Consider the following 57,671-nt stretch of genomic DNA (forward strand, 5'->3'; position numbering starts at 1 on the left):
ACGTGGAATATAGAACGGACGAAAAACACTGCGCTCATCGATTTGCTTTCGTTTTGGGGCATATCGTTCGAATCCGCCGTCATTTCGGACAGCGCATGTGCGCACATTACGCTTGCAAACGGAGAGGCAGGCGAGGGAAGAGGGCAGTTCGAGAGTATCGGCTATCCGCTTTGGATATCGATTCCGCTTCAGGATGAAGCGAAGAGGGGGCTTACGCTTTTTTGGGCAAGTCCCGTCAAAATCGAAAACGAGTTTGCAAAACCGCTCGTCCTTTCAAGTCCGTCGTCGTGGAAAGTTAAAGAAAATTCTTCAGACGGCGCTTCATTGTTTCAAACGAATCCCTTTGTGCTGCAAAACGCGCGTGCGCCTGCCGAACGGAAATCGTACGCTGCGGGTGCATATTTTGACGGCGAGCTTTCGGGTATGTATGCGCCCGAAAAAAAAGGCGCTTCTCACATCGCCGTCGTCGCCGATCAATATTTTGCTGCAAGCCTTCCGCTTTCGTACATCGGAGGAGAGGCGGGCGACTATCGCAATCTCGATTTTTTGACACACGTCGTTTTAAAACTTACAGGCGATGAAGGTCTTGCCGAACTGCAAAACAAAGGAAGTGTGCGCACTTTATACAAAACGCCCGATGCCGCATCTTTTTCCGCCGCGATGAAAAAAACGCTCGCCGTCGCCTTTGTGCTCGTTCCGCTTTTTTATGCGGCGCTTGCACTTTTTTCCGCAGCGATACAAAAGAGGCGGCTTTCGTGTATACGCCGAGCCGGTAAATAAATTATTAAGCGGGTTTTGAAAATATTTTTCGGTTTTTATTAAATTTTTCCTGTCGGATATAAGGGGCTGTCCGAAAAGTATAAGCGATGGTAGAATATACGTTAAATATTTAAAAGACGGTTATAAGATGTATGAAAGACGGAGGATTTTATGGAAAAAGCGAAAGTGTATTGGGCGGATTTTCGTACGACGAACAGCGAAAGCCTTATGCAAAAACTCGTCCGTCTCGTTAAAAAAGCGGGAATCGAAACGATCGATTTTGACGGCAAATTTACGGCGATAAAGCTGCACTTTGGGGAGCCGGGAAACCTCGCATACTTGCGGCCGAATTACGCGAGAGCGCTTTCTGAATTTATTAAAACTATCGGAGGAAGGCCCTTTTTAACCGACTGCAATACGCTCTATCCCGGTTTACGAAAAAACGCGCTCGATCATCTCGATGCGGCATTTATGGACGGTTTCAGCCCTCTTGCGTGCGGCTGTCACGTGATCATCGGCGACGGATTGAAGGGGACGGACGAAGCTTATGTCGATTTTCCCGAAGGCGAATACATAAAGCAGGCGAAGATCGGGCACGCGGTGATGGACGCCGACGTGTTCATTTCTCTGACGCATTTTAAATTGCACCAAAGCACGGGCTTCGGAGGGGCGCTCAAAAATATCGGTATGGGGTGCGCGAGCAGGGCGGGAAAGATGGAACAGCATAACGACGGAAAACCGGAAGTCGATGAAGAGCTGTGCGTCGGCTGCGGTGCATGCGCGCGAGAATGCGGGCAGGACGCGATCGAATTTATTAAAAGCGAAGACGGCAAACGGAAAGCGCGCATCGATGAAGAAATCTGTGTCGGCTGCGGGAGGTGCATCGGCGCCTGTCCGAAAGATGCGACGCATCCCGTCGGAAAAAATACGAACGAAATACTGTGCAAAAAGATGGCCGAATACGCAGCCGCCGTCGTAAGAAGACGGCCTCAGTTTCACATATCGCTCGTCGTCGACGTCTCTCCCTTCTGTGACTGCCATGCCGAAAACGATGCGCCGATCATCCCCGATGTCGGAATGTTCGCGTCGTTCGATGCCGTCGCTCTCGACGCCGCGTGTGCCGACATGACGAATCGCCAGCCCTATCTGCACGGTACGATCATGGACGAATGCGAACACGTTCATAACGATTGGTTTTGCGATGTGCATCCGACGACGAATTGGAAAGTGCAGCTCGAACACGCGGAAAAAGTCGGTATGGGAGTGCGCGATTACGAATTGATAAAAATATAGATTGTATGTCGAGTTTTGAAAATTGTTTAATGACACTGTGTTCGCCAAGCAGTCGATATGTCGGAGCAATCAGGTATGAAACGAAAAATCAATAAATTATTTATTTTATTTTCGATCATCGTCATCACTTCATGCCGTTCGATTAGAACGGTCGCTTACGATATCGAAGAGGAGCGCGTTTCGAACGAAATCAGAATCGTACAGATTTCCGATTTTCATTCGAATGATTTCGGCAAAGATGAAATCAAAATCATCGAAAAGATAAAAAAAGCGCGCCCCGACATCATCGCGATCACGGGAGATCTCTTCGATGAAAGGATGAAAGGCGATAAGCCTTTCAAAAACGTCGAAGCGCTCCTTTCAGGCATTTGCGATCTCTGTCCCGGATTTTTCGTGACGGGAAATCACGATTTTTCCGATCTGCATATAGAAAAAAAATACGCCATGCTCGAACGGTACGGTTTTAAAGTGCTGTACGACGAAGCGGTTTCCCTCGATTTTCCGCAGGGCACCGTCGTCATCTCGGGCGTTGAAGATCCGTATTTCGGTTTGGGAGAGCGGGCGGCGCTCAGAGTCGGAGACGACAGAGTTTCCTACCGCAAACGCCTTGCCGAAGTCGCGCAAAAGACGGACGCGCTCGTTCGATCCTTTGCGGATGACGGACGCACGGTTTTATTTACGATGCTCCTCGTTCACCGCCCCGAATACGTAAATGATTATGTAAAATACGATTTCGATGTGATTTTGGCAGGGCATGCGCACGGCGGGCTGTGGCGATTTCCGCCCTTTATAAACGCGCTCTATGCGCCGGGGCAGGGTATGTTTCCGAAATACGCGGGCGGAAAGTATGTGCTTAAAAACAATGCGCGTTCCGTGATGATCGTAAGCCGCGGTCTTTCGTATCAGCAGCCGAAAATCGTTCGGATATTCAATAATCCCGAATTGACGCTGATACGCGTTATACCGATTAAAAAGTGATATTACATTATAAAATTATTAATTTAAAAATATCTGTTGCGGTCAATATTCGTTTGACAATAAAAAGGCGGAATATTATGCTATGCTTATAGCGCATACATTCGCTCTTCGAATGCGTATATGTGCTTATGGAGGAAAATTATGAAAAAGATTTTAAAGGGACTGTTTGCGGCGTTTTTCGCTTCGACGGTTTTGTTTACCGCGTGGCCGCAAAGCGCTTCGATGAAAAACGGAACCTACACCGGAACGGGAGACGGCAAAGGCGGAAAAATAACGGTGCAGGTAACCGTCAAAAAGAACGCGATCGCCGGTATCAAAGTGCTTTCTCACAACGAAACGCCGGGCTTCGACAAAGCGATGGATACGCTTAAAACTGCGGTAATAAAATCGAACAGCACGGCAGTCGATACGGTTTCGGGCTGTACGCTCACTTCGACAGGCTTTCTTGCGGCTGTGAATGCAGCGGTCGCACAGGCGGGCGGAGAACTGAAAGCGAATAAAAAAGCCGCCGCAGCGCCGAAAGCAAAAGCGAAGCAGAAAAAAACCGAAACCCACGACGTTATCGTCATCGGTGCCGGCGGTGCGGGACTTGCAGCCGCAATCGAAGCGAAAGAAGCGGGCGCCGACGTTATCGTTTTGGAAAAGATGCCGATGGCCGGAGGCAACACGCTCATCTCGGGAGCGGAAATGGCAGCTCCGGGCAACTGGCTCCAAAAGCGTGACGGTATCGAAGACAGCGTCTCTCGCTTCGAACAGGATATAATGAAAGGCGGCGACAATATCAATAACCCCGAACTCGTGCACGTCGTCGCATCGAATGCGCTTGCAGGCGCGGAGTGGCTCAGGGACAAATGCGGTGTCGTATGGGAAAACTCGCTGATGTTTTTCGGCGGACATTCGGTAAAGCGCAGTTTGATTCCCTCAGGCGCGAGCGGCAAAGAACTCATCACAAAAATGCTCGCCAAAGCGGAAAAGCTCGGCATCCCCATCGTGTACAATACGCCCGCAGTCGCATTCGTGCAGGATGCGAAGGGACGCGTTACCGGAGTTTCGGCCGAAAGTGAAACGACGAAGTATACTTTTTATGCGAAAAAGGGCGTCGTGCTCGCAACCGGCGGCTTCGGCTCGAACCTCGATATGCGCAAAAAATACAATCCCGCCGTCGATGAAAACATCCTTTCGACGAATACGGTCGGCAGTACGGGCGACGGCATCGTCATGTCCGAAAAAATCGGAGCGGCTCTCGTCGATATGCAGTATATTCAAACCTACCCGATATGCGATCCGCTTACGGGCACGCTTTTGTATTTCGATGACGCGCGCCTCTACGGACACAGCGTTATCGTAAACAAAGAAGGCAAGCGCTTTGTTGAAGAACTCGGAAGGCGCGACGTTATGTCAATGGCGATCAAAGCACAGACCGGACATTGCTGCTATGAAATCATCGATCAAAAAGGATACGACGAAAGCCATCTTGAACAAAATCACGCGGCCGAAATCGCTTATCTGTACAAAAACAAGCTTTTGGTAAAAGCCGATACGCTTGAAAAAGCGGCGGAGTTTTTCGGCATCGATGCGAACGAGATGATCGCAACCGTAAACCGCTACAACAGCTACGTTGCAGCAGGTAAAGATCCCGAATTCAATAAACGCAGCTTAACCTTCCCAATCGAAAAAGCGCCGTTTTATATTTTGAAAGCAGTGCCCGCCGTACACCACACGATGGGCGGCGTCAAAATCAACAGCCAAGCGCAAGTCATAAAAACAGACGGTACGGTGATCCCCGGTTTGTATGCCGCGGGAGAAGTGACCGGCGGCGTGCACGGCAAAAACCGCTTGGGCAGCGACGCGATCGCCGACATCATCGTGTTCGGCCGCATCGCGGGAAAGAACGCGGCAAAGTGATATAAGAAAACACTGATTAATTCGAATGCGTATTAATCAGTGTTAACCTTACAATCTCCGCCGGAGTAATCTCTTGCCGGCGGATTTCGTAAATTAATAATAAAAAAATATATGCACGGCAGCAGAATAAAATAATAATTTCGAAAGTTGCCGGACTTGTGGGGGGGGTACAGAGTACAGCGCAAACTGATTCCTATTGCTTTGTATTAAATTAATTTTTATATTTACTTCTTTATATACAGATATGAAAATCCCGAAAATAACCTATTGCCGTCTTGTAAAAAATATTGAGGAAACGGCAAAAGGGGGAATTCCAATCGAATAATACCGGAATCTTCTGTATATGTGGAGAGTGTTTTATTTTCTTCATCGGAAAAATTCTTATCAAAACATGTTCCGTCGTTAAAAAATATAAACATGGTTTTATTATTCATTTCCCACCCGCTAACTACTTTACGACCGTATACCGGAGTTCTAAAATAAACTTTTAAATCATCATATAAGAAATATTTATCTGCAGAAGGAACATACACTAAAATGCGATTACTGTCGTTGACCGTAAAAATCCTGCCTGTTTCGGGAATATATATAAAATTTTCAGGTTCACGGAATTCAGAATATATACTACCGTCAGGAAATTCATCGGATTTCTTACAATATTCAATAGTATAGTATCGAATAGTTCCTTTGCCGTCTGTTTTAAATTCAAATCTTTGTTCGGTGAATTGAGATTCATTCATAATAAGAACAGTGCCTGAAGGAATTTCCATGCCGATTTTCAATTTACCGGTATGAAACGGTGATGCTCTATTCCAAATTTCACGCCTTCTTTTGCCGAACGTGATTGATGTAATATCATCCGGAATTTTCAGAATAGAATCGAAACTGCCGGAAGTATCTCTTTTATGGAATGGAGTAATTTCGATGATTATGGAAAGCGTATCGTTTTCTTTGTGTTTCTTTATATTCTTAACAACATATGAAGACCATGAACACAGTCCTGAAATTTTTAATTTATCATCCGGTTGTTCTATGATTTTGAAATTTTGTACAGTATTAAATTCCAGCGTTTTTGTAAAAATACATGCTGCTAATGAAAAAGGAAAAACAGCAGTTAATAATATTAAATATATTTTTTTCATATTACTTCGGCATTCCCGATAGTTTTTATTTTTCATATCCCGACAAAGTTAATAATTGGGACAGATATTTCCAATAATTATCAGCGCTTTTTTTATACTTTGCTATATTTTTTTTCGATAAATCGAATTTATACGATTTGTTAAAAATCAAATAATTGAAAAACTTATATATTAATTTATCCGTTTCATTCAGATTTGCATAGTTTATTTTTTCGATTTCGGTTTTATCTTCCAAAAAGATATACGATTGAATACCGTTGTCCAAATCCATGATGTAGTAGTAAAATCTTTCATCAAAACTTGTCGGATCTTCTCTCGTATTCCCCCAAATCAACCACGGCCATATATCGACTTTAAATTTATTTATAGGTTCGCTGTATGAACCGTAATTAAAAGAGCCTTTATTCCAATCATTTGTAACAAGGTTTCCTTCTTTATCGAACACGGCTTCTTCGCCGCTTTCCTTTGTATACACCTTATTGTCTTCTTCTCCTCGCATTTTATGAATATTGTTTTCGTAGGTATGTTTTAAAATATACTGTATAGCGGAAATATTTTCTTCCGGAATTTCTTCGTCTAAGTTTACTTCGAGCTTTATCAATCCGTTTTTTAAACACGACGATAGATCGGTTTCTTTTTTTGAATCTTGAAAAACGGATACAATATTTTCATGCGCATAAACGGATACAATAAAAAATATCGTCAAAATACAAATTGAAAAGCGCTTTTTGTTCATTTTTTTTCCTGCCTTAATCTGTGTGTTTGCCCTACGCATTAGTGCGTGAGCGCGGTTCTTTGTTTGACTGCCTTTACTTTCATGTATCTTTTATCGATTGTCAAACTGTGTAAATCCGTTATCCGCAATACGATTCTAAAATATTCCCGTAATAACGTAAATATGTCTTGCCCGTTTTCTCCCGTATTTGCATGAATGTCGTCAAAATATTCCACTATGTATTCATACGGTTTTAATACATCCAGTGTATCAATAGTAATTTTAGAATTATACATAAAGCCTTTTTCATCCAAGAATGTTTTAATTTCGAAAAGCTCTTTGTGTACGGTATCATCATTTGTAGAGGATGATATCCAATATATAAAAATTCCGTTTATTTTTCTTTTCAGCGTTATCGTTTCATTTTTACCTTTTCCGCATATATGGATTTGTGATTCATTTTCAGAAAGCAGCAATTCACGGATTGCGTTTTGAATGATTATGTCCGGATTTTCTTTGCATTTTACGATTTTCTTTTTTCTTGTAAAAGATTGAAAAATTATTATTAAAACCAAAATAGAAATATTAATTATTAATTTAATCATTTTTTTATTGTCCAAGCGCAAGTTTTTGAACTTACATTCGATTAATATCTCTGCCGCTTTTCCTGATTATAGCATAAAATAATTGACCTTGCATTATGAGTTCTCACAGCTGAGTATTTCAAAATCATAGAAAACTTATGTTTTCAGGTCTTTTATCAAATACTTGAATTTATCTTTTTATAATGTAATTTAGAAGCGCTGTTTTACAGATGCCGCGGAGGGATAGTACAACCGTGGCATACATGAATTGTCTGTATTGTGCAAGCACGATTTTACGGCTGCGGCAGGTCTTCGCGTCTTACAGTCCATCATCAAATAATCTTTCCCACGCGTCTTCGAATACGGTGCGCACCGGCGGCCGCGGAGAATGTGCCATGGGATGCATACCCTTTCCCGGATTTTCGGCATAGCCTGCGTTTCCGAGGGTACCTTTGTGCATGTCCAAAATCATGCCGTCTTTGAGTTCTCCGACATAGCCTCCGCTCAGTTTATGGACGTGTTCGCCCTTGAGCTGGCCGACGGGATTTCCTTCCATGTCGCGGATGTATGCGCCTTGTACGACGCCGAGCGGGTTTCCCTCTTTATCGAAAATGTATTCCATGTGTGATTTCCTTAATAATTTTTATACGGTCATATATCGGCCGTATACATTATAGGGAAAATCGCATTTTCTACAATCGGTTGCGGCAAGGGCGGCTGAAATTATATCGGCGGAAAACAATGCGTGCCGTAAAAAAATCGCGGTATTTTCGGCGATAGCCTGCCTTTATTCGGTACCGCTTCCGTCGAGGGCTGCGCCGGCAAGGCTGTCGATATAGTGCGCTGCTGCGGCTTTTTGCGCGGTCGTACCGGCGTTTTCGAGCGATTCGATCTGTTTCGCTTTTTTTTCTTTCCGTGCATCGTTGAGCTTTTTCGCTTCCCGCATAATTTTTTTTGCTTCGTCCTCACTCACGCCGAGCGCGTCTGCGATGCGCGATGAATCCGCGCATGCGAGGTTTTCGAGCGTCGTAAAAGTTTTTATCAATGTGCGCGCCCGCTTTTCGCCGACGCCGGGAAGTTCGAGAAAAATGCTTACGGTATTTTCTTTGGTACGGAGGCGCTGATTTTTGCTTGTCGCAAAGCGGTGCGTTTCATCTCTTACGCGCTGGAGCAGGCGGAGCGCGTCGCTTCTCCGCGGAAGTATGACGGGCGTGCTGTTTCCCGGCCTGTATATTTCTTCGTTTTTTTCGGCGAGTCCCGCGATGGGTATGTCGATGCCGAGCGATGTGAGTACGCTTTGCACCGCATTCACCTGTCCGATGCCGCCGTCTATGAGCAGGAGATCGGGCAGTTCCCGTCCTTCGTTCAAAAGTCTCGTATAGCGTCTGCTCGCCGCTTCCCGCATGGATGCGAAGTCATCTATGATGCCGTCGGTCGTTTTGAGGCGGAAATAGCGGTAGTTTTTTTTGTCGGGGTTACCGTTGTAAAAACTTATTAAACTTGCGACGGGAAATTTGCCGCCGATATGCGCGATGTCGAATCCTTCGATACGTACGGGAAGCGTGTCGAGAGAAAGGAGCGTTTTGAGTTCTTCGAGCGCTGGTATGTCGCCCCGTTCGCGCAGGCGCCGCACGATATCTTCATGCGCGTTTTGCTTTGCCATATTGATGGCTGCCGTGTGGTATTTTACATTTTTGCCTGCATCGGAAACGGGGACGATTTCGGTTTCGGCGCCGAGCGTTTCGGAAAACCATCTTGCAAGTTCGGCGGGCGAGAGAAAAGCGACGCTTCGATCGGGGAGTTGCGGGGTGCCCCCGCTGGAGGGGGAGCGAGCAACCGTGTGCGAGCGCGGGGGAGGGCTCTTCCCCGTATCGGTATAAGAATTTTCAATGCCGGATAAATTATTAATTAATAAATTGGGTATATAGATGTGCGGGGGTACTTCGGCTTTGTCGGTATAGTATGCGTTGAAAAACTCTCCGATCAGCTCCGCATCTTCGTTTAAACTTACGGTGCGGTAGTTGCCGCGTCCTTCGAGTTTTCCTCCGCGGAGTTTTAAGACGGTAAAACTTACGAGTTCACCTTCCCTCCAATAGGCGATGTAGTCGCGGTCGTCTCCGTCGAAAGTTTGGACGATGTTCTGTTTTTGCATGATCGAAAGAGCTGAAAGTCCGTCTCTCAAGCGCGCGGCTTTTTCGAAGTTGAGATTTTCCGATGCCTTTTGCATTTCCGCTTTTATTTTTTTTAGGGTTTCGTCTCCTTTTCCCTCAAGAAGGCTTTCGATTTCGCCGATGTATTCGGTATAGGCTTCGCGGGAAATTTTTTTGCAGCAGGGCGCGCCGCATCGGCCGATGTGGTAGTAGAGACAGGGAGCATCCCGATCTTTGAGCGTTTTGCACTGCCGCACGGGATAGATGCGGTAGAGCGTGTCGATAAAGGTGTCGAGCGCACCCGCGTCGGGGTAGGGGCCGAAATAGGTCGAGCCGTCTTCGATGATGCGCCGCGTTTTGATAACGCGCGGAAAATCTTCGTTTGTGATCCGCAAAACGGGATAGGATTTGCCGTCTTTCAAATCGATGTTGTAGCGCGGATTGTGTTTTTTAATAAGATTGTTTTCGAGCAGAAAGGCTTCATATTCGTTTGCCGTTGTGATATACTCGATTGACTCGGCGTGTGCGACAAGGAGTTTCGTTTTGATGTCTTTGCTGCCGGAAAAATACGAGGTGAGGCGGTTTTTCAGATTTTTCGCTTTGCCGACATAGATGACATCTCCCTGCCGGTTCCGCCACAGGTAGACGCCGCTTGAAGAGGGGGCTTGTAATGCCGTTTCGTGTAGTATTTCCCGTACCGCTTTTGCCATAGTGCCTATGTGTTTTCCGTATAATAAAAAAATAACGATTTTGTCCGCGCTTCGTCCAGTGCGCGCACTTGCCGCTTTGTGCACTCTTCATCCGGTGCGCGCTTCCGCTTTATCGAGCGCTCTTCGTCCGGTGCATGTATTTTTCGTTTCGCGGACGCTTCGCTTTCGCGCGTGCCTTTTATTGTACGCGCTTTCGGCAGTTTTGTGTATCCGTCCCGCCTTTGCCGATTCGATGACGATCGGCGGAAGCGAAGGCTGGTCGAAGCTTTCGCTCAGGAGAGGCGTTACGGAGGGGACGGGGCGCTTCGGCTATCCGTGTATCGAACTTGCTACCGACAGCCGTGTTCAGGACGCGATGACGGACACGCTTTTCGATTTCGAAGAAAAGCCCTTTGCGGATAAAACGGGGCATTATATTGTGACTAAAAACGCCCTTTTGCTTTCGGGAAAATCGGCGATGGGAAAAGGCGCCGCTCTTTCCCGCGGTACGGGCGGCATATCGCTTCGCGGAAAGGCGGGCTCGCTTTTCGGCACGGAAGGACCTGCTCCGTCGTTTTATATTGAGTTTTGGCTCTTACCCGCGGTTGCGGAAAACGGTGAAGTCGTTTTTAATTGGAGATCATCGCGCAGCATCGGACGCAGTATCGTATATCAGATGATCACGGCGTCTTTTTATCAAAATCATCTTTCATGGACGTTTTCGAATATCTTCGACGGATACGATAAAGGCGATGTGACGCTTACGGGTATTACGACGCTGATTCCCGGAAAGTGGGCGCATCACTCGATCGCTTTCGACGAAGAAAATGGGTGTATCGAATACCGCGTGAACGGCGGGCTCGAAGCGATCGCCTACGTTACGTCGACCGGCCGCGCGTCGGGTTCGGTGTATCCTGTGTATTTCGGCGTGCCTGCGGATATCGAACTGTGCCGAAAGTATACGGGAAGTATCGACGATTTCCGCATACAAAAGGGAACCTATAACGATGCGATGCTGCAAAAATCGGAAGATGCGTCGGCTCTCGGATACGCGAAGTACCGCGCGTCCGGCGGGCGCATCGAAACGCAGCCGCTTTTGACATCGGTCGCATCTTCTCTCAATTCGGTGACGGCGGTGATGAGCGAACCGGATCAAACTGCAGTTCGTCTCTATGTGCGGAGCGGCGACAATATTTTCGGATGGACCGATTCGTATCCCGCGTGGCGTCCTGTGCGAAGCGGAGAAAGGATTTCGGGCGTAAACGGTTTGTATTTTCAAATAGCCGCCGATCTTTATCCCGACGGAAACGGATCCCGCACTCCGTCGCTTACGCAAATCGATATCGATTATACGGTGCCTCCTTTGCCGCTTCCGCCTTTTACCGTAAAAGCGGCTTCCGGTGACGGAAGCGTAACGCTTTCGTGGGCGCATTCCGTCGACGAAAATGCGGGCGGTTATTACGTTTACTACGGAACGAGGCCCGGCGAATATCTCGGACGCGTTGCACGCGAAGGCTCATCGCCTGTCGATGCGGGTTTTTCGCAGTCCTTGACGCTCACGAATCTTAAAAACGGAACGATTTATTATTTTGCAGTTGCATCTTATTCGAAACTCGACAGGCGCATAGTCGGCCCTCTTTCGCGCGAAACCTATGCGCGCCCCGCATCGGACGGCGATTATGGCAAGTGAAAGGGCAGAGGAGAATAAATTCGTTTTTCGCCGTGCGGCGGCGGCTCTCGCTTCCCGCGATTTCACCCTTGCCGCGCGCTTGTATGAGGGATTGTTAAAAGACGATCCCGAAAACCGCGATGTGCTTTTTGCGCTCGGCGACGTGTACGTCAAATCGGGCGACGATGCGCGCGCTCTTCCTTATTACGAAAAAATTAATAAGATTGATCCGAACGATGCGGCTTCTCTCAATGCGACCGGCGGTATTTACCGCAGACTTGAACGCTATGACGATGCTCTCCGCTCTCTCCGTGCGGCTCTCTCCGCAGGCGGCGACAAAACTGCGATACAGTATAATTTGGGATTTACCTATCGTTCAATGGGAGATTACGATAAGGCGATCGACTGTTTCAATTCGGTTATTTCCGCTGATCCGGGCGATACGCTTGCGTACAATCATTTGGGTGCCATCTATGCGCTTCGCAAAGAATATCAAAAAGCGATGACGGCGTATAAACGCGGCTTGCAAATCGATCCGAATCATCCGGTACTGCAGTTGAATCTTGCCGAAACTTATGAAGCCGTCGGTGCGGACGGAGAAGCGGCCGTCGTATACGAAGCTGTCCTGCGCGCGAAACCCGGAAAAACGGAAGCGGTTCGAAAGTATGCAGCGCTTTTGCTCCGCCGGCATAAAACGGAAAGGGCTGCCGCCGTCGTCACAAAGGCGATCGCTCTGCATCCGTCCGATGCGGGACTTTTTGCGCTGCTCGGCCGCATAGCGCTCAAGCGATTCGATTATGAAGCTGCCGTTTCCGCACTTAAAAAAGCTTTGAAATTCGATCCGAAAAATACGACCGTTATTTCCTGTCTTGCCGATGCATATGAAAAAAAAGGCGCGCTTGAAAACGGGGCAGCCCTTATTCGTCAGGCTGAAAACGATTTTCCGGCGGACGCCTCAGTCGGAGAACAATATGTCCGCACTCTTCTTTCAGCCCGTGATTATGAAGGCGCATTTGCAAAGCTTAAAGCGCTCTATGCGGAAAATCAAAACGATGTGCAAATACTCGATCTCTACGGACAGTATTGTATTTGCAGGGGAGAAGATGAAAAGGCCGCTTCCTGCTATAAAAAAATAAATTCGATCGACTCTCAATATTTTGCGTATGAAAAGTCGGCTGCGCGGCGGTTTGTGCAAGCGGGGCGATTCGATAAGGCGCGGAATTTTATCGCGCGCTATCTTTCAAAATATCCGAGCGATGAAGAAGCACTCGTGCTTTCGGCGGAAATCGATACGGAAGAAGGGAAGCTGTCTTCCGCGCTCGCCGCTTACCGCGCCGCCCTCGCCGTAGACGGCGGCAATGTTTCGGCAAAAAACGAAAGTGCGCGTATCGAAAAATTATTAAAAGAATCGGACGATGCACAGAGCGATTATGTTGCGGATGAAAACGATGAAACAACGGGCGCGGAAATCGTTATGGATTCTCCCGAAACGAAAGCCGCCGAAGCTTCCGTTTACGGACAACTTCGCTCAGACGACGATTTTTTCGATTTTGATTTTGCGGGTGAAAGTCTTTTAAAAGCCGACGACGAAATCGATCCGTTTACAATTGCCGATCAAGAAAGCGATGAGGAAATACGGGATTCCGAACCGGAAGGTTTGGATCTTCTCATTCCGTCCGACCGTCCGATCGACAAAGACGCGTCTTCACGGGCCGCCGGGAGCGATGATATTTTCGACGGGAGGACGGGACCTGCTGCAGGAATCGATGAAAGTCTTTCCGGAAATATAGAAGACGCCTTCGGTACGGAAAATATCGATGCGGGATTTGAGACTCCGGCCGTTTTGCCGAAAAGTAAAGCTAAACGCGTAAATTATGAAGACGAGCCCATTTCGATAGCCGAAGACGTGCCTGCTCGCCGTCCTTTGTCCGAAGCGGCGATCGGAAGCGAGCGGGGTTGGACGGATGCCGAGCGCGCGCTTTCCGCTGAAAAAAAAGCGCGAGCGGAAGCCGGTGCGAGAGAAGGAGTGTCTGAGGGATCTTCGTTGCCTATGCAGGATACGCGCGAAGCTGCGGGTTCGCTTCCTCCCGAACGCATCTTTGAAGCCGAACGCCGAGCGGCGGAAACGGCTGAAGCCGCTTCCCGAAAATTTGACGCAGCATTGAAAGCCGTAAACGCCCGCCGTGCGGATGAGCTTGAAGCTTTGCGCCGTTCTTATGATGAAGCGCATCGGACGCGCAAAGCCGCACGCGATGCCGTCAATGAAATGCGCGAGCTTATCGGGTCGATGAAAAAAAGCGTCGAACGAATACGGTCGGATACCGAACACGCGGAGTCGAATGTCAAAGGTGCGGCCGAAAATGCCGTGAAAAAAATACGGGATGCGGCCGAAAAAGCTCTTTTAAAAACGGATGCAAACGGAAATATTGCAAAACGAACCGGCGGCGAAGAGCGCAGTGAAGGAAAGCCTCGAGACTTTAACGCCGCTCTTGAAAAAGCCGTGCGTGCGCTTCCCGATATCGCTTCGGCTCTGCAAGATAAAAAAAGTGCAAGCGACTTTGCAATCGAATTGGATCTTTTTAAAAAGCTTCGCGCCATGTGCGATTTTTTACCTTCGCTGCGAAAAGAAAAATTTATGAAAAGCCGAACGAGGCTTTTGCTCGATTACGTGATAGCGCGTCTTTCCGGAAAGCCGGGGCTGCTTGCGACGGCCGAAGTGCTCAGAAAGATAAAACTGCCCGCAGGTCTTTTGGAAAACGGAGCGACATCCTTTTCCGCACTCACCGATGAACAGCTCGTACCGCTTGTCATCCACGATATGCGAACGAAACTTGCCGATTTGCCCGATGCATCCCTTGCCGAGGCTCTCGACGCTGCCGCATCGGAAGCTCTCGAAAACGCACGGGGACGCTGAGTTCGCTCCGCCTCAACGCGCCCCGCAAATCAATTATAATTTAATAATTCTCGAATGCGTTATAACTTCGTTACCGCTGTCGGTAATGAGTACGTCGTTTTCAAGCCGGCAGCCTCCGAGCTCTTCGTCGTAGAGTCCCGGTTCAAGCGTTACGATCATGCCCGGTTTAAAAACGAGGGTTTCGGCTGCTTTGAGATTGACGCGCGGAGACTCGTGTATTTCAAGGCCGATCGCATGTCCGAGTCCGTGCGGCATTTTCCGTTTTCCCGCCGCAAATACTTCATCCGCTTTTATCGCCGCATTTCGAATTGAAAGGCCGGGCTTGTACAGTTTGAGACATTCGTCATAGGCTTTTTGTACGAGATCGACGAGTTTTTCCTGTGCTGCGGAAAGCTTACCGCGTGCAACCGTGACCGTCGTATCGCTCGTGTAGCCGTTTACGACGACGCCGAAATCGAGGATCGACAGCCCCGAATCCGCCCATTTTCCGGAAGTGTAATTCGGAAAACAGTGGATACCCCAGCTGCGATCCGGTCCCGCCGCGAGCGTGTCGAATCCCGTTCGTTCGCAGCCGTGAGCGCGGCATTCTCTTTCGATAAGCAATGCGACATCCGTTTCCGTTATGAGCTTTTTCGATTTGATACCCTCTTCAACCGTGTCGATTATTAAATCTCCGATGCGCGCGGCTTCTTTCGTACATGCGATTTCATACTCGTCTTTTATCATGCGGAGCTCTGTGACATAGTGATGAACGCTGTTTTCGCGGCAATGAATATCGCAGCCTTCGAGCGCGTCGATGTATTTTAAAAATTCGGGATAGGTCGTCGAGGTCGGCAGTTCCACTTTTTTATTTTTTAAGTGACCGCTTTCGCCGAGCACCGCTTTTACCGCATCGATCGCGGTATTTTTATATTTCGTATACGGTACGACTTTATCTGCGAATGCATATCGTTTCGCCATGATTTCATCCCACGGAACGAGTACCGAATACGCATCGTCGAATACGATCAAAACCGCATCGTTTATGTGGCCTGAAAGATAGCGCACCGCGCTTTCGCGTTTTTCTTCACTGTCGATAAAGACTGCCGCACCGATGCCGTTTTGTTTCATAAAGCGAGCGACACGCGCACGGCGCTCGGTATACATCTTTTTAAATTCATCTGTTGTCGGTATTTTCATATATATTCCTTGTATATAAATATAGCGATTTTTTTATATTTCGGAAAGCGAAGCGGTGATTTCGAGTGTCTATTCGCCCCTCTTCGTATCCGGCACGAGAACGATGAGCACGAGAGATGCGATATAGGGCAGCGCGATCAAAAGAGGAGAGGCGATATTTTGAAAAACGTTTTGCAAGTTCGCAGCAAAATACTCCGCCGCACAGAGCACGATCACTGCCAGAACCGTGCCCCATCCCGTTCGTCTGCCTAAAAATACCGCCGCAAGGGCGAGCCATCCGCGGCCGCTTGAAATATTCGGCACAAAGGATGAAAGCCTGAACGACAGTATGCAGCCGGCAAGGGAGCCGTAAAACGCTGCGATGCACCACGCCGCAGTCCTGCATGCGGATACGTTGATGCCGCGCGAAGAAAGGACGTCGGCATCTTTTCCGGTGATGCGGATGTAAAGCCCGTATTTTGTCCCGTAGAGAAACGCGAATCCCGCCGCCGTAAAAACAAGAGCGATGACTGCCGTCGAAAGGCGTGTGCGTGCGGCGGGAAACGAAAAGGCGGGAGAGGTGAGTACACCGCGGGTAGCGAAGAGCGCGACCGAAATGACCGAGACGAGGGCGCCGGTAAAGAGGTTTAAACCGAGAGATGCCAAAAACGGATTTGCGTGAAGCGATTCCACGGCTCGGATCGAAACGAATATGATGAGCGTACAGCAAAAGACCGAAAGGAATGAGCCTGCGATAAACGATCCGGTCAATACGCTGAACGCATAGCAAAAAAATGCTGCGAGGTTAATAATGCCGTTGAGAAAAACCGCCATACGCCCGGAGTATTCGCTTGTGAGCGCGCCGAGTGACGCCAAAAGCAGGGGCGCGGATAAAAGCGCTATGTTAAAGCCCGCGTTTTGCATGCCGCATGCCTCCCGCATATTTGACGGCGATGCACGAAAGCATGACGCCTTGAATAAGAGAACTCATGTCGAAGCCGAAATTGTTGTTGAGCGCAACTCTGTTTGCCGACGTAAAAAGCCACGCGAGTACAAGTCCTGCAGGAGCGATCATTGCGGGGTTCGAGTTCGCGATAAGCGCGCATGAAAGCGCATTCCATCCCATGCCGGCATAAAATCCCGCGTGGCAGGTGTAGTAGGTTCCCGCAACGGCGATAAAACCCGCAAGCCCGTGAAGTGCGCCTGCCGCTGCGAGCGTCGCATAGAGCGTGCGGCTTTGCCGGTAACCCGAGTATTTTGCAAACTCTTTCGATATACCCGTGATCTGAAGGTGTCTTCCGCTTACCGTGCGGTATTTGACGTACCATACCGCGCCGCACAGCGCGAGCGGAATAAGCGCCAAAGCCGAAAGCGGGGAGGGATTTAAAATATGCGCAAAGCGAAAACGCTCGGCGATAAACGGCGTTGCAAGGAGATTGTTCGTTTGACCTCGAAACTTCCCTGCGATAAGCGAATCGATAAACGGAATCGCCGCCGCCGAAACGAGAAAGGACGTGAGGAGTACGTCGGCGTTTTTTAATTGGCGAAGAGAGGCCGATACGAGGGCCATCGCGGCGGGAAGCAAAAGAGAAGCGGCAAAGGCTGCGGCCGTAACGAAGGCGGGCGGCCATCCGACGGGAAGGGCAAAGACGACGGCTGCGGCAAATCCTCCGGCATAAATCTGTCCTTCGCCGCCCAAATTGTATTCTCCCGCCGTCAGTACGATCGCGTCTCCGAGCGCGCCTGCAGCGAGAAGGGCTGCCGTATTGAGCACGCTTCCGAAATAGTAGTGCGACGTAAAAGAGCCTGTCAAAAAATCGAGGGCGGAAACGAAAGTGCGTGAAAAGAGAGAGAGTACCAAAACTGTGAGGACGAGACCTGCGATGACGGGAAGCGCGTCGACTATTGTTAATTTTTTCACGCCGCCTCCCGCATTTTGCGAAGATCGCCGCCTTCAAGCACATAGTGCGCGGTGCAAAGCGAAGTCGGAAATTCCGACGACGAAAGCACGATGACGACGGCGCCGCGCTGCGCAAAGTCCGAAAGCAGTTTTTGCGTGCGTTCGGCCGCTTTGCCGTCGAGTCCTTGCAGCGGCTCACACGCAATGATCAAATTCGGATCGTTTTCGAATTCGCGCGCAAGGATTAAGCGCTGCAGCATACCGCCCGAAAGAGCCGATGCTTTTTCATCGGGTCGAATAGAAACTTTCGCTTTTTTTATCAGGCGCGTCGCATATTCGTCCGCGCTCTTTTTGCCGTACATTGCGCATAAAAGCTGTTCGATCGAAAGACCGGGATTCGATGCGCGGAAGGTTCTGTCCGAGGGGATGATCGCCGTTCGGAGTTTCGCTTCGGTTCGTAAAAAATACGGCGTCCACTTTCCCGATTTGAGATCGATGCACAAGCTTCGTTCCCCCGTTTTGATGCGGCACAATCCTTCCGTACGCGCGCTTTCCATACCCGTGACGACGTTTTCGAGCGTACCGAGCCCGCTTTCGGGCAAACCTTCGATGAGGGTGATGCCGCCGCTTTTTGCGGTAAACGACACATCGAAAAGAGCCGGCCGTTTTTTCGGCCGTACGCCGATGTGTTCGAACGAAATACAATCGCCGCTTCTTTCCGCACGAACGGTATGAAGCGGTACGACATCCGATTTCGTCTTCGGCACATACAGAGCGCTCCGCTCGTAGTGCTCGGCGCTTTTTCCTTTTTGCAGTACGGTTACCGTATCGGTATAGCGAGAAACTTCCTGCATGATGTGCGTGATGACGATGACGTTCATCCCCTTATCTGCAAGTTCACGGATATTTGCATAGAGGGAAATCCTCTGTTCCCGGTCGAGGAGTGCGGACGGCTCGTCGAGAATGAGCATGCGCGGCTCGCGTATGAGAGCCGAGATGAGCGCCGTATAAAAGCGTTCGTCTCCTCCGATATGGGCGGCGAGCGCGCGGAAGTTTAAGTGCGGCGCCCATTTCGATTTTAACAATTCCGCACGCGAAAAAATTTCACCCTTTTTGAGCGTTTTTCCCGCAGCTCCGTATTCCGTTCCTAGGAGAATGTTTTCCCATACGCTGATACCGTCGGCGATGAGCGGCCGCTGTCGTACGCAGACGATGCCTGAACGAAGGGCATCGCGCGGAGAAAAAAAACGCACGGCCTTTCCGTCGATAAAAATCGTACCGCTGTCGGCTTCGAGCGCGCCGCTTAAAACAGATGCCGTCGTCGATTTTCCCGCGCCGTTTTCTCCGAGCAGCGCGTGAATCATGCCGCCCTTAAAGACGAGGGAAAGATCTTCGAGCACCGTTTTGTGCAGATACCGTTTTGAAATATGTTCGAGCGCAACATCCATAGTAATTACCCTGCATGGTGAGTTTCGAAAGCATTTCTAAACAAAGGTATGCTTTAGGTGAAAACTTCGTTCGCTACGCTCACTACCGAGTTTGCTCTGCAAACTCGCCGTGTATGCCGCGGTCGAGCTTTTTGGGCACGCTTCCGTAAGTTTAACGCTCGAAACGGCACGCAGCCGGAACCTCACCTTGGGCATAATTTTATTTGTTTTCGAAACTCACCATACCATTGATGCATGAAACAGTTGGAAAATTTCGAGTTTTTCAAAACTCGAAATTCAGAAATAGTACCGTATCAATTTTGCGGAAGAACGAGCGTGCCGTTTTCTATGCTCGCGACGACATCGCGCATTTTTGCACGCATTTCATCCGTTATCGCTTCGTTTTTGTGATTCGGCGCATCCTGTACAAAGCGTACGAAGCCGTCCGCGACGCCGACGGTTTGCGCCGTCCCCCATTCTGTTTTACCCGTAAGGTAGTCGAGCGTAACGTTTTCCGCCATCTTCGCCTGGTTGAGCGGTGTGCACGATATGATATTGTCGGGCGCGCGATCGAAACTCGCGTTGTCGAAAAATGCGAGATATTTTCCCTTTTCTTTCGCCGCGTTGATGACGCCCTGCGACGCTCCTCCGCAGATCGGAAGGATCACATCGACTCCGGACGAATACATCGCGTTTGCAAGTTCGGCGCCTTTCGTCGCATCGTACCAGTTGCCGACGACGCGGAAATCGACCGCCGTACCGGGAGAAGCGGCTTCTGCACCTTCTTTGTAGCCGGGAAGTATGACGTTGTTCATGACCGGATATTCCTGTCCTGCAATGAGACCTATCTTTTTCGACTTTGTCATGAGACCCGCCATATAGCCTGTCATATACGACTGTTCGTGTTGATTGTAGCGAACGGTTGCCACCGATGAGTTTCCCGACTTATAGGCATCGAGCAAAATAAATTTTTGATTCGGAAACTGCGCGGTAAGCGGTTCGACGAGTTCAGGCAGCGACGGATTAGACGAAATGATGACGCTGTATTTTTGTTCCGCGGCGAGGGCGGTGAGCTTTGCCGACCATTCGGCTTGGTTCGTTCCCGCTTCGAGTATGGTGACTGAAGCCTGCGCGCTTGTATTTTTCCCGTCGTTATATGAAGCGGCGCCATGCTGCACGCCTTGAACGAGCATCGCATAAATGGGACTGTCGGCTATGATGCCGGGGACGAAGACCGCGATGGAATGAGCCTGCGTTTTTTTTGCGCTGCACGAAAACAAAGCCAAAAGAAAAGCCGCGAGTGCAGCGGCGCATATCGATTTTTTCATAATGAATTACCTCTTGCAGGGTAAATATAGTTTTATATAAAACTTTTGTCAAGCGTATGGATGCACCCCCTATGAATGCGGTATGAAAACACAGCGTTCGCGGAATACCGCATCCGCCGGTGTCCTATGCGTGCGTTCGTTCCGCCGGCATCGTATGCAGGCGGCCTTTCGTCTTATTGAGAAAAATTTTCTGCGATGCGCGTGAGAAAGGCGAAAGCGTTTTTCTTTTCGGTTTCTGAAAATCCTTTGTAGAATATTTTAAGCAGATCCTTTGCAAGCTCGGCCGTCACATCATTGTATCGTTTTCCTTTACGCGTAAGCGATACGAGTTTGCTTCTCGCATCTTCCGGAGCGGGGGCGGTTTTTACAAATCCGTCGCGTTCGAGCTTTCGCACCAAAACGGTCGCAGTCGATTTGTCTCGGTTGATTTTTTCCGCAAGCTCTTTCATTGTAAGCGCGTCTTTTGTCGCGAGCTGGAATAAAATAAAACCGTGAGAAGACGCGAAGTCGGGCAAGCCCTTTTCCGCGAGGCGCTTTATGAGAAAATCCGCCGCCGCCGAATGTATGCGCGATACGAGCGACATGCTCTGCCGTATGTCCGTTTGCATAATAAAAGTATACACCTTGTTGCGCTCCGAATCAAATAGCTGTACAATGCCGTATGTATCTTTTCTTTATCAAAAAAAATTTTTACGACGGCTGGGACAATATGCTCACGCTCATCGTCATAAACCTCGTCGTCATGGCCGCCTCTTTGGGACTTTTGTCGCTCATCTATGCGCTGCAGCAAAGCGTGCCTGTTGTCATAGCTCTCATTCTCGTTTCAGGCATCGTCATATCCATACTCGCACTCGCATCGGGAGAAGTCGCTTCTTCTGCGGCAAATTTCGGAAGCGCGCACATTGCGGATTTTTTTAGGGCGATCCCTTCGTGCATTGCCGACGGAATCCGGCTCGGTCTTCTACTCGGCGTCGTAGGAGCCGCATCATATGTGTGCATTCCGTTTTATTTTGCGCAAAAAACGCTCATTGCAATATTTATCGGCGCGATGTTCGTGTGGCTCGTCGTCTTTACGCTGCTTTCGCTTCAATGGTTCGTTGCGATCCGCTCTCTCATGCACAACGATTTTAAAAAATGTCTGAAAAAATGCTTTCTCATATTTTTTGACAATGTTCCGTTTTCTCTGTTTACGGCGCTGTATGTTTTTTTTCTTACGGTGCTGAGCGTCTTTTTTTTCGGTCTTTTGCCGTCCCTTTCGGGCATCACTCTTGCGCAAGTGAACGCGCTTCGCCTGCGTTTGTATAAATACGATTATTATGAAGCGCATCCGGAGTTGAAGACGGTGAAAGAAAAGCGATACATTCCGTGGGACGAACTTTTGCAAAACGATAAAGAGACTCTCGGCCCGCGTTCGTTCAAATCGCTGATATTTCCGTGGAAAGAGTAGGGCTGTTTAAAAAATAAAGCCTACGCCGGATTGTAAGGGCGGCGAAGCCGTTCTCCGCAAAGGATGAAGTTTGCGGAGAATGAAGCGGAAGCGGAACCCTGAAAAGCCGGTTCTTCCGCTTCGCTTCGTCCGCTACATTTTTCCTTCATACACGAGCAAATCCTTTCCGTCGATCGTCACGGTCAGTCCGTTTTCGATCGTACCGGCGTCTTTTCCCGCTTCGTTCAGCCAAACGATATTTGTATTTATCATTTTCATCGTGTCGGCGGGGATTTCGTTCGTGCTTTCCGAAATGACGCCGTCGACGAGGCGGAGGATAGGGATCCAGCTTTCATCGAGGGAAGGGCAGACGAGGATTTCGCCCGTTTTGCGGCGGAGCATCGAAACGGCATCTTCGGGCGAAGAGGCTTTTACGATTCTTCCGGAAACTCGGGATACATCGGATGCCGTGCCTCCCGAGCGGCCGCGCGCCAGTACGTTTCCTACGAGGAGAACTCTGATCGTGTTTACGGGGATCGGACTTACGAGCGGGATGCCCGCACAGAGGATGATCCTGTCGCTTTGGCGGACAAAGCCGTTGTCGAGGGCGAGCTTTACCGCATTTTGTACCATATCTTCGCTGTCGTCGGCCATTTTCGAAACGAGCGGAAAAACGCCCCAGTCGATGAGCATTTGCCGCTGCACTTGTTCGTTCGGAGTGACGGCGAGGATGGCCTGTTCGGGGCGGAAAGTGCTTATCATGCGCGCGGTATTGCCGCTCATCGTCGGGACGATGATGACGAGCGCTTTGGTTTTATCCGCCGTTTCGTACGCCATCTGCGCCATGATCCTGCCGATCGTTACATCTCCTTCAGGGAGCGGAGGAGCGGCTTTGATGCGCTTGCAGTATTCTTCGCTGTCTTCGACCGTTTGCGCGATGCGCGCCATCGTTTCGACCGCTTCGGCGGGGTAGGCGCCGTTTGCCGTTTCACCCGAAAGCATGACGGCGTCCGTGCCGTCGAAGATCGCGTTTGCGACGTCGGTCAATTCGGCCCTCGTCGGACGAGGATTGACGATCATCGAGTCGAGCATTTGCGTCGCGGTTATGACCGGCTTTCCCGCCCTACGGCACTCTTCGATAATGTGCTTTTGAGCAAGCGGAATGCGCTCTATCGGAAGCTGTACGCCCATGTCGCCTCTGGCAACCATAATGCCGTCGGCCGCTTGAGCGATCTCTGCGATATTGTCGAGCCCTTCTTCGTTTTCGATTTTGGCGATGATTTTCATATTCGAACCGATCGATTCGATATAGCGCCGTATTTCATGCACTTCGCTTGCAAAGCTCGTAAAGCTTGCGGCGATAAAGTCGCAGTTCATCTCTGCGGAAAACGCGATATCGGCCTTATCCTGTTCGCTCATAATCGGAAGTCCCGCGTGCAGACCGATGAGGTTGACGTTTTTTTTGCTCCCGATAGCAGCCGTATTCGCCGCCGTGCACATGACCTTTGTTCCGTCGGAGGATTCGACATCCAATTCGAGAAGCCCGTCCGCGATGAGGATTTTATGCCCGCTTTGAATACGCTTCGGCAAGTCGCGCCATGAAAGGGAAATATGCGCCGCATCCTTTCCGTTTGCCGCAGTAACGGGACTGTCGTCGGCAGTGACGATGACGCGCTCTCCCTTGTTTACCGTAATCGTTTTATTGTCCGGCACGATACCCGTTCTGATTTCCGGGCCTTTGGAATCCATCATAAGCGCGACCGGTTTTCCGATTTCGCGCGACAGACGCCTGATGCGCTCCATCATCTCTTTTTGGCTTTCGTGCGTACCGTGTGAAAAGTTAAAGCGCGCGATATCCATACCTGCGCGTATCATCTTTGCCGCAATGTCATCGTTATTGCTTGCGGGTCCTATTGAACAGACAATCTTTGTTTTTCGTAACGACATAACACGAGTATAGCACAAAATGCGCTTTGTGTAATCACGGGGGAATTGCAGGTGAGGGGAGATTTTGGGGGACATGAGCACATAAGTCCCATTTATTTTTAATTTTTCCATCTAACCAACTGATATCGTTCACATCTATCTTAAAATCTTGCATATCTTCGTTCAAATACTAAAGTTCAATTTTATTAATTCGGCAAACTTGACTTGGTAAATTAATATTCCTGTTCTTTTCAGAAAGTCCATATTCTTTATTTAAATCCAATACATGATGTCCGAATATTTTTTTCTTTATTAAATCTATTACCACCACTAAATATATATTTTTCAAATCTGTAGTAAAAACTATATGTCGATAGCTTCCGTCTTTTGCATCATATATATAGCGAATATGCATTTTTCCTAATTCATCAATTAAATTATTATTTACATATTCATCAAATTCTTTTGTATTAAAATTTTCCGCTGTTTCTGTAACATCTAAGAACCCTTCCGATGGGAATGTTGATTTAAAATCATATTCGGATAATAACATATTAAAAAATAAGTTTGACTTGCTTTCTGAAATATCTTTGTTAATCTTTGAAAGATTTCTCTGTTTCTTTTATATGCTTTTCCAGAACAGGAATTTGTTGATACGATTCCGATTCTGCATCTGAACATATACCATATTTTTCAAATTTTTTCTGTAATCTCTCAATGAAATGTTGTATATTATTTTTATAAAATCTAAATACTTTCCTTTGTGAAACAGTTTCTTTTTCGCAGATCTGTTTTTCCATTCTACAAAATTCTCATTGATTTTATTTATACAATACTTCCATTGATAATAAACATAAATTTTATTACCTTTTTTGCAAAGAATTAATACATATTCTCCATCAAATATTCTTACTTCCGTTTCTTTATTTTCTTTTAATAAACGAACTGTAAACATCAGTAATCTGAATGTACTATTCGGCAAGCCAATAAAATCTTTATTTGGTATTTTCTTTATTGAATTTGTAAAATAATAATTTGCGGTAATACGGGGAAGATCTTCATATATTTTTCCGATATAAATATCGAAGTAATCTTTACTAAAGGCATTTATAATTTTTTTTAGCATAATTTTTTATTCTTCCTAGCAGACCGGTGGCCTGTCGCTATAACTAACGCTTAACCTGTATTTGCGGCTTGTCCTCAATGTCGGGTTGAAGCGGGTGTTAGGTGATTACTCAATCAACAACTTTATATTATCTACAACAGCATTTATCTCTTCTTCTGTTGTCTTTTCTATAAAATCACAACTTCTTTTTTTATAATCAAGGTTCTTTACTTGGTCGCTAAGAATACAGCCATTTATCGAATGATTATCCAATACAATTTCAAAAGGATAGCCTTTTATATGGCTCGTAATAGGACAAAATAAAGCAAGTCCGACTTTTTGATTGTATCTTTTTTGTGAAATGCAAATTGTAGGACGACGACCTTTCTGCTCATATCCTGCTTGCGGATTAAAATCAAGCCAAACTAAATCGCCTCTATCGGGAACATAATTTGAATTCACCATTCTTCGTTACCTATTGAATAACCTGTCGAGATTTCCGAATGAACATTTTCAGAAGTAACCATTGCCAGCATATCATCAAGCGTTTTTTTCTGAGGAAGAATTACTATTTTTCCTTTTTCTGCGAGTACTTCTATTTTGCTTCCATTCTTTACATTATTATCTTTTGCCCAAAGAGAGGGTATTCTAAATCCGAGACTATTACCCCATTTCTGAACTACAACCTGCATAATAAACCTCCATTATTTTTTAGTATATACATTGTATAGTCTTTTTGTCAAGGATTTTTTTCAAAAAAGCGGGCTTGCTCCACTGCCTAAATCATTCATATTTGAAAACTATGACTTTCATGCCATATTCTTCAGCTGCTATATAATACATATCACCAATTATCCCTCTCCTCCGAATGCAGATTTTCATAAGATTATTATTCCATCAGCACCAATTATCTTCCGTATCATCACAAGTAATCTAAGTCAATTCAATATATTGTTCAGAAGGGATATACTCCATTTATCACTGTAACCTTTGCTTTAGCGATTAGAAATCCTGTACTTTGGCAACTACATAGGATAAATAGACTTATTAACCGGGAATATATTTCTTCATTTTTTCCTCAAGCTGCCCGAAGGGCAGTCCACATAACATTCGCTTGTACAGCACGCGGCTTGTCCGTTTGTCGGCTTTGAAAACGGTGTTAGGCGTTATTCTTTATTTAAAAGTAAATCTATTGAATCTGCTTTTCCTTTGTCTTTATAAAAAATTACTTTGTTATATTTCCAAATTCCATTTTCCTTTTCAGCATCGATATACACTCTTGAAATACCATTTTTCCCTTTTATTTTGTACGAAAGAGATGCTTTTCCCGTTCCTTTTCCATTCATACTCATAGAACCGCTAATTATAATTGGAAGTTTATATTCTTCTCCAAGATATTCCATAGCATCCCGATTATTTTCAATAAGTTCTACTGAATACTTATATGGCTCAGAGTTTTTAAATAATGGAAAAATAGAGGTGCATACAATTATAGCGCCGATAAAACCAATTCCAAATATTACAGCACATTTTATAATTTTTTTCTTTTTAGTTTCATCTGTAATTTCGATATTTGTTTTTACTTCAATTTCTTTATCTTTACCAAAAGTTTTTCTATATAGAAAAATATTTCCGTAAACAAAACCTAATGGACATGTAGAATATGCAAAAGGAAACATATCGTTTTTATCTTTTAGTAAACAAATAATTGTATCATTTATTATTCCAAAGATAATACCAATTGTGCTTATTATTATAAATAAGTAACAAAAAAACTTAAAAATAGATTTTGGACAAAACGGATTTATTTTTTGGAAACCTAATACGATAAAAACCATTGCCCATGCTATAAAGAAAAAGCCAATACTTATTCCAAAACCTAATAAAGTTTCTGAAACTTTTATATCCTTACAGATGCAAATAATACAATTTAATATGCAAACCCCAAGAATTATACCTAGAATAATTTTTATTCTTTTTTCATAAAAATCAATTATTTTTTCCATTTTTTCCCTTTTTTGCACGCCAATGCGTGTCCACCTAACATTGTTTTAAACCGCAACGCAGCTTGTCTGCGTTGTCGGCTTTGAAAACGGTGTTATGTGTTTTTCCTTTAATTTTATTTATTTGTATTTTTCCACAAGCTCTTTTACTCTGTCCTGAATCTTACTTCTTAATTCTCTTTGTTTTTCATTTAAATATAAATCAAGTTCTTTATCAATACCTGTATGGAAATATGCTACTTCTGGAATAGAATCTAGTGGTGATAAATCTTTTGTTGTAATTTTTACTGATACAAACCTAAAACTTTTTAATTTATTTAATGTATCAAGAAAATGAAGATTAGAAATTTTTGAATTATTTCCTATTACAAGTTCTTGTAATTCGGTAAGTTCTCCAAGAATTGACCAATCTGAAATATTTTTTCCTGCACCTTCTTCAAACCAAAGCCTTTTTAATGTTTTTTTTAACTTTTCTATACCTTTTATATCATTAAGATTTTTGATATAAAAAAACCTAAGTTCCTCAAGGTTTGGTAATTCACAAATAGCAGAAAGATTTAACATATTCCCAAAACCTATATGAATCGTTTTTACACAAGGAAGTTTTTGCATCTGTAACCAAAAATTTTCATAATCTTTACATCTATAAATGGAAACTTTCTCAAGTTGTTTACATTCAGGAGTTATTTCCGTATTTTTTCCAAAACCGCAATCTAAACTTTTTAACTTTGGAAGATTTAACTTTACATTTTCTAGATCACAACCAAGTTCTGTTAAATCTTTGAAATTGTTAAAAATTGATGAATTATATTTGATTTTTTTACGAGGCGAACCAATATGTATCGACTCAAGTTCCGGATAATTCAAAAGAGCTTGTAAGCTTTTATTAATTTCTTCATTACATTCAAGAGTTATTCGATTACTTTTTGGATAAATCATATTAATTTTTTCTTTCGCCTAAATCCAACGCTTAGCGCTGTGTACATAACATCCGCTTAACCTGCATTTGCGGCTCGTCCGCAATGTCAGGTTGAAGCGGGTGTTATGTGTTAATTTTCAATTCCTGAAAACTTTTTTTATAAAATGAATTAAAATCTTTTACTTCATAAGAACCATATATTTTTATATAGTAATTAAAACTATTTATATATTCATCTCTTTTAAAATCTTTTATCTTATTTACACCCAGCAAATTTGATATGAATATTTCAAAACTCATAATAAATTCTTCAATGTCATTAATTTTTATATTTTTTACAAATTCTTCATTTTTATATAATTCTAATACTTTTTCACTAAGATCTTTATCGCAAAGCAAAATAATTGTAATAAAATTAATTATATCAATATTTTCAAAAAGTAATTTCTCATATTCATTTGCTTTATTACTTCCCAAGTAGAATAATTCCTTAAGGCATCTAGAAGTCAATATAGGATTTTTTTTTATAATATTCATTAATAAATGCTTCTTCTAAGTATTTACAGTTACTTTTCTTTCTCATTTTTGCAAATACAAAAATAGCCCCTTCTTTCTTTATTAAAAAATCAGAATACAGATACTCTGAAAACTTTTGAGAAAAACCAATTTCCTCCAATTTTGAATCTATATATTTAAAATCTTTATCATTAATATTTAAACTCACATATAAATCAGAAAAGAATGCAGCAAAATTTTGAAATGTAAATTGATTTTCATATTTTTGTTCTATATCAATTAAATTATATAAATCAAACGGGATGTTTTTTATATCTTCCTCAGAGAAATATTCATAAAATTTCTCTGCATTATACAATTCACTGGAAAAAATTTCACTTATGCCCATATATTTTCCTATAATTCAACATCGTGCACCAATGGTGCATCCACATAACTTCCGCTTAACCTGCATTTGCGGCTCGTCCGCAATGTCAGGTTGAGGCGGGTGTTAGATGTTTTCATCTATTTTATTGGCTTTTAAAACTGCATGTATCATATCATCATTTTTATACTGCTCGCCTAATTCTTTTATATTCTCAATAAATTTTTTACTATCTTCAATATATTCATAAAAAGAATACACCTCAATATTTCCTTTTGCATAACAATAAAATATTTCATTATATTTTTTACACAATTTGAAAAATAACTTATAGTTTTTTGTTTTAATTAAATAATATAATAAATGCATTACAGGGTGTATAATAGTATCCATTATCATATACCGCCATAATTCAAATGAAAAACCTGTTGGCAAATCTTTTCTCTGTAAATCCGCTTCTGTATACAATAGCACAATATTTTTATATTCATTCAGTTCAAAGATTAGTTTCTTCTGTAATTCTGTAATATGCTTATTCTTATTTTTTATATAATTTTGTTTATTGAATATATCGATATTACTTATTTCTTGAAAATCTTGGTTATGTACAATAGCGTTTAGTTTATTTTTTGAAAATATAATCCATTCCAAAAGATGCGCAATGACATCTTTATAATTCCAATCATCATAATTACTGACAAGTTGTTCACTTTTGTAACTACTTATAAAATCAGCAATATCTATTTCTATTTTATTGATTTCTGTTATTATTTCTTTAATTGTCATTTTTCTTTTTTCTGTATCCATAATTTTTATCAGCTGGTTCTTAAATTCAGGAATAATGTTTTTTGCAACATCCCACACAATTTCATAATCAACGGAAAAATAACCATGAATGAGTTTATCTCTCATACCGGCAATATTTCTCCATGGAACTTCTTTATATTTAATGATTATATCATTTGAAATGTTTTTAACGGCTTCTCCAATAATTTCAATACTCCGTGCAAATGCCCGTTGCGTTTTTTCATCTTTTAGAAACGCCTCTTTTGTCATAGTACCTGTTTCAGATTCCAAAAAAATGATTTCATCAAAAATATGATTATACAAATCTTCATTGGATCGATACATATTCAACCTCATTGAGTATTCTCTGACCAATATACGGACTTAAACTTTCTATAGTTAATAAATCTATTTTTGTATTCAAATTATCTTCCAAGTAATAAACTAAATTTATAAAGTTATTATAGTTTTTTTTATCAGCATGAAATTCTACTAATATATCAATATCGCTATTTTTATTTTGTTGATTATGTACATAAGAACCAAAAAGACCTATTTTTTTTACGCCATAGGACTGGAGAATGTTTTTATTATATTCTAAGAAATTAAAAATCTCTTTTTTTTCTTTAGGTTTCATACTTCTATTATACCTTTTTTTAATATTAAATCTAGATTTATACCTGAAAAATTCAGCTCGTGCAGTAGCACGAGTCCATCTAATATTCGCTTGTACTGCACGCGGCTTGTCCGCAATGTCAGGTTGAAGCGGGTGTTAGCTGAAAGGTTTAGAATTGTAATCATTTGCAGATTTTAATAATTCTTTTAATTTTTTATAAGTAAACTTTTTTGATGAATATTTTTTACCTAATGTGTCTTTTACTTCTATTTTTAGATTATTACAGTCTGATAGTTTATCACCAATTGTATTGATTATATCTTTTACATCCATCGAATCTTTAAAAAGTTCACCTTTCCTTAATAACTTTGGATATTTATTTGGATTCTGTAAATCTTTACATTCAATAGCATCAGCTAATGTTCCCATTAATTTAATTTTTTTTCCACAGAAATTTAAAGTTACTAATTTAATATTTATATCAGCATTTCCTACATTTGTAAGTTCAATCGATATTTGACCAAATAAAGGAGACGAACCTTTTAACTGATCATGAAAAAAACTTAAAACAAAAGAATGTTTAATTAATAATTCTGATTTTGATTTATTAATTAAAACAACAATATTCCAAATTAATGAAACTGTAGAAACAACAGCAGCATAAATTGAAACTATCACTTTAGGATCCTTCCAATTTTCCATATTTTAAATTATTCCTTTTTTATTACTCACAAGCATTATAGGATTGACGGATTAAACTCACAACGTATTCAATATCAGAATCTGAATTTATTGTAATTTCATAATCCCCATTTCCATGATGTCCAATTTTCGAAACATCACGTACAATTTCTTTTGAATCCGACAATTTACCTTTTTCGATATTTAACCAAATTTTTATTTGATTCTTTTGCACATTAATATCACAGAAGTTTGTTTTTCTAATATATGCAATATAAAGTTTTCTAGGTTTTATGGTTATATCATCAGCAATATTAAGAATCATATTTTTTAACTTTTCATATAGTTCTTGGATTTCTTGTGTACCAAATTCAATATTTTCCTGTTCAGTATAAACTTTTATTTCTTTATTTACTGCTTCCAATTTGTCATTTGTTTTAGAAATAGTTTTAATTGATTCTTTTGACTCTTTATTTATTATTTGTGTAAAGGAAACTGTTTTATTTGAATATTTTTTTATTTCATATAATTCAATCGGTAAGTCCTTAAAACCAATTGCTTCTCTTTGATAAGTTGTAAAAGAAGGTGCAATAAACACTACTTTTGATTGAGTCCAATCAACATCGCTACGTCTAATGTTTTTCCCTGTAGTTTCATTATATTCCAATATAAAATCAGATTTATGATTTAACATCAATGATAAATATGCATAACCTTGGTCGATTACACTAAAATTTTTATCTCTTTTATATTCAATGATTACAAATGCAGATGTACTTTTATCAAAACCTAAAGAATCTAATCTAAAATTTTCTACAGAAAATTCGCTTTTTACCAATTCACAGTTCAATAACCGGTCCAAATTATTTTCACAAAGAGTTTGAATTTCTTTTTCTAATTTGAAAGACTCTTCTTTTATATAATTTAAACTATCATTTACTAAATTATATAAAGACATATTTTACTCCCATAAAAAGTCAACGAACAAGTCGACTTTCTAAGCTATTTAATTCATGGCAGTCAAAGCTTCTTCTGCAAGAGATATTGGTTTATATTTGCCAATCATCTTTTGTGCATCAAAATCTTTTTTATCGCTGAGCATTGCCCATACGATTTCTGCCATCTTTCTTGCAGCGGCAACAATTGATTTACCACTGCCTTTATGTGTTTTCATATATTCATAACGCTGCATCATTCTCCAATCTGAAGTATCTTTGCAACGACGAATTCCCAACACTAACTGAACAAAACAAGTTCTCAATTCCTGAGGTCCTCGTTTTGTAATTTTTCCATGATGAATGGTTTCATTCGAGTCCTGTACCCATGGAACAAGTCCACAGAAAGCTGCATATTTCTTTGCTGTTGCAAATCTTGCTATGTCTTCTGTGTAAGCCCTAATTGTCCATGCTGTGATTTTTCCGCAGCCACGGATTGTCAGAAGCCGATTCACCATCTCATCTTCCTTTGTCAGTTCAACCAGCTGTTTTTCAATTATCTTTACGCTTTCTTCAATTCGTTCTATAATTTCAAACATCAGTTTTACTGATTGTGCTTCGAGCACGTAGTCGTTATTCGACTCAAGGGTGTCCAGAATTTTCTTTGTATGTCGGATGATTTCTGAAAAAATATGTGGGAAGACATGTTTTTTCAGAAATCATTCAATACAATAGCTTTTTTACTTTGCAGGCTTCTAAGCTCGTCAGGAATCCCTAAACTCACCAGTAATGCATGAATTTCGTTCTTCTGACCGACAGTTGAACGTACAAGCCGTTCCCTTGATTTCAACAAACGTCTGATATTCTCTGTCTCTTTTCCACAAAGATAGCTTTCAGGAAGCATATCCTTTGAAAGAAATTCTGAAATCGTTGAAGCATCATGCTTATCAGTTTTCTTGGCGGATTCGTTGATTACCTTGAACTTCAGAGTATTGATGACTCTTACTTCTGCTCTTTCCTTTTCAACCTGATTCTTAAAGAACCTTGTATTCCCTGTAGATTCAACTCCGATTTTTACGTCAGATCCGGTCGCTTTGTATCTGCTTATTCTCGCAAGAAACTCCGCATACCCGTCTGGTGTTGTCGGATACTGCCTGATCTGATCCAGAGATTCAGACTCTTCTTCGGTACGCACATGAACAGTAAACTGTGTCTTGTGCAAATCAACGCCAATAAAAAATGTCATGATGACCTCCGTCTGATTCTATCGCGGAAAGTCTAATCGGTAGTGTGTTCCATTCTCCCATTCAGTCTTAAACGACTATAGTATGATGCGGCAAAAGCTCTTCATTCTCCTTTACAAAGATCTGTGTCCTTATTAAAAATGGCGAACTGATGCCTGGATTCCGCTGAATCACTTCAGCCTATCACATTACCGCTTGTTCGTTTACCTTTTTATCATGCCTCCTTTTATTTAAGCGGTGCAGTGCACCGTCCAGCTAACTAACGCTTAACCTGCATTGCCTCAAAGGCAATGTCAGGTTGAAGCGGGCGTTAGACGTTACTTTAATTTTTTTCAAGTATATCCATTAATTTAGCCGGTGTTACTATAAAATATTTTTCAGGAAAATGTTTTCCATTCCCTGTAACCAAAAATGTATTTTTATCTCTTGTTGTCAATGTAACTGCATAAAATATTACATCTTTCGGATCTGGCATTTCTTCCTTGACTTCAACAATATTTCTTACTTCTAATCCATTATTGACTATATCTTTTATTAAAGCTGATACAATTTCCTCAGATAATTTAAATTTTTCTCTTCTTAAAACTTCATAGTATTCTTTTACTATCTCCGAAGAGTATACCGGTACTATTTTATTTTGAGAAAGATATTTTAATATTTTTACAGTTGGAGCATTTTCATTTCGTGTTATCAATGCAGAAATCAAAACATTTGTATCAATAACAACATATTTTTTCATTTACCGAATACCTGTTTTCTCGTTTCAGCAATTTCTGCATTTATTTCTTCAAGCGACATTTCCGGAACATTATTGTCTTGAATACTTTTTCGAACTTGATCATATATTTTCCATCTGGTATTTTCTTCTCGCAATTCAAACGGTAATCCTCCCACAGCAATACTTTTCTTGAAAAAAATTCTTATTGCAGTCGGTAAATCCAACCCTAAATTTTCATATATTCTTGAAACATCTTCTTTAATTTCGGAATCGACTTTTAGCTGTACTAATGTTGCATTTGCCATAAAAATCTCCATATCTATGCATACTTCAGTATTATTATAGCATTATTTTTTAATATAATCAAATGGTAAAAGGAAAAAGTTGCCCACTGGGCAATCCATCTAACATTCGCTTAACCTGCATTTGCGGCTCGTCCGCAATGTCAGGTTGAAGCGGGTGTTAGTTTGCTGATTTTTTATAATCTTTACGGATAAACGGTTCTTGTTTCTCTTCCGATAATAAAATCTCATATTTTGTCGGCTGCCGGTATGCGTTACCATGAACTTCTCTACTTCTATACTTTCTTAATTCCTCTATATTAAAAGTTGCGATATATATTCCTTCTTCCTCTCCGGCTTCTATTATTAATGTATCTCGTGAATATGGTTCATCAATTTTATAGGCAATACCGTCAAATGCTGTAGAATGACCATTACAATCGGGTTTTCCTTTTGGATAATTAACAGTTGCAATGCCAACCATATTTTCAAATGCTCTTGCTCTTAATTGTGAAATCCTATTAATTTCCATTGGACATGCATTCGGTACAAGTATTATTTCTGCACCTTTGAGCATGAGTATTCGTGCACTCTCAGGAAATTCTCTATCATAACAAATCATTGAACCTATTTTTACACAACCGTGCTCTGTGTCTAATTCAGATACATAAAAATCATTACCGGGCATTAAATTTTTTTCATCTCCAAAAATACATGTATGTACTTTTGCATAGGTATATAGTTCTTTTCCAAATCTATCAAACAGACATATACTGTTTCTTGGTAATGGCTCATACTTTTCAAGAAATGTTATACCGATAGCCATTTGCAATTCTTTTGCTAAATCCGAGAATGAATGTATAAATGCATCATTTTTACTAATTGCTTTACTCTTTAATTCATTGACAGATTTAGGGATTTCGTAACCAATACTCCACATTTCAGGAAATAATGCTATATCTGCCCCCATATTTTTTGCCTTGCGACAAGCAGCTATACCGATATACATATTTTCAACAAGAGAGTTCCCCGGCGTTAATTGTAGTAAAGCTATGATAATTTTGCTCAATTGCGTATTCCTTATTGTATTAAATCTTGTCAAACTAACATTCGCTTAACCTGCATTGCCGCAAAGGCAATGGCAGGTTGAAGCGGGTGTTATGGCAAAACTATTTCTTTTACAGAATTAGATTTCTCAATTTCTTTTTTCTTTCAGAAATATTCTTTCCATTTTTTTAAAACTACGCTTCTATTATTATAATTCCCGAAGTACCGTAAAGCCACATACTACCACTACCGTACTTCGCCCTAAAGTTCACATTTTATTTCAATTTCGATAACGGTTTGGAATTCCTCTTCTTGTCTTCCTTCTATGTTTAGATTGCCCTCAATATAAAATTTATACTTCCGCTTTCCTACTTTTTTAGCTTCATTGATTTGTATCCAACCAGCATAAATCTTTTTATCTGCTAATTCTTTTATACAATCAATTGTTTTTATTTCAGTTCCATCAGAATAATGGTAAAATACAATCTTTTTCATCATAGAGTCCGTGTTAATTAAAATATTATCTTCGACATCTTCAAATGGATAGTATGAGCTTACTACTCTGACAATAGAAAGATCTTCGTAGCTCCTGTATTCAAATCTTATTCCTCCTCCAGAAGTGCCCCAAACTTTAATCAAATAATTCTTTGTCCATTTTACATCATGACATGCCCATCCAGGCTCACATTCAGCTATTATTTTCTGTGTTTCCAGATTATATAATGTCATAAGGAAGGCTTTAGCCTTATCAGGTCTATGATAAACAAGCATTTTTTTATTGTCAGGAGAAATGTAGAAATCTTGAATTAGTTCCCAGTTCTTAAAATTTGTAATCTGATTATTGTTTTCGTCATATATTTGCTTATTATATGGTTTTCCATCGATTCTAAATTTTATTTCTTGCGCAAAAACCGATAAAGATATGACAATCAATGCTGAAAATACCAAAAATACTTTTTTCATTTTCCTCCTAAAAAGCAGCCCAAAGGGCTGTCGCCATAACATTCGCTTAACCTGCATTTGCGGCTTGTCCGCAATGTCAGGTTGAAGCGGGTGTTAGACGATTTTTTGAACAATATTGACCTAAAGTATCTAATTCATTAAATTTATTATTCTCTAATAACTCACAAATTACATATTATTTAAATCATACTCAATATAGTTTTTATCATTCTAACTATATGTATCCAGCACTATTTCAATTTTCGGTAAGTTTTCAATAGTACATCCTTCTTCGCTGTGGTCTTCACCCGTAGCTCCGCCCTCAGGATATTCATAGCAGAAATATTCTCCAGATATATTGTTTTTACAATCACAAACAATATCATAAATAGCTTGATACGTAAATTCAACTCCCATTTTTCTACTCTCTGAATGAACAAGCTCGAAGTCTAAATCAACAGGCTGAACCTTTGAGCAAATGTTACACTTAATTTTCATAGGTGACTGGATAATTAATGCCATAATTTTACCTCCAATAAATTTCTATAGCTCAATATTTGAAATTATATTTTCAGAAACATCAAAAAGTATATCCGATTTTTAAAATCGGCGATTGTATTCTTATACATCATATTATTTTTCGATATCTCTAATCTCATCAACAATGATCATTGATTTTATTTGTTTTGATAGCTTAATTTTCTCTTTCAACTTCTCATTTTTTGTTAGGTTATATATAGAATCAAAAAATATCTTATATGAATCTAAAAAGTTATATAAACTATCAATAGAAAAATTGTACCAAGAAAACCTATTAACATCATATGGATTAAAATCTCCTATACTTACTTCTGAAATCAATGGATATAAATTTTTATTTTTATGTTCAGTATCCATTTTAAAAAATAAATCTTTTTCCATATCAAAATTAATAAGTTTTGCATCTCCAATTTTAATTTTTTGTCTTATTTTATAACATAACGATTGGTTGCTCTCTTTTGAAAAGAACAATTCTCCATAAATATGTTCGTTTTCTTCCCAAACTGAAATTAAACCAAATACTTCACCGATAGGCCAAGCCTCATCCCGAATATAAATTTTCGTACTAGTATTACACATTCTTTCTCCTTCCAGCACAATGTGCTGTGCGTCTAACATCCGCTTAACCTGCATTGCCGCAAAGGCAATGTCAGGTTGAAGCGGGTGTTATACGATTTACTTCAAATAACTATTTATTTTTTCTACAATAAGTTTTGCTCGTTCTTCCTTGAATTCAGGGAATTTATCTTCATTCCATAGTGATTCATCCTTTGGAATAAGATGGGTTTCAAGATAAAGCTGTTTATCCTTTACATATTCTGGATTGTTTACCCAAACAGAAAAAGCTTTTCCATTTTTCTCGCCACGATTTGTACCATAATCGAGTAATTGAAAGTTTTTGATACTATTTATATCGTTGTAAGCATATTTTTTTTCTTCCAAGATATTTTTCGGCATAATATGATCAATATCATTTGTACGTATTGCTCTTTTTCTATCATAGATTAGGTAAAAAACAAATTGAGAATCCAATTTATCTAAGTTTTCTATTGAAAAGTCATTTGTATATACTATTGGATGATTCATATATACCTTAAACAATTCTTCGCAAGGAAATATTTTATTTTTGAAGTTTTTTATTTCTGATAAAATTTTCTTTATTCCTGTTTTATATGGAATCCAACCAGCACCTTTACTTCTAAACACACCATTTAAGAGTGATTTATAAATCCATACCTGCATAGGTTTAAAATCAACATTACTTGTTTCATAATCATTCCAGTATTCTAATATTGCAGAATCAGAAATATTTTTATGGAAAATATGATAAGAAACAAAAAATAATGGTATGAAAGAACGATTTGAATTTTTGTAATACTCATAAAGGTGTGTATATTCCAAGAAGATTCGGAGTGCCGTTAAAGTATTTTTAATTCTTTCTTGTTTTTGAATGGCAAATTCTGCATCAGCAGCTTCAATAGCTGTCATTTCTTTTGTATGATTATCTTGCAAAAGAAAAATCAATTTTATTAAATTTTCAGGGCTTAAACCCATGTCTATAAATTCTTCTTCCATTTCGCGAAGAAATGATTCCATTCTATAATCAAAACCTTTTAACGTAGATGCAACCAAATCTAAAGCTGAAAGCTTTGTACCACCATCGTTAAGCCTTCTGAAAAGCTCTACAATTTTTTGTCTATTCTCTATTTCTGGCAGAGATTTATTTACGGTTACTTTTGCTACACCAATTGCTTCTACAGAAATAATATTTCTATAAAACGCTTTAACATTTTTTGTAATATATATTTTCTTTTCTGAGTCTGAAATACTGAAATTTTTGATTATATCTTCTGCAACTTGTTCCTCATCTCCGATTTCTTTTAAGCTACGAAGTAAATCCTTTGCGCAAAACCACAAACATTTTTTTATAGGTCTTTCTTCTTTTGTTACTGCTGGTAATAATGATGCTTCTTGTTCAAACTCGAAATCATAATCATTTTTATAATCACTGAATAAATCGAAGAAAAGGCTTTTTCCATGATATGAGCCTTTTAATCCAATGTAGAAGGTTTGTAGACGTTGTTGTCCATCAATTACAAAATACTGTGTTTGTGAAAGTTTTTCTTTATTTTGTGATGGCAACGGATTTCCATTTTTTGTAAATACCCTAGAAGCAAAAAGAGGTTTTGAATCTTTGTCTTCTTCGATGACAATTATACTACCAAAACTATTTCCTTTTAAAAGAGAATCAAATAAAAGCTCCATTTTATCTTCTGTCCATACAAGTTCTCGTTGAATTACAGGAAGTACATATTTTTCCTCATCAATCTCTGAAACTACATCTGATACTCTATATGATTTCCAACTTGCCATCTTTTAACACCTCCATGAATTTTATACTAAAGTATATTATACTTTGATATCATTTAGTGATATTTTACATAAGCACACCAGTGGTGTGTCCGTCTAACATTGTTTTGAACCGCAAACGGGCTTGTCCCGTTTGTCGGCTTTGAAAACGGTGTTATGTGTTTACAAACTCCCTAATTTCATTTCTCCAACTACACCAAAAATGATTTCTTTCTCCCCAAAAAATCATACCTTCTAACATCATTGGCCATTTATTATTTTCAATACTTTCTCTTGTCGAAGCAAAGTCAAATAAATATGCATAAAGAATAGCCATTTGAAAATCATGCGTACAATACAAATCAACAGTATTCTCTAAACTGCCATTGGAAAATATATAATCGAGCATTATTTTTGCAGATTCCTGTATTGAATTAAAACCTTCCAAACCTTCCTTTTTTAATTTAAAAATTATTTCTTGACTATTAAATTTTAGCTCTTCGAAAACTTTATCGCTTAGAAATCTATCTTTTGTCTGTGGATATTCCAGTTCTTTAGGAGCCTTTACAATATTCCTATTTTGGTTTTTTCCTAAAAGGATATTTTCACAAGTTTGAATGTTTCGTAAACAAGTACTTGAAGCAACATATCCGATGTCATATTGTAAATTTCTTCCAAAACTTTTACATAGTTCAATTCCTTCGTCAATAAGAGATACTTCTCGTCCAACCCCGGACTCTATTTTTCCTCTGATTGAGTGACGAAAAATGATTTTACAATTTTGACCGCCAGGTACTTTAGAAGCTCCTGTTTCCATGTGTTCATATATTGATACTAATTCCATTATTCAATGTCCAGAATGTTTATCTTTTTCTTCTTCAAAAGATATGCAAAAGCACCTCCAGAAACGATACTGTCAAACGCATTTCCAATGCCAAACATTAATGCAATTCCTATTAAAGTCGGAGTCCACATACCAAGCAAATACAAAACAAAGGCAGTTCCATAATAAATTGTATTTGTAACGACAGATTCAAAAAGCATGTAATTTGTTTTTCCAAGTCCGTAAAACTCGCAATCAAATACATTTTGCAAGGCGTACAATACATAAAAGCCAAGAAGCACCATAACAAGATTATATAATTTATCTACATCAGAGAACTGCAGAACATTTGCCATAAAACTTTTCCAAGTCGGAATTGTTATGAACCATACAAGACATACTATAACAGTAACGGCAAAATATCCGAGAGTATTATTTTTTACAGCTTTTTCATTTGTTCCAACTTCCTGTTTTATGAGTTCTCCAAGCTGATTTATTGGAAGTAAGAGCCATCCCCAAATAAAATTATTTGCAACCCAATAAGTACCTTGCTCATTTACCATGTTTACCATTCTGCTAATCATCAGCATATAAGCGATATTTCTGATAAAAGATTCTATTCCTGAGATACCGCCAATTTTTACAAAATCTTTAGTCCATCCAAAAGAAAGTTTTTCCTTACTGAAAATAAAGTAACCTTCTTTACTAAGCAAAATAACTGAAACTATAAACAAAATAAGATTTACAACAATATTACTATAACCAATTCCGTTTACACCAAGATTTGCAGATATATTTAATGTAGAAACAAAGAAGGTATCAAAAATAACACTTAACACAAGTTTTGCACCTGTAAGAATATATACATATTTTGATTTTCCTAATGTTACCAAACATACGAGCAGAAAAGTTGCGAGAAGCGAGAATATATTTGCGATACTTTCTATTCTTATATATACAGCAGATTCTGTAATAATATCTTTACTTGTAGCCATTACCGCCAAAAGAGGATTTGTAAAACAACAAATTAAAACAGAACAAACAGCATAAACACAAAATGAAATAATCAATCCGGTTTTTATTCTGTTTGTATATTCAGATTTCTCTGCAACGAATTTTCCCATAAAGAAATATAATGGAAGAACTATTGCTTCATTTAATATTTCGTAAATAAGATTTACCCACGAAAGCTGACCGGCGATTGAAAATGTCCAATCTCCAGGTAAAGAACCTAAAAAGAACACTCTTAATGTTGTATAAATTGTAGGGCACAATCCCATAATTAAAAGGGAAATAAATAATTTCCAATTTAAGTTTTTTAATGACTTACCGATTTTGTTCATTTTAAACTCCTTGTGCCCCAATGCGGGCGTCCACATAACATTCGCTTAACCTGCATTTGCGGCTCGTCCGCAATGTCAGGTTGAAGCGGGTGTTATGGCAAAAATATTTCTTTTACAGAATTATATTTTTTGAAGCGTATGCTTCTATATATTGTACTGTTCCTAAGCGGCATAAAACCGCTTCTTAGTCCAAGCCTGAAATTATATCCTTTATTACCAAACTGTTATTTCAGTATATTCTGTAATAAGTTCGCCATCATCAAAACTATATACAATTTTTCCTATGAAGTTTTTTTCATCTTTCATTTCTTTAACCAACCAATATTTTTTAATTTCATTGAACATATATCCATGATTGTTTATTATTTTATTTTTAATGATAAAAACTTCTCCATTCTCTGACTGATAAGAAAAACTATAAATCATCATTTTTTTCCATGATATATTCTTATCTACTAAAAAACTAAAATCATCATACAAAATACCAAATGGCCATGTTTGTACGGTATGAGTCCAAAGCACAATATTGTTATGATTTTTAGAATCGGTATTTTCTTCATGACAAAAATTATACTGTTGAAAAGCCCAATGTGGATAACTTTTAGAATTTATTGCAAAATTTATTGCATAGCAGTTAATATAGATATATACATATAAATAATAATGAAACTGTTCTTTTCATTTTTCCTTCTAAAAAAGCAGGCCAGTGGCCTGTCGCCATAACATTGTTTTAAACCGCAACGCAGCTTGTCTGCGTTGTCGGCTTTGAAAACGGTGTTAGGCATTTTTTTATATTGAAATAGTTTTTCGATTTTTCATATATGAATCATTATTATAAAAAACACCAAATATATCTCTAAAAAATGGAATTTCAAATAAATTCTGCCTTCTAATAATTTCTTCTATCGAGAAAATTGATTCTGAAAAATATCGAATAATATGAAAAATATATTGTTGCCTATATGGACAAACAACATCATTTATTCCAGATTGCATTGCGCCATCATATACATTATCTATTAGATTTCCATCTTCATCTGAATGATAAACCGTTACATAATCAGATAAGAATTCATTCATAATAATTGCATTGTTTTTTATTTTTTCTTTCTTCTTATCCGAGATATTATTTTGATAAATAAATAAATCAATTTTTTTATACCATACACTAATTGGGTCTTTATAATTGCAATTATTTATTAATAAATCTATATTTGAATACCTATCTCCTTTACCAAAACGCGATAATATTTTTAAGATATTTTGATAAATATCACCATCGATTTCTTGTTTAAAAGTATACTGAATATGGTTTTCCATTTTAAATTTTTTAATTTCGTCATATATTTTCAAAATATCATGCCCAAAAATACTCTTCATTTGTGTTGCATTAGGAAATTGATAACTATTCTTAATGGCATAAATTAATATGTAACATAATTTGCATATTCGTTCAAACCCAGTAGATAAACTTGTAAATGCTTGGAAGTATACTCCTTTTTTTGCATAATTAGCCTTTCGAATTTGTGTATATCCAGAGCAAAGCATTTCACAAGTAAATTGGGCTTCTTTTATCATAGCTTCAAGCATTATTTCATTCATATTTCATCCATACGTGGTGCATTGCACCATCCGCCTAACATTCGCTTAACCTGCATTTGCGGCTCGTCCGCAATGTCAGCGTTGAAGCGGGTGTTATGTGGTTTTATATTACATCTTTCAATGTATCTCGAAGATTATCTAAAATTTCATAATTTACATTTTGCTTAATCATTTTGTTGTAATCTACACTGAATTTTTTCGCGTATTCCTTTGAATAAGCACTACTTACAGCCTTATATAATTTGACTATATGCAAAATTTTTGATGAGTCTGACAATTCCGAAGATATAAAATCAACTTTTCTATCTTTACACTCATATTTTGCAAAACAATCAATAAGATAATACGGAATTGGAGAACGTTTATCTTCTGATTCTTTTTTTGTTTGTTCAGCTTTTAAATAAAGCATAAAAAGATCTAGAAGAACATCATTTGTTACATTTCCATTTTTTATAAAATTTATGGCAGTTTGATATGTTTCGCTACCAAACTTTAGCATTGTACTTTTCTTTACATACGCAATATAACCACCACTTGCAAATGCATTTATTACTTGCAAAAATTTTTCTAGTTTTATAAAAGAATCACTAGCTTTCTTAAAATTTGGAAGATTAAATCGAGTTAGTCGTTCAGAGGCATTTTTCTGCAATTCTGAAATTGTTTTATATTTTGAAGAGTATTTATTGGAATCACTTTGTTTTATTAGCAAAATAAATCCTTTCTTCTCAAATTCTGTTTGTAAACGAATAAATATATCTGTATTTGCTACAAATGTTTTTTCATCAATTGAATTCTGAGAGTTATTGTATCGAACAATGTTTTTATAAAGATTTTCTTCTTTTGCATCTTGCCTGTTAATTTCAAGAATTTTTACCATTACAAAAGTATCTTTGAACTCTTTTTCAAGATCTTTTGAATCTATATTATCTAATGCTTCATAAATTGAATTTACTGTTTGACAACCATTTACAATTTGTGGATTATCAATTGTGTAGACAACATTAAGATTACTACTCGTTGAAACTGTATTAATTGAACCTATTTTATCACAGATAATCGTAATTCCATTGTTATAATAGAAAAAGTTTTTTCTTTCTTCTTTATCTAACAAAGTTTTATAAATATTACTATTTATTCCTTTATTACCTAAGTATTCACGTATATTTTTTTCAAAAATTGGATACCCTTTTTCAATAGCTTCTCTATAAAGTCTATACAAAGACACAACTGGCGTTAATGCGTATCTAGCATCAAGTATATTTGCCATCTTATATGCTTCATTTTTTATGTTTAAAATTGTACCTTTGTTAATACTTTCTAATTTTGTAGAAAAATTCTTTTGCCTTACTTTTGTCTCATCATAATACCTGCTTTCTATATCATTCAAATAAAAAACTTTCGCAATATACTTTGGATGTTCTGAATTAAATTTTTTTATATAATCATCAATTTCTTTAGATTCATTATTATTCGTAATAAATAATTGAAGTTTTACAGAAAAATCAGGATTCGATTTATATTTTGAGAAAAATTTTTGTAATTCTTCTGATTTTGGGTAAGTCCCATTTTCAAGTGCTGTGATTGCCCTTAAAAGAAAATCATTTTTTATATATTCTGATGATAATGGAGTATTGTCACTATAATATTTATTCTGAATCAAATATACTTCTTTAGTATCTTCATATATTTCATATGCATCAATACCTAAGTCATGATACTCAACAATTTTTGATTCTATTAATTCTTCGTCAACAGAAAAAAGTTTATCTAAAACCCAAAAATTAAATGCCCATTCGTTCTTTTCAATGTTATTTACATAAGAAAATTCTTGTTGATAATATTTTATGTCTTCATCAATTTGATTTTTAAAATTCCCCATTTTATTTTCTCCTCAAAAGCATCCCACTACGGGCAGTCCACATAACATTGTTTCAACCTTTCCTCATTATATCACGCAAACTACGCATTTTCAATCTAAATTGGCACCTCACCAAGCAGCTTCATCTTTCTACCATAATGTCTGTCGTAACACATCATCAACAGCCAGATTAGGCCTATCTTCACTAAATGGGATAAAGGCGAATCACATTCGGTCGATAGGGCTTTGAACGCCGAGACCGCCGCGGTTGAGGACGTGGGTGTAAACCATAGTGGTTGAAACATCGCTGTGACCGAGAAGTTCTTGAATGGTGCGGATATCGTAACCGGATTCCAGTAGATGTGTTGCAAATGAGTGGCGGAACGTGTGGCAGCCGATTGGCTTCGGAATACCCGACCGTAAAACAGCTTCGTGCAGGGTGCGCTGAATAACCGAAGGATCGATATGGTGGCGCCCTTGCTCGCCGGTTTCTTTGTTACGCCATCGGCGTGCTTGAGGAAACACCCACTGCCATACCCAAGTTTTGCCGGCATTGGGATATTTTTTTGCAAGAGCAAACGGAAGCGGCACCGAACCGAAACCGTCCTTGCAGTCTGCCTCATGAATACGCCGGACATCTTCCAAATGTTTTTGAAGCGGAAATTTAAGCGAAACAGGCAGTACGGTTTTACGGTCTTTCGCACCTTTTCCGCAGTGTACCGTAATTTCGTTTTTCCCAAAATCGATATCCTGAATTCTTAATCGCAAGGCTTCCATAAGCCGCATTCCGGTTCCGTAAAGCAAACGGATAATAAGCCCGTAATCGTTTTCAGGCAAAAGAGAGAATATCTTTGCAGTTTCCTCACGGGTCATTACGGCAGGCAGCTTTTTAGGCTTTTTAGCACGGACTATATTTTCAGGAGTCTTTATAGTTAAGCCTAATATGTTTTTATATAGAAACAAAAGAGCCGCAAGAGCCTGATTTTGGCTTGAAGCGGCAGCCTTTTCCTTTACTGCAAGACGGCTCACAAAGGCATTTATTTCCGTGTCGGAAAGAGTTTTAAGATTTTTATCCTTATGTTCACGGATAAAACGGCTTATCCAATAGCTGTATGCTTCTCGTGTACGTTTGCTGTAGTGTTTTGCAGTAATAACTTCTTCCAACTTATTTAAAATACACTGAACATCGCTTGCAGTATCATTATTCCTTTTTCCAATAATTTCGGTATTCAAAGACTCAGTATTATTAAGTTCAGAATTTTTAAAATCAAAGCAGGAATCAGCCCTGAAAAGACCTTCATTATAAAGGTTGTTTAATAAAATATCGCAAGAATTACGGTCGGCAGGAATAATCCAAAAACATCTAGCAGGTATCCAAACCTTATTAGGTACTTTTTTTATTGATTGCAGAATTTTGGAAAAATTTTCTCCCTCAGCTTTAAAATGCACCGATAAACGTTCTTTTTCATACGGTCGAATTTCAATAAACATAAAAACCTCCCATAAAAACTTTTGCAGGAAATAGCAATTTCCGAAAAAGTTTTTAGCCGTGCGCGTGCGCGCACACGTTCAATAGTCGAGTTTGCAAAATAAAGCGTATCGTATTCATAGATTTTTATCGGTACGGCACGTATACACGTCTTCTGCAAACATCCGCGCAAACTTGAAATAAAAAGTGTCGGCAATATTTCAGACGACACTTTTTATCATGCCTCCTTTCAGATGTCGTTACCTCTATTAAATATAACAAACTATTGACAGGCTTCCACTATAGTTTGATTATATCACATCAAGGGATCTGTCCGCGATCGTAAAAGGGAATCTTCGTATAAAGTACCTTTTGCGGAAAGCAGAAAAGCCCGCGCACAATAACAAATATCCCTGTGAAATCCCCATATTGAGTACGCACGTCCTTTTTGTTATCATATTAATTATTCTTTAAGAGGAAGATTATGATTACTTTAAAATTCGGCGGCACGTCGATGGAAAGCGCACGCCGCATCCTTTCATCCGCGGACATTATTATCTCTCGTGCGGAAGCAGGGCGCGTAAGCGTTGTCGTTTCCGCCGTCGCGGGCGTTTCGAATAAATTGCAGGAAAGCATCGACGCGTGCGTAAAAGGTATGCGCGCCGAAAATTTCGTTCACGAACTGAGAGCTGTGCATTCGGATATTTGTTCGGAACTTCAGTCAAAGCTTTCGGCTTTCGATGCCGCATCCGTTTTAAAAGAGCTCGAGCCGATTTTCGAAGAATACGAAAAATTATTAACCGGCTGCGTGTCTTTCGGCGAATGTCCGGGTACCGTTCACTGCCGCATCATGGGTATGGGAGAGCTTTTAAGCGCGCCGATCATGAAAGCGGTTTTGCTTGCAAAAGGGCAGAGCGTCATTTTGCTCGATTCGCGGAAATTCATTTTTACGACGGGAAATCACAGAGAAGGGGATCCCGATTATGCAAAGTGCGCCGAAGCAATGCTGCCGTACCGCGACGGTGAAAATCAATCGCAAACGCGCATTTTATTGTTTCCGGGCTTTATCTGCTCGTGGATACGAGGCACCGGCTGCGCTCCCGTTCCGGGTCTTCTCGGCAGAAACGGTTCCGATTTTTCCGCTTCGATCATCGCCGCATCGCTGGGTTCTTCGAAAGTGGAATTTTGGACGGACGTCGACGGCATCTATACGGCCGATCCGCGCGTTGTAAAAGATGCGATCCTCGTCGAAGATATGAGTTACGAAGAAGCGCTCGAACTCGCGTTTTTCGGAAGTAAAGTGCTGCACCCGAAAACGATTGCGCCGCTTGCAGCAAAGGATATCGAAGCGTGGAGTAAAAACAGTCATCGTCCCGATGCCCGCGGCACGAGGATCGGTCGCGGTCCGTTTGAAAGCGAAAAAAGAGTCGGAGACGTTTGCGGTATTTCGTGTTTGAAAAACACGGCGATGATAAGCGTGAGCGGAACGAATATGCGCGGAAGAACCGGTATGGCAAGCAGAATCTTTGCCGCCGTTTCCCGCGCATCGATTTCGATTTTGCTCATCACGCAGTCGTCGTCGGAATATACGATTTCGTTTTGTATCCGCGATACGGAAGCCGACCGCGCCATCGATGTGCTGAAAGCGGAGTTCGAACTGGAAATAAGCGACGGCGTCATCAATCCGATCGAAGTACAAAAAAATTGCGCAATCGTTTCGATCGTCGGCGATAATATGATTCAAAAGCGCGGAGTGGCATCACGGTTTTTTTCCGCGCTCGCTTCTCAAGATGTCAATATCATTGCGATCGCGCAGGGATCCTCTGAGCGCTGTACGTCCTGTGTCGTGCTCGGCGAATACGGAGACACTGCCGTTCGCGCAGCTCACCGTTTCTTTTTCAACACGGCGCAGACTATCGAAGTGTTCGTGTTCGGTGCCGGAACGATCGGCGGCGCGCTCCTCGATCAAATCCGCGACCAGAGGGAAAAGCTGCTTTCTGAAAACGTCGATATCCGCGTCATGGCGATTTCGACGGTCGACGGAATGCTCGTCGAAGCCGACGGCATAGACCTTGCGTCGTGGCGGAAAAAAATAAAAGAGGTACCGCAAAAGTCGAGCGTCGATGAAATTATTAAATTCGTCAAAGAGATGAAACCGCTCAATCCCGTATTCGTCGACTGCACCGCTTCCTACGATTTGCCAGAGCGCTACATCGATCTGTTCAAAGCCGGTCTTTCGGTCGTAACGCCGAACAAGAGAGCGAACTCGATGAAGATCGATTATTACCGTGAACTGAGGAAAACCGCAAACGGCATGAGGCGCCGCTTTCTCTACGAAGCGAACGTCGGGGCGGGACTCCCGATCATCGACACGCTGCAGAATTTATTTAAAAGCGGAGATAAGCTTAGGGGCTTTACGGGCATCATGTCGGGATCTCTTTCGTATATTTTCGGACGGCTTGACGAAGACGTGCCGTTCAGCAAAGCGGTACAAGAAGCGAAAGAGCTCCGCTTTACGGAACCCGATCCGCGCGACGATTTGAACGGCATGGATGTCGCACGAAAAGCGCTCATCATCGCGCGAGAGGCGGGGGCTGCGATCGAACTCGACGACATCAAAATCAATAAAGTGTTTCCCGATTCTTTCGATTCGTCGGGCACGGTCGAAGAGTTTATGAAAAAACTCGAAGAAATCGACGGTTATTTTCATAAAAAGATCGCCGATCTTCGAAAAGAAGGTAAAGTGCTCCGTATGGGCGCGTCGATCAAAGACGGCGCCTATACCGTCGGTATGCTCGAAGTCGGTAAAGACGATCCGCTCTACGGCGTAAAGGGCGGGGAAAACGCTTTCGTATTTCACACCGAGCGCTATCAGCCGATTCCTCTCACCGTGCGCGGTTACGGAGCGGGTGCGGGCGTGACGGCGGCGGGCGTTTTCGGAGACATTTTGCGCACGGTAAGTTTTAATCCCGAAAAATAAGGATTGTATCAAAATCGGCGGAGGCGCTCTATGGTTATCGTTTTAAAAAAGAATATTTCCGAAGACGACAGAAAAAAGCTCGCGCTCTTTCTCGCTCAAAACGATTTTAAAACGAATGAAATCGTCGGAGAAGAAGCGACGATCATTGCCGCCGTCGGCAAACTCAAAGTCGATCCGCGCGAAGTCGAAATACTTTCCGGCGTCGAGCGCGTCATTCCGATTTCAAAACCCTACAAGATGGCGAGCCGCGAGTTTAAGCCTGAAAACACCGTCGTCGAAATTCTTTCGAACCGCGGTCAAGTTGTCAAAGTCGGCGGCATGCGCATCACGGCGATCGCAGGTCCCTGTGCCGTCGAGTCGCGGGAGCAGATGATGTGCGCGGCCGAAAGCGTTGCAAAAAGCGGAGCTGCCATGCTGCGGGGCGGTGCCTATAAACCGCGCACTTCTCCGTATTCGTTTCAAGGCTTGGGCGAAGAAGGTTTGAAATTATTAAAAGAAGCGGGCGATGCGTACGGTATGCCGGTCGTCACCGAAGTTGTCGCGTCGGAGTACATTCCCGTTATGGAAGCTCACGGCGTCGACGTGTACCAAGTCGGCGCGCGCAATATGCAAAACTTCGAATTGTTAAAGCGTCTCGGAAAAATCGACAAGCCGGTGATTTTAAAGCGCGGGCTTTCAGCGACGATCGAAGAGTGGCTTATGTCCGCGGAATACCTGCTTTCGTCGGGCTGCAAAAACGTGATTTTGTGCGAACGCGGCATCCGCACTTACGAGCGGGCGACGCGCAATACGCTCGATCTTTCGGCGATCCCGATTTTGCGGAGTATGACGCATCTTCCGATCATCGTCGATCCGAGCCATGCTCTCGGCATCCGCGATAAAGTGTCTCCCATGGCTTTGGCAGCCGTGGCCGCAGGCGCCGACGGCATCATCGTTGAAGTGCACTGCAATCCCGACAAAGCGCTTTCCGACGGAGCGCAGTCGCTCTATCCCGAACAGTTCGACAAACTCATGCGCGATGTGGAAGCGCTTTCGCCCGTCGTCGGAAAATCGCTCGTGCGTGTAAGGAACGCGGAAAAAAAGAGCGAAGAGCCCGGACAGAAAAAAGTGAGGGAAGGTGTCGTATGCGCGTTCAGCGGAAAGCGAGGCGCCTATGCGGAACAGGCGATATCGCGTTATTTCGACGGGGAAGCGGCTTCTCTTTCGGTCGATTCGTTTCGCGAAATTTTTCAAAAGGTCGCAGGGGGAGAAGCGGATTACGGCATGGTGCCGATCGAAAATACGCTTGCGGGTTCGGTGTTCGAAAACTACGATAATTTGACGCAGTTTGAAGATGTGAGCATCGTCGGTGCGGTGCTGCTCCGCATTCAGCATTCGCTGCTCGGTGAAAAAGGCTCATCGCTCGATTCGATAAAAACGGTGTATTCTCATCCGCAGGCGCTCAGTCAGTGTTCGAAATTTCTCCGCCGCTATAATTGGAACAAAATCGAATGCGTTTCGACGGCGACGGCTGCGAGCGAAGTCGCCGAGCTCGCGTCGAAAGAAAACGCCGCGATCGCAAGCGCCGTCAACGCCGATTATTATAATCTTGAAGTGCTAAAAGATTCGATCGAAGACGATGCGGCAAACTATACGCGCTTTGTCGTCATTGCCCCAAATCACTTTGTTGATTCGGAGGGCAAGAATCGGACGGCCGATAAAACGTATGAAGCGTGGAACGCAAAGCCGAATACTGCGTCCTTTATGTTCTGCGTAAAAAACGAACCGGGCGCGCTGTGTTCGTGCCTCGGCGTATTTCAATCGTCCCGTCTCAATTTGACGCGGCTCGAATCGCGACCGATTCACGGAGAGCCGTGGCGTTACCGATTTTATGCGGATGCGGAGCTTCCGGAAGACGAGCGCGACGCCGCTTCGTACGTCGACGGAGTTATGACCGCGCTCAAAGCGGAAGCCCAGGATGTACGGCTCCTCGGCATTTACGCCGAAAGCCGAAAAAAAATATAAGCGCGGCAATGAGGTTTGTATGAAAAATTATGTGATATCGATTCTCGTGGAAAATCATGCGGGCGTTTTGAGCCGCGTGTCGGGGCTTTTTTCCAGGCGCGGTTACAATATCGATTCTCTTACCGTGTGTGCGACCGAAAACCCCGAACAATCGCGCATGACGATCGTCGTAAAGGGCGACGAATACATCCTCGATCAAATCGAAAAGCAGCTTGCAAAGCTCGTCGAAGTGATTTCGATCCAGCACTGCGATCCTGCGAAAACCTGCGAACGCGAAATGGCGCTCATTAAAGTAAAGGCGGGTGCGGAAAGCAGGGCGGCGATCATCGGAACCTGCGATATCTTCCGCGCGCACATCGTCGACGTAAGCACGGGATCCGTGATCATCGAAGCGACAGGCAGCGAAGATAAAATCTCAAGTCTCATCGCCCTCCTCGAACCTTACGGCATCCTCGAATTTGCCAAAACGGGATTGAACGCGATGGGGCGCGGCGAAGACGTTTTAAAATAATCATGTACGGCTTCGAACCGCTTCCGGGAACGAAAAATGCCTATGCAAAAAAATCCGGTAAAAAGATCCGGCGCGTGCTCGGTATCGATCCGGGACTTGCATCGACGGGATTCGGCGTCGTCGATTATAAAGACGGCCGCTACCGCATGGTAAGCTACGGCGTCATAGAAACCGCCGCCCGCACACCGCACGGCGAGCGCCTTTTGGCGCTTTACGCACGGCTTTGTTCGATCATAGAGGAATTCTCACCCGGAGAAGCGGCTATGGAAAAACTGTATTTTGCACGCAATACGTCTTCTGCGATGGGTGTTGCCGAAGCGCGGGGAGTGGCAACGCTGTGCATCGCTCAACACGGTATCTCACTCGGAGAATATACTCCCAATCAAATCAAACAGGCGGTGACGGGGACGGCCGCAGCGGACAAAGTACTCGTCGAAAAATACGTAAAACTCCTCCTCGCTCTCGAAACGGAACCGAAACCCGATCACGCGGCCGACGCGCTCGCGGGCGCGCTCACGCATTTGCACTATGCAAATGTTTTGTGATATAGTGATCTTATGTTCAACAGCCTCACCGGCACGATTACCGGAAAATCTCAAAACACGGTTTCGATCGATACGCACGGCATCGAGTGGATACTCACCGTACCCGGTTCTTCCCTCGATGCGCTTCCCCGCGTCGGAGAAGAGGGCAGGATATTTACGTATCTCGTGCACAGCCAAGATATCATGTCGCTCTACGGTTTTGCATCTGACGAAGAACGCGCTCTTTTTTTCGACCTTTTAAAAGTCGACGGCATCGGGCCGAAGGCTGCGGTAAAAATACTGACGAATATCGCGGGAAGCGATCTCGTTTCGGCTCTCGACAAGGGAGACGTTTCCGTACTCGAGCGGATTCCGGGCATCGGAAAAAAGACTGCGGCGAAAATGCTGCTTGCACTCAAAGGCAAACTGACCATTCCGGGCGCCCCCGATACCCGCCGCGTAAGCGCAAATCCCTTTGAAGCGGTCGTCGCATCTCTCGTATCTATGGGCTATGAACGAAAGATATGCGAAGGTGCGGTCGTGGATTCGGTTTCGGCTCTTTCGAAGACGGACGGCTGGGATGCGAAAAAACAAACCGAAAAAGAGGATGCGGTGTTCCGCCGCGCCCTCACGGAGCTTGCACAATGAGCGGTAAACGCAAAATACGCACCGACGCTGAAATGCACGATGAAGATGCCGCACTTGACTCATCTTTTTCCGCAGCCGAAAATTTTTCCCGCATCGTCCGCGCCGACTTTCCCGGTGATGACGACGCGCAGGAAAACAAACTCCGCCCTCAGCTTTTAAACGAATTTCTCGGTCAGGAGACGACGAAAAAAAATCTTTCGGTCTTTATCGCTGCGGCGCGGAACCGGGAAGAAGCGCTCGATCACCTCTTTTTGATAGGGCCGCCGGGACTCGGCAAAACGACGCTCGCTCAGATCACCGCGCACGAACTCGGAGCGGATTTTAAGATAACGTCCGCCCCCGCGCTCGACAAACCCAAAGACCTCGTCGGCATCCTTTCGACGATTACGCCGCGGACGGTATTTTTTATCGATGAAATCCATCGGCTCAAGCCCGCGATCGAAGAAATGCTCTACATTGCGATGGAAGACTTCGAACTCGACTGGGTGATCGGTCAGGGAGCGGCAGCCCGCACGGTGCGCATTCCGATTCCTCCGTTTACGCTTGTCGGAGCGACGACGCGGGCGGGCAGCGTGTCGACACCGCTTGTCAGCCGCTTCGGCATCATCGAACACTTGAATTATTATACGGGCGAAGAGCTCGCTTCGATCATTCACCGTTCCGCGAAACTGCTTTCCGTTTCGGTCGACGACGATGCGGCCTTTCTCATCGCATCGTGTTCGCGCGGAACGCCCCGCGTCGCAAACCGCGTACTCAAACGTATGCGCGATTTTGCGCAAGTGGACGGACGCGGCAGGATCACAAAGGATATCGTCGAAGCCGGCCTTTCGCGCCTAGAAATCGACAGTCTCGGACTTGAGCGCTACGACAGAACGATTTTGCGTTCGGTTATCGAAAACTTCGGCGGCGGGCCGGTCGGAGCGGAAACGCTTGCGATATCCGTCGGAGAATCGCTCGACACCCTCGTCGATTATTATGAACCCTATCTCATTCAGTGCGGGCTTTTGCAGCGGACGAACAGGGGCCGTCTTGCGACGGAAAAAGCGTACAAACATCTCGGCATCGAAGGAGCGATTCGTCATGAAAACGACGGACTTTTATTTTGATCTGCCGGAAGAGCTTGTCGCGCAGCAGCCGTCGGGTATACGGGGCGAAGATAAACTTATGCTCCTCGATAAGAAGAGCGGCAGCGTTTCGCACTTCGATATGCGCGATCTTCCCGACTTGCTTGAGCCCGGCACGCTTGCCGTCTTTAACGATTCCCGAGTCCGCCGCGCGCGTGTGTTCGGTGTAAAAGAGACGACCGGCCGCGAATGCGAGTTTATGTTTTTACATCAAATCGATGAAAAAGGCTTTCTGTGGCGGACGATGGTAAAGGGCGCAAAAAAGCAAAAGCGCGGCATGCGTTACGCGTTTCCGGACGGCTTCTTCGGCGTTATCGAGGGAGAAGATGCCGGAACGGAATTCCGAAATTTCAAGTTTGACAATCCGATTTCCGAAAGCTGGTTTGAAAAAAACGGTCACATACCGCTTCCGCCCTATATCAAGCGGGGCGATACGGCTTCCGATGCGGAGCGCTATCAAAACGTGTATGCAAAGACGACCGGGAGCGCAGCCTGTCCGACTGCAGGCCTTCACTTTACCGAAGCCATGCTTTCGCGCCTGAAAGAGAAGGGAATCGATATTGCGTGGGTGACGCTCCACGTCGGGCTCGGAACTTTTTTGCCCGTGCGCGAAAGCGAAATCGAAAAGCACAAAATGCACGAAGAAGCGTACACTGTCCCCGATATTACCGCGCAAAAGATCAACGATGCAAAACGGAGCGGGAGACGCGTGCTTGCCGTCGGAACGACGTCCGTGCGAACGCTCGAATCTTCATGCGACGAAAACGGCTTTGTAAAAGCCGGGTCGGGGAGTACTCATATTTTTATGTATCCCGGTTTTCGCTTTAAAGTCGCGGACGAACTCTTTACGAATTTTCACACGCCCGAATCGACGCTCATCATGCTCGTGAGCGCTTTTGCCGGGCGCGAACATATTTTAAATGCGTATAAAATCGCCGTAGAAAAGCGTTACCGTTTTTTCAGCTACGGAGACGCGATGCTGATCCGCTGACGAAAAAATCGCTGCGAAAAAACCTCCTGCGCGTATTTGACACGGCGGATTAAAATTTGTATAATAATTCGATTTATGATGACTGAAGTCTGTGTAAACGCTCCTGCGAAGATAAACATCGGACTGCATGTTTTGCCGGGACGTGTAAACGGATTTCATACGATCGAAAGCATTTTTCAAACGGTCACGCTTTTCGACACGCTTGTCGTGCGCGCGTCCGAAAAAAAAGGCTGTATCGTCGAGTGTGAAGATATGAAGCTTCCGAGCGACAATACGATTTTGTCATCATATAACGCGTTCCGTTCGGTTACCGGTATGGATGATTTCGGCGTGCATGTCGTGCTCGAAAAACGAATCCCTTCCGGCGGCGGATTGGGCGGCGGATCTTCCGATGCGGCTGCATGCATACGGGCGTTCGAAGTGTTGAATAAAATAACGCTTTCCGTTCGGCAGCTGGAAGACATCGCGTCAAAAATCGGCAGCGATGTGTTCTTCTTTTTATTGTGCGGTGCGGAGGGATGTGCAGTTGTTACGGGTCGCGGTGAAATCGTAAAACCGATTCATGCGCGTGATGACCTGTTTATGCTGCTTGTTTTTCCCGGCGTTCACAGCTCGACGCGGGAAGCCTATGCGCTTTTCGACGAGGGCTTTGCGGCGGGAAAGATAGTGCCATGCCCGGATTATGCGGATTTAGAAACCGTATACAAAACTCCGGCTTCAAGCTGGAATTTTGCAAACAGTTTTACTCCGTTCTTAGTAAGTCGATTTCCGGAAATCGGCTTCGCATTGGACGACCTTCGTCGGGAAGGCGCTTTGTTTGTCGAAATGTCCGGATCCGGTTCAACGGTCTACGGGGTTTTCGCTTCCGAAGCGGATGCGGAAAGTGCCCGTTCTGCGCTTGCTTTACGATGGAAAGGAATCCTTGCGGTACGTCCTTTTCATTGCAGATAAGCTCGTTTGAACAAACGGAGGAACGTATGCAAATTACGGAATTGCGCATTCGGAAAGTGGAAGGCGAGGGTAAATTACGCGCCTATGTGACGGTCACTTTTGATAATTGCTTTGTCGTGCATAACGTAAAGATTATCGAAGGGAAAAACGGTTTATTTATCGCCATGCCGAGCAGAAAGACCGCAAACGGTGAATATAAAGATATAGCGCATCCGATTTGTCCTGATTTCAGGACGGAACTCCAAAAGAGAGTGCTGGATGAATACAACGCCGGTCACGTTGAAGAAGCGGGCTCTGGCGACGATGCTCCGCTGTCTCCCGAAGACGGCAGCATATAACAAAAGTTTTTTATTGGGACGTCGGCAAGCGGTAAGCCCCCGGCTTTTGGTGCCGGTATTCCACAGGTTCGAATCCTGTCGTCCCAGCGAATAATCGGAAAAACAGCGGATTCCGAAAAAGCTTCTGCTGTTTTTTTTAATGTAAGGAGTCCTAAAAATGGATCAATTGGTTATCAATGCAAAGACCCGCACGACGACGGGAAAAACAGCGGCGAAAAAATTACGTGCTGCAGGTCGCCTTCCTGCGGTCATGTACGATGCGAAGGGTAAGTCGACGATGCTCGAAATCGATGAAGTCGAGTTCAATAAAGTATGGCGTTCGATTACGCCGACAACGCTTGTCTCCTTGAAAATAGACGGACAGGAAGCTCGCGACGCTTTTATTAAAGATACGGAATACGCCATCCTCCGCGACAGAGTGCTCCATGCCGATTTTTTCGAGCCCGATGCGGATGAAAAGCTTATTGCCAAATTCAAGCTTTCGTATACGGGAACTCCCGCCGGCGTTTTGAAGGGCGGCTATATGCTCAAGCATTTGCCGGAAATCACCGTGCAGGCGGTACCTCGCAAGATGCCGCAGTCCGTTACGGCGGATGTATCCGCGCTCAACATCGGCGATACGTTCCGTGTAAAAGATTTGAAATTGAACGAAGGCGTGACCGTCCTGACCGACGGAAACGCATCTCTCGTGAGCATTACTTCCGCCCGCTGAGCGAGCGGTAAAAAAGCATGCGGCTGTCTCTTGCGGGGCGGCCGTTTTTGTTTTAAAATACCGAGTGCATGAAAAGCGATATTGTCTCAGCCGATGATTTTATCGACGATTTTATAGAGCGGGTGCGCGTCTCTTTGCGCTCGTGTACGGGATGTGCGTTCGATGCCGCATCGCCTGAAGCTCGTGCGGTTTTGCACGAAGCCGGCACGTCGAGGGCAGGGGGCGCGTCTCATCAGAGCGCGTCGTCTCAAAGCGCGTCGATTTCGCTCGGAGCTGCGGTGTCGGGGGGTGCGGATTCGGTTGCGATGTTCGTTTCCCTTGCCCGCATTGCGCGTGAAAAAAATATCGCGCTTCACGTCATCACGATAAATCACAATATCAGAGATGAAAAAGAAAGCGAAGGGGACGCGCTCTACGTACAGTCGCTGTGCGCAGATTTTTCAAGACAAGGCTTTCCCGTCGACTGCACGTGCAAAACCTTTTTGCCGGGCGAAGTTTTCGGCGAAGCGGAAAGGCGCAAAAAGGGTTTGGAAGAAGCCGCGCGCCATCTTCGCTATAAAGCGTTCGAAGAATTCACCCGAGAAAAAAAAACCTCTTTTATCGCGCTCGCGCACACCGAAGACGACCAGCTTGAAACCCTCCTCATGCGTTTTTTCGAAGGGGGAGGTGCGGACGGAGGGGGCGGCATAAAAAAAACGCGCGGTATGTTTATCCGTCCGCTGCTCGGTATCTCTCGGTGCGAGATCGAGCGGTTTTTGACGCTTGAGCATATTCCTTGGCGTGTC

At 42.7% G+C, this 57,671-nt stretch carries 57 protein-coding genes, 1 tRNA gene and 1 pseudogene (2 of these 59 cut by a window edge); 19 read left to right on the forward strand and 40 right to left on the reverse strand.

Annotated elements, in window-relative coordinates:
* The 4 genes from H9I35_RS00220 to H9I35_RS00235 form a co-directional block, all read left to right on the forward strand.
* Positions 1–780, forward strand: partial view of a GldG family protein gene (locus H9I35_RS00220; protein WP_187419679.1) — the end only. It extends 1,410 nt beyond the left edge of the window; only the last 780 of its 2,190 coding nucleotides appear in the window; its start codon lies beyond the left edge, outside the window; its stop codon occupies positions 778–780.
* Positions 781–930: 150 nt separating this feature from the next.
* Complete coding sequence (locus tag H9I35_RS00225) at positions 931–2,052, forward strand: DUF362 domain-containing protein (RefSeq protein ID WP_187419680.1); 1,122 nt, start codon at positions 931–933, stop codon at positions 2,050–2,052.
* Positions 2,053–2,127: 75 nt separating this feature from the next.
* A complete protein-coding gene (locus H9I35_RS00230; RefSeq protein ID WP_187419681.1) occupies positions 2,128–3,030 on the forward strand; it encodes a metallophosphoesterase in 903 nt (300 codons plus the stop codon).
* Between the two features lie 141 nt (positions 3,031–3,171).
* On the forward strand, positions 3,172–4,935 hold the full coding sequence (locus H9I35_RS00235; RefSeq protein WP_187419682.1) for a flavocytochrome c: 1,764 nt from the start codon (positions 3,172–3,174) through the stop codon (positions 4,933–4,935).
* 224 nt (positions 4,936–5,159) lie between these two features.
* Here H9I35_RS00235 and H9I35_RS00240 read toward each other — a convergent pair whose 3' ends face one another.
* The 5 genes from H9I35_RS00240 to uvrC all read right to left on the reverse strand — a co-directional run bounded on the left by H9I35_RS00240 (position 5,160) and on the right by uvrC (position 10,236).
* A complete protein-coding gene (locus H9I35_RS00240) occupies positions 5,160–6,077 on the reverse strand; it encodes a hypothetical protein (RefSeq protein WP_187419683.1) in 918 nt (305 codons plus the stop codon).
* A gap of 25 nt (positions 6,078–6,102) precedes the next feature.
* Positions 6,103–6,813 (reverse strand): hypothetical protein, encoded by a 711-nt coding sequence (locus H9I35_RS00245; RefSeq protein WP_187419684.1) that lies wholly within the window; start codon positions 6,811–6,813, stop codon positions 6,103–6,105.
* A gap of 38 nt (positions 6,814–6,851) precedes the next feature.
* Positions 6,852–7,397, reverse strand: a complete 546-nt coding sequence (locus tag H9I35_RS00250; protein WP_187419685.1) for a hypothetical protein — start codon at positions 7,395–7,397, stop codon at positions 6,852–6,854.
* Positions 7,398–7,695: 298 nt separating this feature from the next.
* A complete protein-coding gene (locus H9I35_RS00255; protein WP_187419686.1) occupies positions 7,696–7,998 on the reverse strand; it encodes a 4-fold beta flower protein in 303 nt (100 codons plus the stop codon).
* 165 nt (positions 7,999–8,163) lie between these two features.
* A complete protein-coding gene (uvrC, locus tag H9I35_RS00260; protein WP_187419687.1) occupies positions 8,164–10,236 on the reverse strand; it encodes an excinuclease ABC subunit UvrC in 2,073 nt (690 codons plus the stop codon).
* Positions 10,237–10,243: 7 nt separating this feature from the next.
* Here uvrC and H9I35_RS00265 point away from each other — a divergent pair, with 7 nt between their 5' ends.
* Complete coding sequence (locus H9I35_RS00265; RefSeq protein WP_187419688.1) at positions 10,244–11,905, forward strand: fibronectin type III domain-containing protein; 1,662 nt, start codon at positions 10,244–10,246, stop codon at positions 11,903–11,905.
* The gene (locus tag H9I35_RS00270; RefSeq protein ID WP_187419689.1) at positions 11,895–14,798 is read left to right on the forward strand and encodes a tetratricopeptide repeat protein; all 2,904 of its coding nucleotides are present in this window, start codon (positions 11,895–11,897) and stop codon (positions 14,796–14,798) included. The genes H9I35_RS00265 and H9I35_RS00270 overlap by 11 nt, the downstream gene beginning before the upstream one ends.
* 33 nt (positions 14,799–14,831) lie before the next feature.
* On the opposite strand, the gene H9I35_RS00275 is transcribed toward H9I35_RS00270, so the two are convergent.
* The 6 genes from H9I35_RS00275 to H9I35_RS00300 all read right to left on the reverse strand — a co-directional run bounded on the left by H9I35_RS00275 (position 14,832) and on the right by H9I35_RS00300 (position 21,219).
* Positions 14,832–15,977 (reverse strand): M24 family metallopeptidase, encoded by a 1,146-nt coding sequence (locus H9I35_RS00275; protein WP_187419690.1) that lies wholly within the window; start codon positions 15,975–15,977, stop codon positions 14,832–14,834.
* A 69-nt stretch (positions 15,978–16,046) separates the two neighbouring features.
* Entirely contained in the window at positions 16,047–16,880 is an 834-nt protein-coding gene (locus H9I35_RS00280) for an ABC transporter permease subunit (RefSeq protein WP_187419691.1), read from the reverse strand.
* Complete coding sequence (locus H9I35_RS00285) at positions 16,861–17,877, reverse strand: ABC transporter permease (protein ID WP_187419692.1); 1,017 nt, start codon at positions 17,875–17,877, stop codon at positions 16,861–16,863. The genes H9I35_RS00280 and H9I35_RS00285 overlap by 20 nt, the downstream gene beginning before the upstream one ends.
* Positions 17,874–19,304 carry an ATP-binding cassette domain-containing protein gene (locus H9I35_RS00290; protein ID WP_187419693.1) on the reverse strand — a complete coding sequence of 477 codons (1,431 nt, stop codon included), beginning with the start codon at positions 19,302–19,304 and terminating at the stop codon, positions 17,874–17,876. Before H9I35_RS00290 ends, H9I35_RS00285 begins: the two co-directional genes overlap by 4 nt.
* Before the next feature lie 293 nt (positions 19,305–19,597).
* Positions 19,598–20,611: a BMP family ABC transporter substrate-binding protein gene (locus H9I35_RS00295; protein WP_187419694.1), complete on the reverse strand. Its 1,014-nt coding sequence runs from the start codon at positions 20,609–20,611 to the stop codon at positions 19,598–19,600.
* A 173-nt stretch (positions 20,612–20,784) separates the two neighbouring features.
* Positions 20,785–21,219, reverse strand: a complete 435-nt coding sequence (locus H9I35_RS00300; RefSeq protein ID WP_252722677.1) for a MarR family winged helix-turn-helix transcriptional regulator — start codon at positions 21,217–21,219, stop codon at positions 20,785–20,787.
* A gap of 53 nt (positions 21,220–21,272) precedes the next feature.
* Between H9I35_RS00300 and H9I35_RS00305 the strand changes: the two genes are divergently transcribed.
* Entirely contained in the window at positions 21,273–22,058 is a 786-nt protein-coding gene (locus H9I35_RS00305; RefSeq protein WP_187419696.1) for a hypothetical protein, read from the forward strand.
* Between the two features lie 20 nt (positions 22,059–22,078).
* Here the strand turns inward: H9I35_RS00305 and H9I35_RS12495 are convergent, their stop codons facing one another.
* The 29 genes and pseudogenes from H9I35_RS12495 to H9I35_RS00440 all read right to left on the reverse strand — a co-directional run bounded on the left by H9I35_RS12495 (position 22,079) and on the right by H9I35_RS00440 (position 46,126).
* On the reverse strand, positions 22,079–22,207 hold the full coding sequence (locus H9I35_RS12495; protein WP_256397685.1) for a hypothetical protein: 129 nt from the start codon (positions 22,205–22,207) through the stop codon (positions 22,079–22,081).
* Positions 22,191–23,984 (reverse strand): pyruvate kinase, encoded by a 1,794-nt coding sequence (gene pyk, locus H9I35_RS00310; protein WP_187419697.1) that lies wholly within the window; start codon positions 23,982–23,984, stop codon positions 22,191–22,193. Before pyk ends, H9I35_RS12495 begins: the two co-directional genes overlap by 17 nt.
* Positions 23,985–24,153: 169 nt before the next feature.
* Entirely contained in the window at positions 24,154–24,516 is a 363-nt protein-coding gene (locus H9I35_RS00315) for a hypothetical protein (RefSeq protein ID WP_187419698.1), read from the reverse strand.
* 69 nt (positions 24,517–24,585) lie between these two features.
* A complete protein-coding gene (locus H9I35_RS00320; RefSeq protein ID WP_187419699.1) occupies positions 24,586–25,089 on the reverse strand; it encodes a hypothetical protein in 504 nt (167 codons plus the stop codon).
* A 105-nt stretch (positions 25,090–25,194) separates the two neighbouring features.
* Positions 25,195–25,533 (reverse strand): endoribonuclease MazF, encoded by a 339-nt coding sequence (mazF, locus tag H9I35_RS00325; protein WP_187419700.1) that lies wholly within the window; start codon positions 25,531–25,533, stop codon positions 25,195–25,197.
* Positions 25,527–25,760 carry an AbrB/MazE/SpoVT family DNA-binding domain-containing protein gene (locus H9I35_RS00330; RefSeq protein WP_187419701.1) on the reverse strand — a complete coding sequence of 78 codons (234 nt, stop codon included), beginning with the start codon at positions 25,758–25,760 and terminating at the stop codon, positions 25,527–25,529. The genes mazF and H9I35_RS00330 overlap by 7 nt, the downstream gene beginning before the upstream one ends.
* A 474-nt stretch (positions 25,761–26,234) precedes the next feature.
* Positions 26,235–27,074: a cytochrome c oxidase assembly factor Coa1 family protein gene (locus H9I35_RS00335; protein ID WP_252722678.1), complete on the reverse strand. Its 840-nt coding sequence runs from the start codon at positions 27,072–27,074 to the stop codon at positions 26,235–26,237.
* Between the two features lie 117 nt (positions 27,075–27,191).
* Positions 27,192–28,010, reverse strand: a complete 819-nt coding sequence (locus H9I35_RS00340) for a leucine-rich repeat domain-containing protein (protein ID WP_187419702.1) — start codon at positions 28,008–28,010, stop codon at positions 27,192–27,194.
* Positions 28,011–28,113: 103 nt separating this feature from the next.
* The gene (locus H9I35_RS12410; protein WP_252722679.1) at positions 28,114–28,467 is read right to left on the reverse strand and encodes a hypothetical protein; all 354 of its coding nucleotides are present in this window, start codon (positions 28,465–28,467) and stop codon (positions 28,114–28,116) included.
* Positions 28,468–28,489: 22 nt separating this feature from the next.
* The gene (locus H9I35_RS12415; RefSeq protein ID WP_252722680.1) at positions 28,490–28,894 is read right to left on the reverse strand and encodes a hypothetical protein; all 405 of its coding nucleotides are present in this window, start codon (positions 28,892–28,894) and stop codon (positions 28,490–28,492) included.
* A gap of 762 nt (positions 28,895–29,656) precedes the next feature.
* Positions 29,657–30,001: pseudogene (locus tag H9I35_RS12515) on the reverse strand (DUF86 domain-containing protein); the annotation flags it as partial.
* Positions 29,985–30,293: a nucleotidyltransferase family protein gene (locus H9I35_RS00355; RefSeq protein WP_187419704.1), complete on the reverse strand. Its 309-nt coding sequence runs from the start codon at positions 30,291–30,293 to the stop codon at positions 29,985–29,987. The pseudogene H9I35_RS12515 and the gene H9I35_RS00355, both read right to left, overlap by 17 nt.
* Positions 30,294–30,428: 135 nt before the next feature.
* Positions 30,429–30,974, reverse strand: coding sequence for a hypothetical protein (locus tag H9I35_RS00360; RefSeq protein ID WP_187419705.1), 546 nt, complete (start codon positions 30,972–30,974; stop codon positions 30,429–30,431).
* A gap of 22 nt (positions 30,975–30,996) precedes the next feature.
* The gene (locus tag H9I35_RS00365) at positions 30,997–31,911 is read right to left on the reverse strand and encodes a DUF5655 domain-containing protein (RefSeq protein WP_187419706.1); all 915 of its coding nucleotides are present in this window, start codon (positions 31,909–31,911) and stop codon (positions 30,997–30,999) included.
* Positions 31,912–31,959: 48 nt separating this feature from the next.
* On the reverse strand, positions 31,960–32,487 hold the full coding sequence (locus H9I35_RS00370) for a transposase (RefSeq protein ID WP_187419707.1): 528 nt from the start codon (positions 32,485–32,487) through the stop codon (positions 31,960–31,962).
* A 113-nt stretch (positions 32,488–32,600) separates the two neighbouring features.
* The gene (locus tag H9I35_RS00375) at positions 32,601–33,134 is read right to left on the reverse strand and encodes an IS110 family transposase (RefSeq protein ID WP_187419708.1); all 534 of its coding nucleotides are present in this window, start codon (positions 33,132–33,134) and stop codon (positions 32,601–32,603) included.
* A 320-nt stretch (positions 33,135–33,454) separates the two neighbouring features.
* Positions 33,455–33,871: a putative toxin-antitoxin system toxin component, PIN family gene (locus H9I35_RS00380; protein WP_187419709.1), complete on the reverse strand. Its 417-nt coding sequence runs from the start codon at positions 33,869–33,871 to the stop codon at positions 33,455–33,457.
* The gene (locus tag H9I35_RS00385) at positions 33,868–34,155 is read right to left on the reverse strand and encodes a type II toxin-antitoxin system RelB/DinJ family antitoxin (RefSeq protein WP_187419710.1); all 288 of its coding nucleotides are present in this window, start codon (positions 34,153–34,155) and stop codon (positions 33,868–33,870) included. The genes H9I35_RS00380 and H9I35_RS00385 overlap by 4 nt, the downstream gene beginning before the upstream one ends.
* A 157-nt stretch (positions 34,156–34,312) precedes the next feature.
* Positions 34,313–35,200, reverse strand: a complete 888-nt coding sequence (locus H9I35_RS00390) for a carbon-nitrogen hydrolase family protein (protein ID WP_187419711.1) — start codon at positions 35,198–35,200, stop codon at positions 34,313–34,315.
* 239 nt (positions 35,201–35,439) lie between these two features.
* Positions 35,440–36,141: a hypothetical protein gene (locus H9I35_RS00395; protein WP_187420701.1), complete on the reverse strand. Its 702-nt coding sequence runs from the start codon at positions 36,139–36,141 to the stop codon at positions 35,440–35,442.
* Positions 36,142–36,351: 210 nt separating this feature from the next.
* Positions 36,352–36,642: a hypothetical protein gene (locus tag H9I35_RS00400; protein WP_187419712.1), complete on the reverse strand. Its 291-nt coding sequence runs from the start codon at positions 36,640–36,642 to the stop codon at positions 36,352–36,354.
* Positions 36,643–36,753: 111 nt separating this feature from the next.
* Positions 36,754–37,278, reverse strand: a complete 525-nt coding sequence (locus H9I35_RS00405) for a hypothetical protein (RefSeq protein ID WP_187419713.1) — start codon at positions 37,276–37,278, stop codon at positions 36,754–36,756.
* Positions 37,279–37,335: 57 nt separating this feature from the next.
* Positions 37,336–39,033 carry a DUF262 domain-containing protein gene (locus tag H9I35_RS00410; protein WP_187419714.1) on the reverse strand — a complete coding sequence of 566 codons (1,698 nt, stop codon included), beginning with the start codon at positions 39,031–39,033 and terminating at the stop codon, positions 37,336–37,338.
* A gap of 151 nt (positions 39,034–39,184) precedes the next feature.
* On the reverse strand, positions 39,185–39,853 hold the full coding sequence (locus tag H9I35_RS00415; protein ID WP_187419715.1) for a hypothetical protein: 669 nt from the start codon (positions 39,851–39,853) through the stop codon (positions 39,185–39,187).
* Positions 39,853–41,175: an MATE family Na+-driven efflux transporter gene (locus H9I35_RS00420; RefSeq protein WP_187419716.1), complete on the reverse strand. Its 1,323-nt coding sequence runs from the start codon at positions 41,173–41,175 to the stop codon at positions 39,853–39,855. Before H9I35_RS00420 ends, H9I35_RS00415 begins: the two co-directional genes overlap by 1 nt.
* Positions 41,176–41,388: 213 nt before the next feature.
* Positions 41,389–41,697, reverse strand: a complete 309-nt coding sequence (locus H9I35_RS12420; protein WP_252722681.1) for a hypothetical protein — start codon at positions 41,695–41,697, stop codon at positions 41,389–41,391.
* 267 nt (positions 41,698–41,964) lie between these two features.
* Positions 41,965–42,777, reverse strand: coding sequence for a hypothetical protein (locus H9I35_RS00430; protein ID WP_187419717.1), 813 nt, complete (start codon positions 42,775–42,777; stop codon positions 41,965–41,967).
* A gap of 103 nt (positions 42,778–42,880) precedes the next feature.
* Positions 42,881–44,656: an AIPR family protein gene (locus tag H9I35_RS00435; protein WP_187419718.1), complete on the reverse strand. Its 1,776-nt coding sequence runs from the start codon at positions 44,654–44,656 to the stop codon at positions 42,881–42,883.
* 204 nt (positions 44,657–44,860) lie between these two features.
* Entirely contained in the window at positions 44,861–46,126 is a 1,266-nt protein-coding gene (locus H9I35_RS00440) for an integron integrase (RefSeq protein WP_187419719.1), read from the reverse strand.
* A gap of 461 nt (positions 46,127–46,587) precedes the next feature.
* Between H9I35_RS00440 and thrA the strand changes: the two genes are divergently transcribed.
* The 12 genes from thrA to tilS form a co-directional block, all read left to right on the forward strand.
* Positions 46,588–49,083, forward strand: a complete 2,496-nt coding sequence (gene thrA, locus H9I35_RS00445) for a bifunctional aspartate kinase/homoserine dehydrogenase I (protein ID WP_187419720.1) — start codon at positions 46,588–46,590, stop codon at positions 49,081–49,083.
* A gap of 30 nt (positions 49,084–49,113) precedes the next feature.
* The gene (aroF, locus tag H9I35_RS00450) at positions 49,114–51,087 is read left to right on the forward strand and encodes a 3-deoxy-7-phosphoheptulonate synthase (RefSeq protein WP_187419721.1); all 1,974 of its coding nucleotides are present in this window, start codon (positions 49,114–49,116) and stop codon (positions 51,085–51,087) included.
* 19 nt (positions 51,088–51,106) lie between these two features.
* A complete protein-coding gene (ilvN, locus tag H9I35_RS00455) occupies positions 51,107–51,598 on the forward strand; it encodes an acetolactate synthase small subunit (protein WP_187419722.1) in 492 nt (163 codons plus the stop codon).
* Positions 51,599–51,600: 2 nt separating this feature from the next.
* Positions 51,601–52,143 carry a crossover junction endodeoxyribonuclease RuvC gene (gene ruvC, locus H9I35_RS00460; RefSeq protein WP_187419723.1) on the forward strand — a complete coding sequence of 181 codons (543 nt, stop codon included), beginning with the start codon at positions 51,601–51,603 and terminating at the stop codon, positions 52,141–52,143.
* Between the two features lie 12 nt (positions 52,144–52,155).
* Positions 52,156–52,770, forward strand: coding sequence for a Holliday junction branch migration protein RuvA (ruvA, locus tag H9I35_RS00465; protein WP_187419724.1), 615 nt, complete (start codon positions 52,156–52,158; stop codon positions 52,768–52,770).
* A 32-nt stretch (positions 52,771–52,802) separates the two neighbouring features.
* Entirely contained in the window at positions 52,803–53,876 is a 1,074-nt protein-coding gene (gene ruvB / locus H9I35_RS00470) for a Holliday junction branch migration DNA helicase RuvB (protein ID WP_187420702.1), read from the forward strand.
* Positions 53,851–54,885 (forward strand): tRNA preQ1(34) S-adenosylmethionine ribosyltransferase-isomerase QueA, encoded by a 1,035-nt coding sequence (queA, locus tag H9I35_RS00475; protein ID WP_187419725.1) that lies wholly within the window; start codon positions 53,851–53,853, stop codon positions 54,883–54,885. Before ruvB ends, queA begins: the two co-directional genes overlap by 26 nt.
* A 75-nt stretch (positions 54,886–54,960) precedes the next feature.
* Complete coding sequence (gene ispE / locus H9I35_RS00480) at positions 54,961–55,836, forward strand: 4-(cytidine 5'-diphospho)-2-C-methyl-D-erythritol kinase (protein ID WP_187419726.1); 876 nt, start codon at positions 54,961–54,963, stop codon at positions 55,834–55,836.
* Between the two features lie 26 nt (positions 55,837–55,862).
* Positions 55,863–56,174 (forward strand): septation regulator SpoVG, encoded by a 312-nt coding sequence (gene spoVG, locus H9I35_RS00485; RefSeq protein WP_187419727.1) that lies wholly within the window; start codon positions 55,863–55,865, stop codon positions 56,172–56,174.
* Between the two features lie 14 nt (positions 56,175–56,188).
* Positions 56,189–56,261: transfer RNA gene (locus H9I35_RS00490), tRNA-Gln, on the forward strand.
* A gap of 70 nt (positions 56,262–56,331) precedes the next feature.
* Positions 56,332–56,886, forward strand: coding sequence for a 50S ribosomal protein L25 (locus tag H9I35_RS00495; RefSeq protein WP_187419728.1), 555 nt, complete (start codon positions 56,332–56,334; stop codon positions 56,884–56,886).
* A gap of 68 nt (positions 56,887–56,954) precedes the next feature.
* Positions 56,955–57,671, forward strand: the beginning of a protein-coding gene (gene tilS, locus H9I35_RS00500; protein WP_187419729.1) for a tRNA lysidine(34) synthetase TilS. It continues 807 nt past the right edge of the window; the window shows 717 of its 1,524 coding nt (coding positions 1–717); the start codon lies at positions 56,955–56,957; the stop codon falls past the right edge of the window.

The organism is Treponema sp. Marseille-Q4132 (genome assembly GCF_014334835.1).
In the GTDB taxonomy this organism is placed as follows: domain Bacteria; phylum Spirochaetota; class Spirochaetia; order Treponematales; family Treponemataceae; genus Treponema_D; species Treponema_D paredis.

Coding starts and splice junctions, on each gene's coding strand:
- H9I35_RS00225 (WP_187419680.1), top strand. CDS start 931: ATGGAAAAAGCGAAAGTGTATTGGGCGGATTTTCGTACGACGAACAGC.
- H9I35_RS00230 (WP_187419681.1), top strand. CDS start 2,128: ATGAAACGAAAAATCAATAAATTATTTATTTTATTTTCGATCATCGTC.
- H9I35_RS00235 (WP_187419682.1), top strand. CDS start 3,172: ATGAAAAAGATTTTAAAGGGACTGTTTGCGGCGTTTTTCGCTTCGACG.
- H9I35_RS00240 (WP_187419683.1), bottom strand. CDS start 6,077: ATGAAAAAAATATATTTAATATTATTAACTGCTGTTTTTCCTTTTTCA.
- H9I35_RS00245 (WP_187419684.1), bottom strand. CDS start 6,813: ATGAACAAAAAGCGCTTTTCAATTTGTATTTTGACGATATTTTTTATT.
- H9I35_RS00250 (WP_187419685.1), bottom strand. CDS start 7,397: ATGATTAAATTAATAATTAATATTTCTATTTTGGTTTTAATAATAATT.
- H9I35_RS00255 (WP_187419686.1), bottom strand. CDS start 7,998: ATGGAATACATTTTCGATAAAGAGGGAAACCCGCTCGGCGTCGTACAA.
- uvrC (WP_187419687.1), bottom strand. CDS start 10,236: ATGGCAAAAGCGGTACGGGAAATACTACACGAAACGGCATTACAAGCC.
- H9I35_RS00265 (WP_187419688.1), top strand. CDS start 10,244: ATGTGTTTTCCGTATAATAAAAAAATAACGATTTTGTCCGCGCTTCGT.
- H9I35_RS00270 (WP_187419689.1), top strand. CDS start 11,895: ATGGCAAGTGAAAGGGCAGAGGAGAATAAATTCGTTTTTCGCCGTGCG.
- H9I35_RS00275 (WP_187419690.1), bottom strand. CDS start 15,977: ATGAAAATACCGACAACAGATGAATTTAAAAAGATGTATACCGAGCGC.
- H9I35_RS00280 (WP_187419691.1), bottom strand. CDS start 16,880: ATGCAAAACGCGGGCTTTAACATAGCGCTTTTATCCGCGCCCCTGCTT.
- H9I35_RS00290 (WP_187419693.1), bottom strand. CDS start 19,304: ATGGATGTTGCGCTCGAACATATTTCAAAACGGTATCTGCACAAAACG.
- H9I35_RS00295 (WP_187419694.1), bottom strand. CDS start 20,611: ATGAAAAAATCGATATGCGCCGCTGCACTCGCGGCTTTTCTTTTGGCT.
- H9I35_RS00300 (WP_252722677.1), bottom strand. CDS start 21,219: ATGCAAACGGACATACGGCAGAGCATGTCGCTCGTATCGCGCATACAT.
- H9I35_RS00305 (WP_187419696.1), top strand. CDS start 21,273: ATGTATCTTTTCTTTATCAAAAAAAATTTTTACGACGGCTGGGACAAT.
- H9I35_RS12495 (WP_256397685.1), bottom strand. CDS start 22,207: ATGAAGGAAAAATGTAGCGGACGAAGCGAAGCGGAAGAACCGGCTTTT.
- pyk (WP_187419697.1), bottom strand. CDS start 23,984: ATGTCGTTACGAAAAACAAAGATTGTCTGTTCAATAGGACCCGCAAGC.
- H9I35_RS00315 (WP_187419698.1), bottom strand. CDS start 24,516: ATGTTATTATCCGAATATGATTTTAAATCAACATTCCCATCGGAAGGG.
- H9I35_RS00320 (WP_187419699.1), bottom strand. CDS start 25,089: ATGCTAAAAAAAATTATAAATGCCTTTAGTAAAGATTACTTCGATATT.
- mazF (WP_187419700.1), bottom strand. CDS start 25,533: ATGGTGAATTCAAATTATGTTCCCGATAGAGGCGATTTAGTTTGGCTT.
- H9I35_RS00330 (WP_187419701.1), bottom strand. CDS start 25,760: ATGCAGGTTGTAGTTCAGAAATGGGGTAATAGTCTCGGATTTAGAATA.
- H9I35_RS00335 (WP_252722678.1), bottom strand. CDS start 27,074: ATGGAAAAAATAATTGATTTTTATGAAAAAAGAATAAAAATTATTCTA.
- H9I35_RS00340 (WP_187419702.1), bottom strand. CDS start 28,010: ATGATTTATCCAAAAAGTAATCGAATAACTCTTGAATGTAATGAAGAA.
- H9I35_RS12415 (WP_252722680.1), bottom strand. CDS start 28,894: ATGGGCATAAGTGAAATTTTTTCCAGTGAATTGTATAATGCAGAGAAA.
- H9I35_RS00355 (WP_187419704.1), bottom strand. CDS start 30,293: ATGAAACCTAAAGAAAAAAAAGAGATTTTTAATTTCTTAGAATATAAT.
- H9I35_RS00360 (WP_187419705.1), bottom strand. CDS start 30,974: ATGGAAAATTGGAAGGATCCTAAAGTGATAGTTTCAATTTATGCTGCT.
- H9I35_RS00365 (WP_187419706.1), bottom strand. CDS start 31,911: ATGTCTTTATATAATTTAGTAAATGATAGTTTAAATTATATAAAAGAA.
- H9I35_RS00370 (WP_187419707.1), bottom strand. CDS start 32,487: ATGTTTGAAATTATAGAACGAATTGAAGAAAGCGTAAAGATAATTGAA.
- H9I35_RS00375 (WP_187419708.1), bottom strand. CDS start 33,134: ATGACATTTTTTATTGGCGTTGATTTGCACAAGACACAGTTTACTGTT.
- H9I35_RS00380 (WP_187419709.1), bottom strand. CDS start 33,871: ATGAAAAAATATGTTGTTATTGATACAAATGTTTTGATTTCTGCATTG.
- H9I35_RS00385 (WP_187419710.1), bottom strand. CDS start 34,155: ATGGCAAATGCAACATTAGTACAGCTAAAAGTCGATTCCGAAATTAAA.
- H9I35_RS00395 (WP_187420701.1), bottom strand. CDS start 36,141: ATGAAAAAAGTATTTTTGGTATTTTCAGCATTGATTGTCATATCTTTA.
- H9I35_RS00400 (WP_187419712.1), bottom strand. CDS start 36,642: ATGGCATTAATTATCCAGTCACCTATGAAAATTAAGTGTAACATTTGC.
- H9I35_RS00405 (WP_187419713.1), bottom strand. CDS start 37,278: ATGTTAGACGCACAGCACATTGTGCTGGAAGGAGAAAGAATGTGTAAT.
- H9I35_RS00410 (WP_187419714.1), bottom strand. CDS start 39,033: ATGGCAAGTTGGAAATCATATAGAGTATCAGATGTAGTTTCAGAGATT.
- H9I35_RS00415 (WP_187419715.1), bottom strand. CDS start 39,853: ATGGAATTAGTATCAATATATGAACACATGGAAACAGGAGCTTCTAAA.
- H9I35_RS00420 (WP_187419716.1), bottom strand. CDS start 41,175: ATGAACAAAATCGGTAAGTCATTAAAAAACTTAAATTGGAAATTATTT.
- H9I35_RS00430 (WP_187419717.1), bottom strand. CDS start 42,777: ATGAATGAAATAATGCTTGAAGCTATGATAAAAGAAGCCCAATTTACT.
- H9I35_RS00435 (WP_187419718.1), bottom strand. CDS start 44,656: ATGGGGAATTTTAAAAATCAAATTGATGAAGACATAAAATATTATCAA.
- H9I35_RS00440 (WP_187419719.1), bottom strand. CDS start 46,126: ATGTTTATTGAAATTCGACCGTATGAAAAAGAACGTTTATCGGTGCAT.
- thrA (WP_187419720.1), top strand. CDS start 46,588: ATGATTACTTTAAAATTCGGCGGCACGTCGATGGAAAGCGCACGCCGC.
- aroF (WP_187419721.1), top strand. CDS start 49,114: ATGGTTATCGTTTTAAAAAAGAATATTTCCGAAGACGACAGAAAAAAG.
- ilvN (WP_187419722.1), top strand. CDS start 51,107: ATGAAAAATTATGTGATATCGATTCTCGTGGAAAATCATGCGGGCGTT.
- ruvC (WP_187419723.1), top strand. CDS start 51,601: ATGTACGGCTTCGAACCGCTTCCGGGAACGAAAAATGCCTATGCAAAA.
- ruvA (WP_187419724.1), top strand. CDS start 52,156: ATGTTCAACAGCCTCACCGGCACGATTACCGGAAAATCTCAAAACACG.
- ruvB (WP_187420702.1), top strand. CDS start 52,803: ATGCACGATGAAGATGCCGCACTTGACTCATCTTTTTCCGCAGCCGAA.
- queA (WP_187419725.1), top strand. CDS start 53,851: ATGAAAACGACGGACTTTTATTTTGATCTGCCGGAAGAGCTTGTCGCG.
- ispE (WP_187419726.1), top strand. CDS start 54,961: ATGATGACTGAAGTCTGTGTAAACGCTCCTGCGAAGATAAACATCGGA.
- spoVG (WP_187419727.1), top strand. CDS start 55,863: ATGCAAATTACGGAATTGCGCATTCGGAAAGTGGAAGGCGAGGGTAAA.
- H9I35_RS00495 (WP_187419728.1), top strand. CDS start 56,332: ATGGATCAATTGGTTATCAATGCAAAGACCCGCACGACGACGGGAAAA.